This window comes from Ensifer sp. LC11 (genome assembly GCF_001695835.1).
GTDB lineage: Bacteria > Pseudomonadota > Alphaproteobacteria > Rhizobiales > Rhizobiaceae > Ensifer.
Window position 1 is genome coordinate 1 of sequence record NZ_MBSO01000035.1, and the last position, 51,895, is coordinate 51,895.

At 62.4% G+C, this 51,895-nt stretch carries 45 protein-coding genes; 21 read left to right on the forward strand and 24 right to left on the reverse strand.

Annotation, left to right across the window (positions count from 1 at the left end; genetic code table 11):
- Positions 1-167: 167 nt before the first annotated feature.
- Both BBX50_RS22525 and BBX50_RS22530 read right to left on the reverse strand, forming a co-directional pair.
- Positions 168-1,352: a CaiB/BaiF CoA-transferase family protein gene (locus BBX50_RS22525; protein WP_065777550.1), complete on the reverse strand. Its 1,185-nt coding sequence runs from the start codon at positions 1,350-1,352 to the stop codon at positions 168-170.
- Positions 1,353-1,363: 11 nt separating this feature from the next.
- On the reverse strand, positions 1,364-2,551 hold the full coding sequence (locus tag BBX50_RS22530; protein WP_065777551.1) for an acyl-CoA dehydrogenase: 1,188 nt from the start codon (positions 2,549-2,551) through the stop codon (positions 1,364-1,366).
- A 238-nt stretch (positions 2,552-2,789) separates the two neighbouring features.
- On the opposite strand from BBX50_RS22530, the gene BBX50_RS22535 reads away from it, so the two are divergent.
- The 3 genes from BBX50_RS22535 to BBX50_RS22545 all read left to right on the forward strand — a co-directional run bounded on the left by BBX50_RS22535 (position 2,790) and on the right by BBX50_RS22545 (position 5,473).
- Positions 2,790-3,740 carry a LysR family transcriptional regulator gene (locus tag BBX50_RS22535; RefSeq protein ID WP_065777552.1) on the forward strand — a complete coding sequence of 317 codons (951 nt, stop codon included), beginning with the start codon at positions 2,790-2,792 and terminating at the stop codon, positions 3,738-3,740.
- Positions 3,741-3,838: 98 nt separating this feature from the next.
- Entirely contained in the window at positions 3,839-4,966 is a 1,128-nt protein-coding gene (locus BBX50_RS22540) for an FAD-binding oxidoreductase (protein ID WP_065777553.1), read from the forward strand.
- 123 nt (positions 4,967-5,089) lie between these two features.
- Complete coding sequence (locus tag BBX50_RS22545; protein ID WP_065777554.1) at positions 5,090-5,473, forward strand: YciI family protein; 384 nt, start codon at positions 5,090-5,092, stop codon at positions 5,471-5,473.
- Between the two features lie 114 nt (positions 5,474-5,587).
- On the opposite strand, the gene BBX50_RS22550 is transcribed toward BBX50_RS22545, so the two are convergent.
- Positions 5,588-6,076 carry a RidA family protein gene (locus BBX50_RS22550; protein ID WP_065777555.1) on the reverse strand — a complete coding sequence of 163 codons (489 nt, stop codon included), beginning with the start codon at positions 6,074-6,076 and terminating at the stop codon, positions 5,588-5,590.
- A gap of 182 nt (positions 6,077-6,258) precedes the next feature.
- Between BBX50_RS22550 and BBX50_RS22555 the strand changes: the two genes are divergently transcribed.
- The 13 genes from BBX50_RS22555 (at position 6,259) to BBX50_RS22615 (ending at position 20,703) form a co-directional block, all read left to right on the forward strand.
- Entirely contained in the window at positions 6,259-6,954 is a 696-nt protein-coding gene (locus tag BBX50_RS22555; RefSeq protein WP_065777590.1) for a TetR/AcrR family transcriptional regulator C-terminal domain-containing protein, read from the forward strand.
- Positions 6,955-7,226: 272 nt separating this feature from the next.
- Complete coding sequence (gene phnC, locus BBX50_RS22560; RefSeq protein ID WP_065777556.1) at positions 7,227-8,069, forward strand: phosphonate ABC transporter ATP-binding protein; 843 nt, start codon at positions 7,227-7,229, stop codon at positions 8,067-8,069.
- A gap of 86 nt (positions 8,070-8,155) precedes the next feature.
- Positions 8,156-9,061: a phosphonate ABC transporter substrate-binding protein gene (phnD, locus tag BBX50_RS22565; protein WP_065777557.1), complete on the forward strand. Its 906-nt coding sequence runs from the start codon at positions 8,156-8,158 to the stop codon at positions 9,059-9,061.
- Between the two features lie 106 nt (positions 9,062-9,167).
- Positions 9,168-10,130 carry a phosphonate ABC transporter, permease protein PhnE gene (gene phnE / locus BBX50_RS22570; RefSeq protein WP_065777558.1) on the forward strand — a complete coding sequence of 321 codons (963 nt, stop codon included), beginning with the start codon at positions 9,168-9,170 and terminating at the stop codon, positions 10,128-10,130.
- A gap of 9 nt (positions 10,131-10,139) precedes the next feature.
- Positions 10,140-11,657 (forward strand): phosphonate ABC transporter, permease protein PhnE, encoded by a 1,518-nt coding sequence (gene phnE / locus BBX50_RS22575; RefSeq protein WP_065777591.1) that lies wholly within the window; start codon positions 10,140-10,142, stop codon positions 11,655-11,657.
- Positions 11,658-11,785: 128 nt separating this feature from the next.
- On the forward strand, positions 11,786-12,493 hold the full coding sequence (locus BBX50_RS22580; RefSeq protein ID WP_065777592.1) for a DUF1045 domain-containing protein: 708 nt from the start codon (positions 11,786-11,788) through the stop codon (positions 12,491-12,493).
- Between the two features lies 1 nt (position 12,494).
- Positions 12,495-13,634: an alpha-D-ribose 1-methylphosphonate 5-triphosphate diphosphatase gene (locus BBX50_RS22585; RefSeq protein ID WP_065777559.1), complete on the forward strand. Its 1,140-nt coding sequence runs from the start codon at positions 12,495-12,497 to the stop codon at positions 13,632-13,634.
- On the forward strand, positions 13,631-14,215 hold the full coding sequence (phnN, locus tag BBX50_RS22590; protein WP_065777560.1) for a phosphonate metabolism protein/1,5-bisphosphokinase (PRPP-forming) PhnN: 585 nt from the start codon (positions 13,631-13,633) through the stop codon (positions 14,213-14,215). The genes BBX50_RS22585 and phnN overlap by 4 nt, the downstream gene beginning before the upstream one ends.
- 298 nt (positions 14,216-14,513) lie before the next feature.
- Entirely contained in the window at positions 14,514-15,758 is a 1,245-nt protein-coding gene (hutI, locus tag BBX50_RS22595) for an imidazolonepropionase (protein WP_065777561.1), read from the forward strand.
- The gene (gene hutH / locus BBX50_RS22600) at positions 15,755-17,290 is read left to right on the forward strand and encodes a histidine ammonia-lyase (protein ID WP_065777562.1); all 1,536 of its coding nucleotides are present in this window, start codon (positions 15,755-15,757) and stop codon (positions 17,288-17,290) included. The genes hutI and hutH overlap by 4 nt, the downstream gene beginning before the upstream one ends.
- 1 nt (position 17,291) lies before the next feature.
- The gene (gene hutG, locus BBX50_RS22605) at positions 17,292-18,110 is read left to right on the forward strand and encodes an N-formylglutamate deformylase (protein ID WP_065777563.1); all 819 of its coding nucleotides are present in this window, start codon (positions 17,292-17,294) and stop codon (positions 18,108-18,110) included.
- Between the two features lie 2 nt (positions 18,111-18,112).
- The gene (gene hutU, locus BBX50_RS22610) at positions 18,113-19,786 is read left to right on the forward strand and encodes a urocanate hydratase (RefSeq protein WP_065777593.1); all 1,674 of its coding nucleotides are present in this window, start codon (positions 18,113-18,115) and stop codon (positions 19,784-19,786) included.
- A gap of 236 nt (positions 19,787-20,022) precedes the next feature.
- Entirely contained in the window at positions 20,023-20,703 is a 681-nt protein-coding gene (locus tag BBX50_RS22615) for a hypothetical protein (RefSeq protein WP_065777564.1), read from the forward strand.
- A gap of 5 nt (positions 20,704-20,708) precedes the next feature.
- On the opposite strand, the gene BBX50_RS22620 is transcribed toward BBX50_RS22615, so the two are convergent.
- From BBX50_RS22620 to BBX50_RS22645, 6 genes are all read right to left on the reverse strand, one after another.
- Complete coding sequence (locus BBX50_RS22620) at positions 20,709-21,926, reverse strand: MFS transporter (protein WP_065777565.1); 1,218 nt, start codon at positions 21,924-21,926, stop codon at positions 20,709-20,711.
- Between the two features lie 85 nt (positions 21,927-22,011).
- Complete coding sequence (locus BBX50_RS22625) at positions 22,012-23,454, reverse strand: M81 family metallopeptidase (RefSeq protein WP_065777566.1); 1,443 nt, start codon at positions 23,452-23,454, stop codon at positions 22,012-22,014.
- An 11-nt stretch (positions 23,455-23,465) separates the two neighbouring features.
- A complete protein-coding gene (locus tag BBX50_RS22630; RefSeq protein ID WP_065777567.1) occupies positions 23,466-25,385 on the reverse strand; it encodes a beta-N-acetylhexosaminidase in 1,920 nt (639 codons plus the stop codon).
- 22 nt (positions 25,386-25,407) lie between these two features.
- The gene (locus tag BBX50_RS22635; RefSeq protein ID WP_065777568.1) at positions 25,408-26,184 is read right to left on the reverse strand and encodes an SDR family oxidoreductase; all 777 of its coding nucleotides are present in this window, start codon (positions 26,182-26,184) and stop codon (positions 25,408-25,410) included.
- A gap of 21 nt (positions 26,185-26,205) precedes the next feature.
- Positions 26,206-27,069 (reverse strand): MurR/RpiR family transcriptional regulator, encoded by an 864-nt coding sequence (locus BBX50_RS22640; protein ID WP_065777569.1) that lies wholly within the window; start codon positions 27,067-27,069, stop codon positions 26,206-26,208.
- Positions 27,070-27,093: 24 nt separating this feature from the next.
- Entirely contained in the window at positions 27,094-27,483 is a 390-nt protein-coding gene (locus tag BBX50_RS22645; protein WP_065777570.1) for a RidA family protein, read from the reverse strand.
- 113 nt (positions 27,484-27,596) lie between these two features.
- On the opposite strand from BBX50_RS22645, the gene BBX50_RS22650 reads away from it, so the two are divergent.
- A complete protein-coding gene (locus tag BBX50_RS22650) occupies positions 27,597-28,088 on the forward strand; it encodes a hypothetical protein (RefSeq protein ID WP_065777571.1) in 492 nt (163 codons plus the stop codon).
- 29 nt (positions 28,089-28,117) lie between these two features.
- Positions 28,118-29,578: a M81 family metallopeptidase gene (locus BBX50_RS22655; RefSeq protein ID WP_065777572.1), complete on the forward strand. Its 1,461-nt coding sequence runs from the start codon at positions 28,118-28,120 to the stop codon at positions 29,576-29,578.
- Between the two features lie 154 nt (positions 29,579-29,732).
- Here BBX50_RS22655 and ugpC read toward each other — a convergent pair whose 3' ends face one another.
- The 10 genes from ugpC to BBX50_RS22705 all read right to left on the reverse strand — a co-directional run bounded on the left by ugpC (position 29,733) and on the right by BBX50_RS22705 (position 40,299).
- The gene (gene ugpC, locus BBX50_RS22660; protein ID WP_065777573.1) at positions 29,733-30,866 is read right to left on the reverse strand and encodes a sn-glycerol-3-phosphate ABC transporter ATP-binding protein UgpC; all 1,134 of its coding nucleotides are present in this window, start codon (positions 30,864-30,866) and stop codon (positions 29,733-29,735) included.
- A 189-nt stretch (positions 30,867-31,055) separates the two neighbouring features.
- Entirely contained in the window at positions 31,056-32,273 is a 1,218-nt protein-coding gene (locus BBX50_RS22665) for an extracellular solute-binding protein (RefSeq protein WP_065777574.1), read from the reverse strand.
- Positions 32,274-32,309: 36 nt separating this feature from the next.
- Positions 32,310-33,167 (reverse strand): carbohydrate ABC transporter permease, encoded by an 858-nt coding sequence (locus BBX50_RS22670; RefSeq protein ID WP_065777575.1) that lies wholly within the window; start codon positions 33,165-33,167, stop codon positions 32,310-32,312.
- The gene (locus BBX50_RS22675) at positions 33,164-34,048 is read right to left on the reverse strand and encodes a sugar ABC transporter permease (protein ID WP_065777576.1); all 885 of its coding nucleotides are present in this window, start codon (positions 34,046-34,048) and stop codon (positions 33,164-33,166) included. The genes BBX50_RS22670 and BBX50_RS22675 overlap by 4 nt, the downstream gene beginning before the upstream one ends.
- Before the next feature lie 12 nt (positions 34,049-34,060).
- Positions 34,061-35,218 (reverse strand): Gfo/Idh/MocA family oxidoreductase, encoded by a 1,158-nt coding sequence (locus tag BBX50_RS22680; RefSeq protein ID WP_065777577.1) that lies wholly within the window; start codon positions 35,216-35,218, stop codon positions 34,061-34,063.
- 242 nt (positions 35,219-35,460) lie between these two features.
- Positions 35,461-36,273: a pirin family protein gene (locus BBX50_RS22685; protein WP_065777578.1), complete on the reverse strand. Its 813-nt coding sequence runs from the start codon at positions 36,271-36,273 to the stop codon at positions 35,461-35,463.
- Between the two features lie 178 nt (positions 36,274-36,451).
- Positions 36,452-37,192, reverse strand: a complete 741-nt coding sequence (locus tag BBX50_RS22690; protein ID WP_065777579.1) for an ABC transporter permease — start codon at positions 37,190-37,192, stop codon at positions 36,452-36,454.
- The gene (locus BBX50_RS22695; protein WP_065777580.1) at positions 37,189-38,127 is read right to left on the reverse strand and encodes an ABC transporter ATP-binding protein; all 939 of its coding nucleotides are present in this window, start codon (positions 38,125-38,127) and stop codon (positions 37,189-37,191) included. The genes BBX50_RS22690 and BBX50_RS22695 overlap by 4 nt, the downstream gene beginning before the upstream one ends.
- Complete coding sequence (locus BBX50_RS22700) at positions 38,124-39,359, reverse strand: ABC transporter permease (protein WP_083213774.1); 1,236 nt, start codon at positions 39,357-39,359, stop codon at positions 38,124-38,126. Before BBX50_RS22700 ends, BBX50_RS22695 begins: the two co-directional genes overlap by 4 nt.
- Before the next feature lie 28 nt (positions 39,360-39,387).
- The gene (locus tag BBX50_RS22705; protein ID WP_065777582.1) at positions 39,388-40,299 is read right to left on the reverse strand and encodes an ABC transporter substrate-binding protein; all 912 of its coding nucleotides are present in this window, start codon (positions 40,297-40,299) and stop codon (positions 39,388-39,390) included.
- A gap of 335 nt (positions 40,300-40,634) precedes the next feature.
- Here BBX50_RS22705 and BBX50_RS22710 point away from each other — a divergent pair, with 335 nt between their 5' ends.
- Both BBX50_RS22710 and BBX50_RS22715 read left to right on the forward strand, forming a co-directional pair.
- On the forward strand, positions 40,635-41,102 hold the full coding sequence (locus tag BBX50_RS22710; RefSeq protein WP_065777583.1) for a DUF4126 domain-containing protein: 468 nt from the start codon (positions 40,635-40,637) through the stop codon (positions 41,100-41,102).
- Positions 41,099-42,475 (forward strand): FAD-containing oxidoreductase, encoded by a 1,377-nt coding sequence (locus BBX50_RS22715; RefSeq protein WP_065777584.1) that lies wholly within the window; start codon positions 41,099-41,101, stop codon positions 42,473-42,475. Before BBX50_RS22710 ends, BBX50_RS22715 begins: the two co-directional genes overlap by 4 nt.
- 29 nt (positions 42,476-42,504) lie before the next feature.
- Here BBX50_RS22715 and BBX50_RS22720 read toward each other — a convergent pair whose 3' ends face one another.
- Together BBX50_RS22720 and BBX50_RS22725 are read right to left on the reverse strand one after the other, a co-directional pair.
- Positions 42,505-44,955, reverse strand: coding sequence for an FAD-dependent oxidoreductase (locus tag BBX50_RS22720; RefSeq protein WP_065777585.1), 2,451 nt, complete (start codon positions 44,953-44,955; stop codon positions 42,505-42,507).
- Between the two features lie 85 nt (positions 44,956-45,040).
- On the reverse strand, positions 45,041-45,826 hold the full coding sequence (locus BBX50_RS22725; RefSeq protein WP_065777586.1) for a DeoR/GlpR family DNA-binding transcription regulator: 786 nt from the start codon (positions 45,824-45,826) through the stop codon (positions 45,041-45,043).
- Positions 45,827-46,036: 210 nt separating this feature from the next.
- Here BBX50_RS22725 and BBX50_RS22730 point away from each other — a divergent pair, with 210 nt between their 5' ends.
- Positions 46,037-47,071, forward strand: a complete 1,035-nt coding sequence (locus BBX50_RS22730; RefSeq protein WP_065777587.1) for a GlxA family transcriptional regulator — start codon at positions 46,037-46,039, stop codon at positions 47,069-47,071.
- A 73-nt stretch (positions 47,072-47,144) separates the two neighbouring features.
- On the opposite strand, the gene BBX50_RS22735 is transcribed toward BBX50_RS22730, so the two are convergent.
- The 3 genes from BBX50_RS22735 to BBX50_RS22745 form a co-directional block, all read right to left on the reverse strand.
- On the reverse strand, positions 47,145-49,154 hold the full coding sequence (locus tag BBX50_RS22735; protein WP_065777594.1) for a putative 2-aminoethylphosphonate ABC transporter permease subunit: 2,010 nt from the start codon (positions 49,152-49,154) through the stop codon (positions 47,145-47,147).
- An 8-nt stretch (positions 49,155-49,162) separates the two neighbouring features.
- Positions 49,163-50,338, reverse strand: a complete 1,176-nt coding sequence (locus tag BBX50_RS22740) for a putative 2-aminoethylphosphonate ABC transporter ATP-binding protein (protein ID WP_065777588.1) — start codon at positions 50,336-50,338, stop codon at positions 49,163-49,165.
- 82 nt (positions 50,339-50,420) lie between these two features.
- A complete protein-coding gene (locus BBX50_RS22745) occupies positions 50,421-51,431 on the reverse strand; it encodes a putative 2-aminoethylphosphonate ABC transporter substrate-binding protein (protein ID WP_244513215.1) in 1,011 nt (336 codons plus the stop codon).
- Positions 51,432-51,895 lie beyond the last annotated feature (464 nt).

Here is a 51,895-nt window from a genome sequence, read left to right on the forward strand (position 1 = left end):
GACAAAGCTTCCGACTTTGCCGACCTCTTTAACCGTAGCTACTAACCTATAGCAAAACCGCTTCTAGCGGTTCAAGCGCAGCGTTTCAAACCTCCACCTCTGGTGGAGGTCATGACTTTGTTTCTTCAGCGATGCCTTAACAAACGGCTCCGGAACTTCCCGTTGCGTTAGCCTGTCTTCGGGACGTGCATCCCGATCTCGGCCAGAACCTCGGCCGTGTGTTCTCCGAGCCGCGGCACGCCGCGTTCGAGTGCGAGCTCGGCGTCAGAAAAGCGGATCGGTGTCCGAACCCCGGGGGATGTGCCGGTGGCAGCGCCCAAATGCGGCGTATCCACACGCATCTGCCGATGCGCGATCTGCGGATCGGCAAAGACGTCGGCGACAGTGTTGATCGGACCGCCGGGCACGCCGGCATCTTCCAGCAACGTCAACAGCACGTCGCGTTTAATTTTCGCGGTTTCGGCAGTAAGCTCTGGCGTCAGTGTGTCCCGGTTCTGCACCCGCAACGCGTTGGTCAGATAACGCTCGTCGGCTGCGAGATCGGCTCTCCCGAGCAATGTGCAGAACTTCACGAACTGCCGATCATTGCCGACAGCAACGATCAGATGCCCGTCGGCGGTCGGGAAAACCTGGTAGGGCGCAATGTTTGGATGGGCGTTGCCGAGGCGGCGCGGAGCCTTGCCGGAGACGAGAAAGTTCAGCGCCTGGTTGGCGAGAACCCCGGTCATGCAGTCGAGCAAAGCCATGTCGATCTGCTGCCCCTCGCCGGTGCGCTCGCGCTGGGCAAGTGCTGCCTGGACGGCAATCACGCCGTAAAGACCGGTGAAGATGTCGGCGAACGCGACGCCGATCTTCTGCGGCTCGCGATCGGGCTCGCCGGTCAGGTCCATGATGCCGCTCATGCCCTGGACGATGTAATCGTAGCCGGCGCGATGGGCATAGGGTCCATCCTGGCCGAAACCGGTGACGGAGCAATAGATTAGCCGCGGATTGATCTTCTTCAGGCTCTCATAGTCGAGCCCGTATTTGGTGAGCCCGCCGACCTTGAAGTTTTCGAGCAGCACGTCCGATTGCGCCGCAAGCCGGCGCACGGCCTCCTGCCCCTCCTTAGTGGTGAAGTCGAGCACGACCGAGCGCTTGCCGCGGTTGCAGGCGTGGAAATAGGCAGCGTCGAGCTTCTCCCCATCCTCGCCCGCGACGAAGGGCGGGCCCCAGGTCCGGGTGTCGTCACCGGCCAGGCTTTCGACCTTGATGACATCGGCACCGAGATCGGCCAGCGTCTGGCCGATCCAGGGGCCCGCGAGGATGCGGGCGAGTTCGAGCACGCGAATGCCCTTCAGCGGCGCTTCCATGATCACACCGCTCAGAAGAAGGCCTGCAGGCCGGTCTGGGCGCGACCGAGGATCAGCGCGTGAACGTCGTGCGTGCCTTCATAGGTGTTGACGGTTTCGAGGTTCACCATGTGGCGCATGACCTGGTATTCCTCGGAAATGCCGTTGCCGCCGTGCATGTCGCGGGCCATACGGGCAATGTCGAGCGCCTTGCCGCAATTGTTGCGCTTGACGAGCGAGATCATCTCAGGCGCCATGCGACCTTCGTCCATCAGGCGGCCGACACGAAGCGAGCCCTGCAGGCCGAGCGTTATTTCCGTCTGCATGTCGGCAAGCTTCTTCTGGAACAGCTGCGTCTGGGCGAGCGGCCGGTTGAACTGCTTGCGGTCGAGGCCGTATTGGCGCGCCGCGTGCCAGCAGAATTCGGCAGCGCCAAGCGCGCCCCAGGAAATGCCGTAGCGAGCGCGGTTGAGGCAGCCGAACGGGCCCTTCAGGCCCTCGACATTCGGCAACAGCGCCTCTTCGCTGACTTCGACATTGTTCATGACGATTTCGCCGGTGATCGAGGCGCGCAGAGACAGTTTGCCTGCAATCTTCGGGGCGGTGAGCCCCTTCATGCCCTTTTCGAGCACGAAGCCGCGAATGGCGCCGCCATGGGCTTCCGACTTTGCCCAGACGACAAAGACATCAGCGAGCGGCGCGTTGGAGATCCACATCTTCGAGCCGATTAGGCGGTAGCCGTTTTCGGTCTTGACAGCGCGGGTCGTCATGCCGGCCGGGTCGGAGCCGGCGTCTGGCTCGGTCAGGCCGAAGCAGCCGATCCATTCGCCGCTGATCAGCTTCGGCAGATACTTCTGCTTCTGCTCTTCCGAGCCATAGGCATAGATCGGATAGATCACCAGCGACGACTGCACGCTCATCATCGAGCGGTAGCCGGAATCGACACGCTCGACTTCGCGGGCAACGAGGCCGTAGGCCACGTAGGAGGCGCCGACGCCGCCATAGGTTTCGGATACGGTCACGCCGAGCAAGCCGAGCTCGCCCATTTCGCGGAAGATCTCCGGATCGGTCGATTCTTCGCGATAGGCGGCGATGACGCGCGGCTGCAGCCGCTCTTGCGCATAGGCCCGCGCGGTGTCGCGGATCATGCGCTCGTCCTCGGTCAGCTGATCGTCGAGGAGGAACGGATCATCCCATTGAAATTGCGTCTTGCCGGCCATGTTTCTCTCCCATCGATATGTCGGCTCACGTTATTGCAAGGGGTGCATGCGGTTTCAAACGAAATTGAGGCACCGCCTCATGCGCCCAGGGAATGGACCTCCGGTTTCGTCTCGGCGCGCATGTTGCAAATTTGCTGAAATATGACGACAAGTTCAGAGGGTTCTGCGGCCGCCTGCCAGCCAGTCTTGAGCGAAAGGCCGAGTCCAACGCCAGAAGTAGACCAGCAAGCCCGCTCCCATGGCCAATGACCGCCTCGAACGCTTCGCCCATAATCTCGATTGGAACCTGTTGCGCACCTTCGTCGTGCTCGTCGAGGAGGGCAGCATCACGGCCGCTGCCAACCGGCTTCTCCTGCAGCAGCCGGCCGTCAGCATGGCCTTGAAGCGACTGGAACAGACCGTTGGCCAAAAGCTCATCGACCGACGCCCCGGACGCTTCAACCTGACCGACGCCGGCACGCGCCTTCATGCCCAGTGCCGCGATATCTTCGCGGCCGTCATCCGGTTGCCGAACGTGCTTGAAACCGCCGGCGAGGAGATCACCGGCCATCTCAACATCCACTCGGTCAGCCATGCGCATAATTCTGCCTGGGACCGGAAGCTCGAAAGCTTCTTCCGTCTGCACCCGAAGGTGACGCTGTCGGTGACTGTAGCCACCACCGTCGACGTGCTGAGCGCGGTCGAGCGCAACATCGCCACGATCGGCCTTTGCGACGGCAACATACCCGATTGGCTCACCAAGCATTTTCACGTGCGCGAACGGTATGCCCTCTACTGCGGCCGAAGCCATCCGCTCTTCGGTGTCGAGGGCGTCGATTTCAACGACCTCAGGGGCAATCCCTATATCGCCTTCATCGCCGATGTGCTCGGCGGCCAGCACATGAACTCGGTGACCGCGGTTCGTGCGCTCGGCTCCTTCGGCCAGCAGGTCCGTGCCGTCTCCTGCAATGTCGAAGAGGTGATGCGATTGATCGCATCCAACGTCGGCATCGGCATGCTGCCCGATCATCTGGCGGCCCCGGCGGTTGCGGTCGGCCAGCTCTGGCAACTGCCGCCCTATTTCGACCTGCCGACCACCGATGTTTTCCGGATTTCCAACCCGAACGCGATCCTCAATCCGGCCGAGGCCGCTTTCCTGGCCCATGTCGCCGACACCGAACCGCTGGACCATTGCCTCGACGGGCAATAATAGGTCATCATCAGAATTGATAGTCGCCTTTCCCGTTATAAATTTGAGCATGGATACCGGCTTGCCTATGGTCCTGCCAACAGCAAGCGGGGTGGGACATGCGCGACTACGATGTGGCAATCATTGGCGGTGGAATAGCAGGCCTGTCGCTCGCCTATTTCCTGGCGCCGCACCGCTCCGTCATCGTGGTCGAACGGGAGGAAGGGCTCGGCTACCATAGCACCGGCCGTTCGGCGGCGGAATTCGTGCTGCGCTACAACGCGCCGGAAGTCTGCGCGCTGGCGGCGATCTCCAAGAGCTTCTTCGACAACCCGCCGGAGGGTTTCTCCGAAGTCGCGCTGCTCAAGCAGCGCGGCGGCGTCATGATCGCCAATGCTGAGAAGGTGACGCGCTTCGAAGAAGTCTTCGCCGAGGAAGCTCGCGCCAATCCCGAACTGCATCGATTGACCATCGACGAAGCGATCGCCCGCGTGCCGATCCTGAGGCGCGACTATGTTGCGGCCGCCTACTATGACCCGCACTTCTGGGACATCGAAGTCGAGAACCTGCTGCAAGGTTACGTGCGCGGCGCCCGCCGCCACGGCGCCGTCATCGTCGAGCGCAGCAACGTGCTGGCGCCGCGCCGCGAAGACGACCGTTGGGTGCTCACGACGGCTGCCGGTGACATCCGCGCCAGAACCATCGTCAATGCCGCGGGCGGCTGGGCCGATCCGGTTGCCGAACTTTTCGGCGTTGCCCCCGTCGGCATCGTGCCGCACCGTCGCACGGCGATCACCGTCGATCTCCCCGATGGCATCGACGCCATGACCTTGCCGGAAATCAACGAGATCGACGAGGACTTCTATATGAAGCCCGAGGGCGGGCGGCTGCTTTCATCGCCTGCCGACGCAACACCGTGCGATCCGGCCGATGTGCAACCCGAAGAAATCGACGTCGCCTGGGCAGCCCATTACATTGAGGAGGCAACGACCGTTTCGGTGCGCCGCATCTTCAAGAGCTGGGCAGGCATGCGAAGCTTCGCGCCGGACAGGCTGCCGGTCATCGGCTTTGCCCGCGAGCGACCAGACTTTTTCTGGCTCGCCGGCCAGGGCGGCTACGGCATCCTGACCTCACCCGCGCTCGGCGCGCTGGCTGCCAGCCTTCTGGTCGGCGCAGCGGCACCGGATAGCTTCGAAGCGGCCGGCCTCGATCCCTCGAAGTTCAGCCCTGTGCGTCTGGAAGCCTAGTCAGCTCGTAGCCCGCGCAGCGGCCAGGCGGCCGGAATCGGTTGCTCCGGCGGTTAAGGAAGCACGCGACCCGATTGAAGCGATCGGCGAAACCTGACAGGAATACGTCCGGGAGGACGGTTCATGTATTACGCGATCTTGGCTTATCATACCGCAGGCGTGGTCGAATCCTGGAGCGAGGAGGAGGACGCGGCGCTGATGTCCGAGCTTCTCCAGGTTCATGATCGTTTCGTCCGACAGAAGGTCTTTGGCCCGGCCGCGCGCCTTGGGCCCACCGAAGGCGCGGTCACCCTCAGGGGCAAGGGCGAGGGTATCGTCACTGACGGGCCGTTCGCTGAGACCAAGGAGCAACTGCTCGGCCTTTACGTCGTGGACTTTCCGACGATCGACGCGGCAATCGAAGCGGCGCGCGCGCTGCGCCGCACCAATCCGACGGCAATTTACGAGATCCGGCCGATTGCGCTTTATGTTCCGGGAGCGTCCTTGGGACCCGGAACAGAGAGCTAGACAACCCGCGGCGGCAAAGCGCCGCGGGCTCGCTGGATTTCCGCGACAGATCGGCGGGGCCGCCTGCAAAGGCCGTGGCGTGCCCATCGCGTGATCGCGCCGCGACACTGCCTCTTAGTCGATGACAGCGACGGCTTCGACCTCGAACAACATGCCGTCGACCGCCAGCTTAGGCACGGGGATCAGTGTCTGCGCCGGCAGCGCGTCACCGAACATTTCCTTGACGGTCGTGGTCAGGACTCCAAGCTTCGCCATGTCGTGATCGACCACGAAGACCGTGAGCTTGGCCACCTGGTCCCGCCTTGCGCCGAGCCCGTCCAGGGCCGCGGCCAGATTGGCATAGGCCTGCTTGACTTGGACGGCGAAGTCAGGTGACAGGCCCCCGGTGCTGTCCTGTCCGCCCTGCCCGGAGATATAGGCCAGTCGGGCTTCGCGCGGCACGATCACGGCCGTGCTGTAGCCATTCGGCGTCGGATCGTAGAGGTTTCGCGGATTGACGATGGTCAGCTTGAGATCATTCTCATTCGCCGTCGTCTTTGTGGGAACGCCCATGGTCATGATGATTAGCCCTCCGATAAGCAGATGCTTGATTGCGTGTGACATAGTTTCCTCTTGGCATTGAGGACGACGAGCCATGAGCCCGTGGCCGGCCGGTGAACAACGTCGTGGGTGACTCGTACACTGTACGATCTATTCGCATCGTACAGTGTACGAGTCAATTGCTCAAGATCGAGATTTATCGCATTGTCAGCCAGATTCGGCGCTTTGATCAGCAAGGACTACGGATGGCAGTCAAACCTAGCAGCGAGCGGAGCAAGCAGCCTCGGCGGAAAAAAGCGCCGCTGCAGTCCAAGCATGAGCTGCGCAGTGACGCGCCTCTCTCGTTGGATCGTATCGTGGCGACGGCGGTAGAACTCCTCGACGCCGAAGGGATCGAGGGATTGACCATGCGCCGGCTCGCGGCCCGGCTAGAGGCTGGCGCCATGAGCCTGTACTGGCACGTCGGCAACAAGGAGGAGGTCTTCGATCTGGCACTCGACCAGGTACTGGAATATCGCCGCCCCTTACAAAACAGCGCGCCTGAAGACTGGCGCAAGGAACTTGTCCACATGCTCGAAGACTGGCGCGCCAGCATGCTGCGTCATCCCTGGTCGGCATCCTTGTTGCCGCGCAGGGCGCTCGGCCCGAACATCCTCGGCCGGCTGGAACTGCTCAGCGAGACGTTGTCCCGGGCCGGTGTAGCGGACGAAGACCTCAACGTCGCGATATGGTCGCTCTGGAACTTCGTGATCGGCGCGACTATCACCCGGGCGAACTTTGATCGATCGGATGAGGACAGGGCGGCCGCGCAGCAACGCCTTACACATCTGGCCGAAAGCTACCCGACGATCGGACGCTCCCGTCTGCTTCTGGATAGCGATTGGGACGGAACCTTCCGGAAAGGCCTCGACGTTCTGCTCGACGGCCTCTCGACGCGATGAGAACGGTGGTTTAGCCCGCAACTCTCGCGACACTCCCGGCCAGGCGACGATCGCAAACCGGAGACATTCGGCGTCGGAAGATAGAGCGCCTCCCCAGAAGGCGGCCAATCGTCCATCCGTTCGCGCGACAGCATTCACTTTTGGTTAACCCAGTCCACCCGGCTGTGAACTGTAACAGAACTTACAACAAACTGACATTTCGCTTTCATGAAGCGCCGATATGGCAGGTGTCATACCGATGACCGGTCTCCCCTGGAGAGGACCTGCTAGACATGTTTCAGTTGAAGAACGTAACCCGCCAGTTCGGCAAGAAGACAGCCGTGAGTTCGGTTACCTTCGACATTCCACAGGGGCAGATGGTCGGCGTGATCGGCCGCTCCGGCGCCGGCAAGTCGACGCTTTTGCGCATGATCAACCGCCTCGTCGATCTGTCGTCGGGCTCGATCGCCTATGACGGTGCTGAAGTTTCGTCGCTGCGCGGCGCGGCACTGCGCACCTGGCAGCGCGACTGCGCCATGATCTTCCAGCAGTTCAACCTGGTGCCGCGCCTCGACGTGCTGACCAACGTGCTGCTCGGCCGCCTCAACCACCGTTCGACGGTGCTCAGCATCCTCAACATGTTCACCCGCGAAGAGCGCATCATGGCGATCGGCGCTCTCGAGCGTCTCGGCATCGAACAGTCAGCGCTTCAGCCGGCGGGCACGCTTTCGGGCGGCCAGCAGCAGCGCGTCGCGATCGCCCGCGCCCTGATGCAGCAGCCGAAGGTGTTGCTCGCCGACGAGCCGATTGCCTCGCTCGACCCGCTGAACGCCAAGATCGTCATGGATGCGCTACGCGACATCAACGAACGCGACGGCATCACCGTCATCACCAACCTCCACACGCTCGATACCGCGCGCAACTATTGCGAACGCATCATCGGCATGGCGCACGGACGCGTCGTCTTCGATGGCCAGCCCAGGGATCTGACGGCGGCAGCGGTTGCCGAGATCTACGGCGCCGATACAGGCATCGAGGAATCGATGACCTCCACCAGCATCAACATTCCGGCGGCCGTACCGCAGGAAGAAACGGCATCGGCCGGCCTCAAGCCGCTGGCACTGGCCGGCATCTGACGCCCGCCAGGATCGAAAGCCCGCGTCAAGGGCACCTCTTTGAAACCGAATAGGATCCGGCCAAGCCGGACACACGGGAGAACCTTATGCTGAAGAAAGCTCTTCTGAGCGCCGTCGCGCTCCTCGCCCTCGTCGGCCACGCCCAGGCTGAAGACCTGAAGGAATTCCGCATCGGCATCCTCGGCGGCGAAAACGAAGCCGACCGCCTGCGCAACTTCCAGTGCCTCGTCGACAAGCTGCCGGCAGCTATCGGCGTCGAAAAGGTCTCGCTGTTCCCGGCCGCCGACTATGACGGCGTTATCCAGGGCCTGCTCGGCGGCACGCTCGACTACGCCGAACTCGGCGCTTCCGGCTATGCCAAGATTTACCTCGCCAAGGCCGACGCCGTCGAGCCGATCCTGACGACCGTCCAGACCGACGGCTCGACCGGCTACCACTCGATCATGGTCGCCCGCAAGGATTCCGGCATCACCAAGCTCGAAGACCTGAAGGGCAAGAAGCTCGGCTTCGCCGATCCGGACTCGACCTCGGGCTACCTCGTTCCGCTCGTCACCCTGCCGGAAGCGATCGGCGCCCCGGTCAAGGAATTCTTCGCTGAAACCGGCTTCGGCGGCGGTCACGAAAACCTCGTTCTCGAAGTCGTCAAGGGCACCTTCGATGCCGGCACGACGTTCGGCTCGGGCGTTGGCGAATTCAAGGACGGCTACACCTCGGGCAACCTGAAGAAGATGGTCGACAAGGGCATCCTCGACATGAACGACCTCGTCGAGCTCTGGAAGTCGCCGCTGATCCCGAACGGCCCGATCGTCGTCCGCACCTCGATGAACGACGACATGAAGGCGAAGTTCAAGCAGTTCATGGTCGACCTGCCGAAGACCGACGCTGCCTGCTTCTCCGCTATTCAGGGCGGTGATTTCACCGGCTACACGGAAGTCAACTCCGACTTCTACAAGCCGATCATCGACGCCCGCAAGGCAACGATCGGCGGCTGATTGACCGCTTCACCCGGGAACGCTGGCCGCCCAAACGGCCAGCGTTTCATCGTTTGAACGGGTGCCTTTCGCTCTTTCCCAGAGGCCGGCTCAAGCCGGAACATTCATGGCAACTTCCATGCTCCCACGGCACCTGAGCGACAACGGCGCGCTCGTCGAGCGCCATTGGCAGGAACTCAATTCCCGCCGCCGGCTCTATTCCTGGCTCGGCTTTGGCGTCCTGTTCCTGGCGCTTTCCGGTTCGCTCTGGTTCGCCAACGGTTCCAACGCCGGCAAGTTCTTCGATCGCCTGCCGCATTTCTTCGACTTCGTCGGCGATCTCGCACCGCGCGACGGCATGGAAATCTTCCGCGCCATGTTCGACCTGCCCTCGCCCTATGACGACGGCAGCTTCAAGTACAACTACCCCGAAGGCCGGCTCTACCTGACCGAGAACTTCTACATCCCCGAATACGTGCACAAGATGCTGGAGACCGTGAACATCGCGATCTTCTCAACCGTCATCGGCACGGCACTCGGCTTCGTGCTCTGCTTCCTCGCTGCGCGCAACCTGATGCCCAATCCGTGGATCCGCGGTGCCGTCCGCCGCATCATGGAAATTCTTCGTGCGTTCCCTGAGGTGGTGATCGCCGGTTTCTTCCTGGCCATCCTGTCGCTCGGCCCCATTCCCGCGATCGCCGCGGTCTCGATCCACACGATCGGCGCGCTCGGCAAGCTGTTCTACGAAGTGGTCGAGAACGCCGACATGAAACCGGACGAAGGCCTGCGTGCCGCCGGCGGCAACTGGATCGAGCGGGTCTGGTTCGGCATGGTGCCGCAGGTTCTGCCCAACTTCACCAGCTATTTCCTGCTGCGTCTCGAAATCAACGTGCGCGCCTCAACCATCATCGGCGCTGTCGGCGGCGGCGGCATCGGCGAATTGCTGCGCCTGTCGATCGGCCAGGGCCATCAGGCAAAGACCCTTGCGATCGTCATCCTGCTTTTCGCGACCATTTTCGCCGTCGACCAGTTTTCCGCCTGGCTTCGCCGCCGCCTTGTGGGCGAGCAGGCCTTCCAGCTTGCCCAATAGGTGCGCACCATGACCACGACCACACGATTGAGCCCGATGGAAATGGACGCGATCGCCTCCCGCCATCCGGAACTACTGCAATCCTCCGCTTCCAAGCGCCTGCGCGCGGCAGCGATCACCGGTGGCGTCGTTGCCTACCTCGTTTTCAGCTGGTGGTTCTTCTCGATCGGCCAGGTTCTCGGTAACGCCAACTGGGGCATTGCCGGGACCTATCTCGCCGATTGGGTGTCCTATGAGGTTCGCCCGGAAATCCACGTCGCACCTGACCGGACGATGAGCCTCACCTACCAGCGCAATTCGCCGCTCGGCCGCAACCCCAACCCGGATTGGGTGGAGCTCGACAGGGAAACGGTGACGCGCCAGGTCGATATTCCGGCGTCGACCACCCAGACCGCCAAACCGAAGGCGAGTTCGTCCTTTAGCTTCATGACGCCAGGCTCCGCACTTGGCGGCGGCGCGATGGCCGAGGCGGAAAGCCGCGTAGAAACGCGAACGGAAGAGGTCCTGACGCGGGTGGCCGTCACCTATGACCGCTCGACCAGGATCGAGATCGCCGATGGCCTGGTGAAGGCGACGCACGGCGGCGATACCCTGGTCATGGCCGTTGACGGCGCAGACACCGTGACACCACAGGGCGTGCTGCCCGCATGGGCGACGCAGAAGCGGCCCGGCGAAAAGATCGTGCTTGCTTTCGGCGCGACCGGCTGGGCGGAAGTCGAGGGCGACGAAGTCTCCGTTCGCAACCGCTTCTTCGGCTGGGCGAATTTCCTCTTCGACACCAACTCGCCCTTCTTCGGCAAGAGCTATGGCGAGGTCGCCTCGCTTATCGTCTCCGGCGAGCGCATCGATCCCACCCGCTCGAACCTCTCGCTTGCCTGGAACAACATCCTCTACAATGCCGAGTGGCAGCATCTCGACGTCTGGACGAAGCTGCTGCAGACCGTCGTCATGGCCTTCGTCGGCACGCTGTTTGCGTCGTTGATCGCCTTCCCGCTCTGCTTCCTTGCCGCCCGCAACATTACGCCGAGCTTCCTGACCAATCAGCTGGTCAAGCGCTTCTTCGATTTCCTGAGGTCGGTCGACATGTTCATCTGGGCGCTGTTCTTCACCCGCGCCTTCGGTCCGGGACCGCTGGCCGGCATCTCGGCGATCTTCTTCACCGACACCGGCACGCTCGGAAAGCTCTACTCCGAAGCGCTGGAAAACATCGACGACAAGCAGCGCGAGGGGGTGAAGTCAGTGGGTGCCGCACCGCTTGCCGTGCAGCGCTTCGGCGTCTTGCCCCAGGTTCTGCCGGTCTTTGCCAGCCAGGCGCTTTATTTCTGGGAATCGAATACCCGCTCGGCGACGATCATCGGCGCAGTCGGCGCGGGCGGCATCGGCCTCAAACTGTGGGAAGCGATGCGCACCAATTCCGATTGGGAAAATGTTGCCTACATGGTGTTTCTGATCTTGCTGGTTGTCTTTATTTTCGACAGCATCTCGAACGCGTGCCGGTCGCGCCTGATGGGGCGCAGGGCACATTGACGACAGGCGTGCACATTGCGCGTCCGCCATCATGATGTTGTCATGGAAATCGGCTAGCTGCGCATCGCATCCCGCAAACAATCGACCCGCCGCCCCGGCGGGCCGGTCGCTACAAGAAAGTGAAGACCGTGCGTTATGCAATTTATTTCGCGCCGCCGGCGGACGACCGGCTGTCGCAGGTCGCCTCCCGTTGGCTGGGCCGTGACGCCTTTTCCGGCCAGAACCTCGAGCCTGCGCCGATCGCAGGTATCGACAAGGGGCTGCAGCACGCACTGACCGCCGATCCGCGACGCTACGGCTTCCATGGCACCCTGAAAGCTCCGTTCGAGCTGGCCGAAGGCCGGAGCGAGGACGAGCTTCTCAGCATCTTCGAGTGCTTCGCCGCAGACCTCGATCCGTTCGAAATCCCCGAGATCGTTCTGCACCAGCTCGGCCCGTTCTTTGCCCTGGTGCCGTCCGATCCGTCGGCTGACCTGCAGGATCTGGCAGAAGACGCCGTTCACCGCTTCGACCCGTTCCGTGCACCGCTGTCCGACGCCGATCTTGCCCGCCGCAAGCCCGAAACCCTGCCGGATCGCCAGCGGCGATACCTGAGGGAATGGGGCTATCCCTATGTGTTCGAAGAATTTCAGTTCCATCTGACCCTGACAGGCCCGGTGCCCGCCGAGACGAGCGGCATCATGCGCTCGGCACTCGAAACCACTTTCGCCGAGCACATCGGCAAACCGCTTCACGTCACGTCAGTCGCGCTCTTCGTCGAACCGGAGCGCGGCGCGCCCTTTACTGTCCGCTCCCTGCTGCCGCTTGGCAGCGACACCCAACGAAAGATTGCATGAGATGAGCAAAGAACAGGTTTTGACCAACGCCCGCATCGTTCTCGAGGATAGCATCCTCGACGGCTCGGTGCTGATCCGCGACGGCAAGATTGCCGATATTTCCGAGGGCACGGTTGCGGGCGGCGAGGATTTCGAAGGCGACTATCTGATCCCCGGCCTCATCGAACTGCACACCGACCACCTGGAAGCCCACTATTCGCCGCGCCCGGGCGTGCGCTGGCTGAAGATCGCGGCGATCCAGGCGCATGATGCGCAGGTTGTGACGTCGGGCATCACCACGGTCTTCGACTGCCTGCGGCTCGGCTCCGACGAGGATGGCGGCTTCCAGAAGGGCGAGATGCGCAGCATGGCCGATGCCCTGGCGCAGGCCAAGGAGGAAGGCCGGCTGCGCGCCGACCACCTGATCCACCTGCGCTGCGAGGTATCCACCTCCGACGTTCTCGATCACTATGAGGACTTCCAGAACGATCCGCAGGTCAAGCTCGTCTCGCTGATGGACCATGCTCCAGGTCAGCGTCAGTTCCAGACGATGGACCAGTACACGCTCTACTACAAATCCAAGCGCGGGCTCTCCGACGCAGAGTTCGCCCGCTTCGTCGAGCGCCAACAGGCACTCTCTGCAAAATATGCCGGCCCGCACCGCACCGCGCTGGCTGAGTCCTGCGCCGCCCGCGGCATCACCATTGCCAGCCACGACGATGCGACGGTAGACCATGTCGAAGAATCGATCGGCTTCGGCATCAAGCTTGCCGAGTTCCCGACGAGCTTCGAGGCTGCGGAAGCCTCGCATCGCGCGGGCCTGAGCGTGCTCATGGGCGCGCCGAACATCGTGCGCGGCAAGTCGCACTCCGGCAACATCGCTGCCCGTGATCTGGCGGAGCGGGGCGTCCTCGACGTGCTGTCATCGGACTACGTGCCCTTCAGCCTGATCCACGCGCCCTTCGTCCTTTCCGATGAACTCGAATCGATCGATCTGCCGAAGGCAATTTCGATGGTAACGGCAACCCCAGCCCGCACCGTCGGCCTCGATGATCGCGGCCGCATCGCAATCGGTCTGCGCGCCGACATCGCCCGTGTTTACCGCAAGCAAGGCATTCCGGTCGTGCGCTCCGTCTGGCGCGAAGGACGGCGTGTCGCATGAGCGCGAGCGAACAGGGAGGTGCGCTCGTCGTCGTCGTGGGCCCAAGCGGCGCCGGCAAGGATAGCGTCATGGGCTTTGCCGCCCGGCATTTTGCCGATTGTCACGACGTGCATTTTGTCAGGCGCGTCATCACGCGCCCGTCGGATGCCGGCAGCGAGGTGCATGAAAGCGTCTCGGAAGATGAATTCGTCGATATGCAGAAGAGCGGTGCCTTCGCCGTCTTCTGGGACGCGCATGGCCTGAAATACGGCATCCCCTCCACGGTGCTCCAGAATGTCAGGAACGGCATGACGGCGATCGTCAATGGCAGCCGCGGTGCTCTCCCGGCCTTCCGTGAGGCCTTCGGCGAAATTGCCGTCGTCGTCGTCACGGCCGAGACGCCGGTGCTCGCAAAGCGGCTCGCCGAGCGCGGACGCGAGAGCGAGGAAGAAGTCTTGCGGCGGCTCAGTCGCCAGGCTCCCGACGTTACCTCTGGTCCCGGTGTCAGCGTCATCGACAATAGCGGCAGGCTCGACGTCGCCGGCAGCCGCTTCGTTGATCTGGTCGAGGGCCTGCGCGTCAAGGCGGATCACGCCGCCTGACGACCGCCGGAAGCAGATCGCATTCGGCTTGCTCTGCCGCTCGGCGAACACATAGTTGACTTCGCGCTGACAATTGAAAGCCCCGAAACCGTGCGTCCGGGGCTTTTTTGATTGCGCGGTCCCCGACCTAAATATTCGCGAAAATCAGCTGACTAGCGTGATCTCCTTAGAAATGAGCAGAGCACCGTATGCGTTCATAAAGGGGCAGCCGCTCTTTCCTTTTCCGCAGGGTTCACAATTTTCCACTTGTGACTCGAATTAATATGTATATACATTATCAGCAGTGGAGGCGATCGCAATGAACCAGTTCTCGACCCGACAGCAAGCATCCGGCATCTGGCGCAACATTCGCCTCGCAACGCTCAGCGAAGGCGCTGACGGGCTGGGGATTGTCGAAGACGCAGCCGTTGCAGTTGTCGACGGTCGCATCGCCTATGCCGGCCCCGCCCACGATCTTGCAGACGAGCTTTCCCGCAGTCTCGAGGCGACCGATTGCCGGGGACGCGTCATGACGCCCGCGCTTATCGACTGCCACACCCACCTCGTGCACGGCGGCAACCGCGCCCGCGAATTCCAGATGCGGCTCGAAGGCGCCACCTACGAAGAGATCGCGCGCGCCGGCGGCGGCATCGTCTCTTCGGTAAAGGCGACCAATGCCCTCACCGTCGATCAGCTTGTCGAAAGCGCCCTGCCGCGGCTCGACACGCTCCTTTCCGAAGGTGTGGGGACCATCGAAATCAAATCCGGCTATGGTCTGAACGTGACGGCAGAACTCAACATGCTGCGCGCCGCCCGCAAGCTCGAAGCATTGCGTCCGGTGCGCGTCGTCACCAGCTATCTCGCCGCCCATGCGACGCCTGCGGAATACAAGGGCCGAAACGGCGACTACATCTCCGAAGTCGTATTGCCGGGTCTCGATACCGCGCATGCCGAGGGGCTGGTCGATGCGGTCGACGGTTTCTGCGAGGGCATTGCATTCTCGACCGCCGAGATCGCCCGTGTCTTCGACCGCGCCCAGGCGCTCGGCCTGCCGGTCAAACTGCATGCCGAGCAGCTTTCGAACCTCGGCGGCGCCAAGCTCGCAGCCTCCTACGGCGCGCTCTCGGCCGACCATCTCGAATATCTCGATGCGGAAGGGGCCGCCGCACTCGCCAAATCCGGCACCGTCGCCGTGCTCTTGCCGGGCGCCTTCTATGCGTTGCGCGAAGAGCGGCTGCCGCCGGTTCAGGCGCTTCGTGATGCCGGTGCACGGATCGCAATCGCGACCGATTGCAACCCGGGCACTTCGCCGCTGACTTCGCTGCTCTTGACCATGAACATGTCGGCGACATTCTTCCGGCTGACGGTTGCCGAGTGCCTTGCCGGCGCGACGCGCGAAGCCGCGCGCGCCCTCGGCCTGCTTGGCGAAACCGGCACGATTGAGGTCGGAAAGTCGGCGGATCTTGCAATCTGGAACATCGAGGATCCGGCTGAACTTGTCTACCGGATCGGCTTCAACCCGCTACATGAACGCATCTTCAGAGGGCAAAGGATCGGTCAATGACCATTATTCTACATCCGGGCTCCGTGCCCCTTCGCGACCTCGAAACCATCTACTGGACCGGAGAGCCGGTCCGCCTTGACCCGTCCTTTGACGCTGGCATCAAAAAGGCGGCAGCGCGCATCGCCGAAATCGTCGCCGGCAACGCGCCGGTCTACGGCATCAACACCGGCTTCGGTAAACTCGCCTCGATCAAGATCGACAGCGCCGACGTCGCGACGCTGCAGCGCAATCTGATCCTGTCGCACTGCTGCGGCGTCGGCGAGCCGCTGGCCGAAAACATCGTGCGCCTCATTCTGTCGCTGAAGCTGGTCTCGCTCGGCCGCGGCGCTTCCGGCGTCCGCCTCGAACTTGTGCGGCTGATCGAAGCCATGCTCGAAAAGGGCGTCATCCCGGTCATCCCCGAAAAGGGCTCAGTCGGCGCCTCCGGCGACCTTGCGCCGCTCGCCCATATGGCAGCTGTGATGATGGGCCATGGCGAAGCCTTCTTCGAAGGACAGCGCCTGTCCGGCGCCGAGGCGCTTTCGGCTGCCGGCCTCAAGCCGGTCGTGCTTGCGGCCAAGGAAGGCCTGGCGCTGATCAACGGCACCCAGACCTCGACGGCTCTGGCGCTGGCAGGTCTCTTCCGCGCCCATCGCGCAGCCCAGGCTGCGCTGATCACTGGCGCCATGTCGACCGATGCCGCCATGGGCTCGTCTGCGCCCTTCCATCCCGATATCCATACGCTGCGCGGCCATCGCGGCCAGATCGATACGGCCGCGGCTCTGCGCGCGCTGCTTGCAGGCTCGGCCATCCGCGAAAGCCATATCGAAGGCGACGAGCGCGTTCAGGATCCCTATTGCATCCGCTGCCAGCCGCAGGTCGATGGCGCCTGCCTCGACATCCTCCGTTCGGTTGCGCGTACGCTGGAGATCGAAGCCAACGCCGTCACCGACAATCCGCTGGTGCTTTCGGACAACTCCGTCGTCTCCGGCGGCAATTTCCACGCCGAACCGGTTGCCTTTGCCGCCGACCAGATCGCGCTCGCCGTCTGCGAGATCGGCGCGATTTCGCAGCGTCGCATCGCGCTGCTCGTCGACCCGGCCCTCTCCTACGGCCTTCCAGCCTTCCTCGCCAAGAAGCCGGGCCTGAATTCCGGTCTGATGATTGCCGAAGTTACCTCCGCCGCCCTGATGTCGGAGAACAAGCAGCTCTCGCACCCGGCCTCGGTCGACTCGACACCCACCTCCGCCAACCAGGAGGACCATGTCTCCATGGCCTGCCATGGTGCGCGCCGCCTGCTGCTGATGACCGAAAACCTGTTCTCGATCGTCGGCATCGAAGCGCTGACAGCGGTCCAGGGCGTCGAGTTCCGGGCGCCGCTCGCGACGAGCCCCGAGTTGCAGAAGGCGGTAGCAGCCCTTCGCGCCGTCTCGCCGACGATCGAAGAGGACCGCTACATGGCCAATGACCTCAAGGCCGCCGGCGACCTCATTGCGTCTGGACGCCTGAATGCTGCTGTCACCGCCAACATTCTTCCGGGCCTGGAGGCCTGAGATGGCGGTCTTTGAAGTCAAAAGAGGCAACTCGCCGGTCATTCTCGGCTTTCCGCACACCGGCACGGAAGTGCCGCGCGCGGTCTGGGATCGGTTGAACGACAATGGCCGGATTCTGGCCGATACGGACTGGCACATCCACGAACTCTATGACGGGCTTCTGAAGGACGTAACCGTCGTTCGCGCCACCTTCCATCGCTACGTGATCGACGCCAACCGCGATCCCGAAGGAGTCAGCCTCTATCCCGGCCAGAACACAACGGGCCTCGTTCCCGAAACGGACTTCGACGGCAAGCCGATCTGGAAGGACGGACAGAAACCGACCGACGCCGAAGTCGCCGAACGTCTTCAAGCGTTCCACGCACCCTACCATGCGGCGCTTGCGGCCGAGATCGAACGCGTCAAGTCGATCCACGGCGTAGCCGTCCTCTATGACTGCCACTCGATCCGCTCGCATATCCCCTTCCTGTTCGAAGGCAAGCTGCCGGACTTCAATATCGGCACCGACATGGGCAAGACCTGCGCGCCTGAGATTGAGCGAGGGGTCGTCGATATCACTACTACCGCCAAGGGTTACAGCAGCATCCTCAACGGTCGCTTCAAGGGTGGTTGGACGACCCGCCACTACGGGCGTCCCGAAACCGGGGTGCACGCGATCCAGATGGAGCTCGCGCAATCGACCCACCTGGCGGCGGAAGAGCCGCCCTTCGCGCTCGACGCCGGCCGCTCCGCACTGCTGCGCGAGCCACTGAAAGCCATTCTGAAACGCATCGAAGACATCGCATTTGACCTCAAGAGACAGATAGGGAGCGAGGCATGACCATGAACAATCCGCGCCACAACATTCGCGACGTGCGCGCCCCCCAGGGCACGACGCTCAACGCCAAGAGCTGGCTGACAGAAGCGCCGCTGCGCATGCTGATGAACAACCTCGACCCGAACGTGGCGGAAAACCCGCACGAACTGGTCGTCTATGGCGGTATCGGCCGCGCGGCGCGCACCTGGGCCGATTTCGACAAGATCGTCGAGACGCTCAAGAACCTGAACGACGACGAGACCTTGATGGTGCAGTCCGGCAAGCCGGTCGGCGTCTTCCGCACCCACAAGGACGCACCGCGCGTGCTAATCGCCAACTCGAACCTCGTGCCGCATTGGGCGACGTGGGATCACTTCAACGAGCTGGATAAGAAGGGTCTCGCCATGTACGGCCAGATGACCGCCGGCTCCTGGATCTACATCGGCACTCAGGGCATCGTCCAGGGCACCTACGAGACCTTCGTCGAGGCCGGTCGCCAGCACTATGGCGGCAATCTGAAGGGCAAGTGGGTGCTGACCGGCGGCCTCGGCGGCATGGGCGGCGCCCAGCCGCTCGCAGCCGTCATGGCCGGCGCTTCGTGCCTTGCCGTCGAATGCAACCGGGACTCGATCGATTTCCGCCTGCGCACCCGCTACCTCGACGAGAAGGCCGAAACACTGGACGAAGCGATGGAAATCATCGCCCGCTGGACGAAGAACGGCGAGGCCAAGTCGGTCGGCCTGCTCGGCAACACCGCTGAGATCCTGCCGGAAATGGTCCGCCGCGGCATCCGCCCCGACATGGTCACCGACCAGACCTCGGCACACGATCCGGTCAACGGCTACCTGCCGAAGGGCTGGACCATGGCCGAATGGAAGGCCAAGCGCGAGAGCGACCCGAAGGCTGTCGAAAAGGCCGCACGCGCCTCGATGCGCGAGCATGTCGAAGCGATGATCGCCTTTCAGGACATGGGCATCCCCACCTTCGACTATGGCAACAACATCCGCCAGGTCGCCAAGGAAGAAGGTCTCGAAAACGCCTTCGCCTTCCCGGGCTTCGTCCCGGCCTATATCCGCCCGCTCTTCTGCCGCGGCATCGGTCCCTTCCGCTGGGCGGCTCTGTCCGGCGATCCGGAAGACATCTACAAGACCGATGCCAAGGTCAAGGAACTGCTGCCCGACAACAAGCATCTGCACAACTGGCTGGACATGGCGCGTGAGCGCATCTCCTTCCAGGGCCTGCCGGCACGCATTTGCTGGGTCGGTCTCGGCGACCGCCACCGCCTCGGCCTCGCCTTCAACGAAATGGTCAGGAACGGCGAGCTGAAGGCACCCGTCGTCATCGGCCGCGACCATCTCGACTCCGGCTCCGTCGCCTCACCGAACCGCGAGACCGAAGCGATGAAGGACGGCTCGGATGCGGTCTCCGACTGGCCGCTGCTGAACGCCCTGCTCAACACCGCATCGGGTGCCACCTGGGTGTCGCTGCACCATGGCGGCGGCGTCGGCATGGGCTTCTCGCAACACTCGGGCGTCGTCATCTGTGCCGACGGTACGGACGATGCGGCCAAGCGCCTGGAACGGGTGCTCTGGAACGACCCGGCAACCGGCGTGATGCGCCATGCCGATGCGGGCTACGACATCGCGCTTGACTGCGCCAAGGAGAAGGGCCTGCGCCTGCCGGGCATTCTCGGCAACTGATACGCTGCCGACTGACATACTCAACGGACAGACTGATTGGGGCGCCGAAAGGCGCCCCAATCACTTTTTGATGAGACATGACCAGGATGCGATCAAAACCGCGTCTTCCTGGTTTCGGCGCCTTGCAGCCGTTGATAGCAATGCTAGAAAAATAGAGATGCCATCGCATTGCTGGAGACACGTTGCAGAAGGCGGCGTTTCGCTCAAGTGACCGCTGTTTTTTATGAGAAGGCTTCATGTCTGAAGGCAGAAACAAGAGAAGAACCACCAGACATCTTAAGTTCGCTGCCGGACTCTTTGCGAGCGTCCTTATTGCATCGCCTTCGGCCGCCCAGCCCGTGAGCTTCTTCGGCCCCATTCGCAACGGCGAGCGGCATTTCACGGCCTTCCCGGAATATATCGGCATTGGAATGAGCCAAGGGGAGACAAAGAAGCGGGACGTGGTCTACTCGACAATTCAAATGCTCGCCATCACTGCAGGAATAGAGGTGCGAGCCCAACCGGGCCTCGGAAGAAACACCATCGGCGTGATATTCAGGAAAGACGTCGTCCAGGATGGCCGGGTCGATGTCAGCAAAATTCAAGATTTCGGCTTCGACCCTTACTACGAGAAGCTACTCAACGATACCGCGGCAACTGGTGCAGGAAACTGCGCTTCTGCCGTAAACTATTCCGCCGAGGGACGTTTCGAGAGAGCTGTGGTTGTTGCAAACAGCGACGTCCCCGATCAGGAGTTAGCGACCTGCGTGGCTCAGGCCCAGGCACATGCATTGGGGATAGGCACCTTCAACTCGAGCAAAGCCGACTTCTCGCGCTTCATCGCCCGGATCATGATCCTCGTCGATCAGAAGAAGAGATGCCTCCAAGACAACCAAACAAAATTGACCTGCAAATTTGTCGACGAGCCCTGGGACTAGACCAGCTAACGGCGAACCGTCCTCTTTCCTGTCCGATCGCCGTCGAGCACGAGCAGCAGCACCAGCCCGGCAAATCCCCCGACACCGCCAAGCAGAGCCGTACCGGAATAGTCGCTGATGCGCGTGCCGAGGGCGAATAGCCCGGCGCAAAGACCACCGCTCAGGAACAGGTTGACGGCGATCAGCGAGCTTCCGAGCCCCGGCCGGTCGGCGATCAGATCCTGAAGGTAGCTGATCGGAATGGTGATCAGCGCCGCCGCGCCGAAGGCGCTGATGAGCGTCAGCGCGTAGATCTGCCAGGCCGCATTGGAAAAGCCGAGCAGCACCATATAGCCGATATAGATCGCGGTTCCGAGCGCCAGCGCCTTGAACGGCACAAGGCTCAACTGGATGCGCGCCCAGGCGAAGATGAAGACGACTTCGAGGAAGGCAACGATACCGACGATGATGCCGATATCGGTAACGCTGCCGCCGACCTCGTCGGTCATAATCAAGGGCAGCACCGCTGCGTTGACGTGCAGCGTCGAGGTAATGGTGGCAACGGCAATCACCCGCAGAAGGATGCGCGGCGTCAGGATCTCGCGGAACGACGTCCAGTAGGAAAGCCGTTTGCCGAGCGAAGCGTCGGCCCCGCTTTCATTGGGCAGTCTGAAATAGACGATCAGCAGATTGGCAAGACAGCCGAGGCAAGCGAGCAGGTAAGCGGGCAGCATGCTCTCGCCACCCGCGAGCGCGAAGCCGACCAGTCCGGGCACCAGTACCCACGACACCGATATCGCCGCACGGGCACCGGTTGTCAGCGCGGCTGCGTCGTGGCCGCTCATGCGGCGGGCAATGCTGCGCACATTGGCAAAGAGTAGCGTGTAAAGCGCACCGTAGATCGGCAACAGTAAAAGCACGCTGACGACGAAACTCGCCTGATACGGCAGGACATAGACGATGCCATAGCCGACGACACCAAACAGGATCGCTGTCGACATCAGCAGCCGGTAGTTGCCGACGCGATCGGCCAGAATACCGATCGAAACGCTGACGATAACGTTGACGGTCGAAGCTAGAAGGATCAGCAGCGAATAGACGGCATCGCTCAGGCCCAATTCGTTGATGCCGACTACGGATTGGTAGGGCGAGGTCGCGGCGCCAGCGAAGCCGAACAGGAAGATGGCCAGCATGCTGACCCGCATGGCCGGGTTGCGCATGGCGCTCAGGATAGTGGAAGTCATGACAAGGGGTGTCCACGAAGTGGATGAGGTTGGAAACGCAAAACCGACCCGTGAACCGGGCCGGCAATTTTAAGATCGCCAGATTTCAGTCGCCGCTCGACCAGCGCGCCGAGAGGGGCGCTGTCGGTTCGAAGGCAAAGTCCTGATCGAAGGGGAAAGTCGGCCGCGGACGTCGCTGGCTGACAAGGCCGGCGATGTCCTGGTTGACGACGCCTTCGGTCAGCGCCATCAGGTTGGGATTGGCGATCGGCGCCAACTCCGGCGAGAGATAACCCGATTTGACGACGAGCAGCCGCACCGCCTGCGGGTCGAGACCCAGCCGCCGGAAGTCGTCGATGTTGTGGTACGGTCTGCGCCGCGCGGCGATGACGATGTCGATGGCACCGACGCGCACCACCGCCTGCCGCTCCTTGGCAGCGCCCGGATCGTCAAGCCTCACCACCTCGACCAGCATTTCCGCGCAAGGGCTCGCGGGATCGAGGCTGCCGCCAATCTTGAGCATCAGCGTTTCGCCGGCGCCGGCGGCAAAGCAGGCTTCCACCGCCGGTCGATCGGTGATCCCTGCGATCAGGGCGCCACGCCAGCCGCGGGCCAGGAGCGCCTTCAAAACATCGGCACGATCACCCACGCCGCCACCCGTCGGGTTATCGCCGGAATCGGCAAGAATGATCGGTGTCGTGGTCGCACGCTCGGCGATATCAAGCATCGCGTCGAGCGGCCCGGTGACCGGACCGAAGCGGAAGTTTCGGCGTTCCGACCAATAGCCCGCGGCAATGTCTTCCGCAGCCCGCCTGGCCGCCGCCTTGTCGGTGGCGGTCACCACGGCGCAGGCGGTCGCCCGCGGCTCATCGGCCCAGACGTAGCCGACCATGAGATTGGCGTCGAGAATGCCGGGCCGCTGGTCGATCTCGGGCAGTTGCGCATAGAGCGACCGTGCCGGCTCGTCCTCGGTCGAGGTGCATTCGCCGGGCAGAAGCACGGGCACCGGTACCCAGGCGACGCCCGGACGTGTGCCGCTGCGAAGCGCAGCGACCAGCATCGACCAGGCGCGGGTCATGGTCTCCGGCGTATCGATGTGCGGCGCGGTGCGGTAAGCGGCAAAGATGTCGAGCTGATCGATGATCCTCTGGCTGACATTGCCGTGCAGATCGTAGCTCGCGGCAATCGGGCAATCGGGGCCAACGACGGCGCGGGCAGCCGAGATCCAGTCGCCCTCGGCGTCGTCCATGCCATCGACCTTGATAGCGCCGTGCATGGCAAGATAGAGTCCGTCGATCGGCAGGGCTTCATGGAGGCGGGAGAGGAACTCCGCCTTGAAGGCGTCGTAGGTCGCACGCGACACGGGGCCGCCGGGTACGGCGCGTGCATGCAGCAGTGGCAGGTGCTCGACGCCCTCGGCCTTCATGAAGCTGAAGTAGTCGGCGTCCAGCAACGCCTGGCCACGCAGCACGCCAAAGTCCTCTTCGGCCATCAGGACCGGCGAATAGGTGCTGCACTCGGTATGGATGCCGCCGACGGCGATACGCATGGGCTTTCCTCTCAGAGATTGGGGCTAAGCGGAGCGATCGCCGCGAACCGCAGCCAGTCCTTCGCCGACTTCGGTGTCCAGGCTGCCTCGGCAATCGCCGGAAGCCGCGGGAACACAAGGCGATTGAAATAGCCGCGCGAGAGGAAGTGCTCGCTCCAGATGCAGGCCTGTACGCCCTTGAGACGGGGCTTCAACTCCTCGGGAAACTCTCCCGCGGCCTCGTAACCATAGGTGTGGGCGGGTGTCGCCGTGCCAGCCCAGCTCGCGCCGGGTTCCTGCCAGGCATCGGCCTGCGCCATATCGAGATAATAAGCCTGTCCAGGGGTCATCACCACGTCATAGCCTTCGCGCGCCAGTTCGATCCCGACTTCCGGTCGCTCCCAGGCCATCAGCAACGTGTCCTCCGCCGAAACGCCGCCACCATGCGCCACCTCGTTCCAACCGGCGAGCTTGCGGCCACGCGCCGTCAGCATCGCCTTCACGCGCCTGAGGAAATAGGATTGCAGCGCAAAGGTCCCGGACATGCCTTCCCGCTCCATGAGCTTCTTGGCGAGCGGCGAGGCAAGCCACGAGCCGTTCGCCACCTCGTCGCCGCCGATATGGAGGTATTCGCTCGGAAAAAGCTCGACTATCTCGTCGAACACCTTTTCGAGGAATTCGTAGGTGAAGGGGACGGCAGGGTTCAGCGCATTGTTCGGGTAGCCCTGGACCGAGTGGTAGCTCTCCGGCGCTTCCTGGCCGTCGGTCAGATCAGGCAATGCCACGAGCGTCGCCGTGCTGTGCCCGGGAATGTCGATCTCCGGCACGACATCGACATGAAGCGCGGTCGCCTGAGCGACGCTCGCCTTCACGTCCGCCTGGCTGTAGAAGCCGCCCACAGGTTCAGCGCCATTGCCGAGTTGCGGCAAGAGCGGCTCATCCGGGCCACGCAGCACGCCGAGTGTCGTCAGCTCCGGGTATGCCTTGATTTCAAGGCGCCAGGCCTCATCGTCCGTCAGGTGCCAGTGGAAGACGTTCAGCTTGAACCAGGCGAGAATGTCGATCAGCCGCGCCACATCGGCCGTCGGATAAAACTGTCGCGAGACGTCGAGATGGCAGCCGCGCCAATGATAGCGTGGCGCGTCCGAGATCGTGCCGCTCACGGGGAAGCGGAATTTGCCGGGATGATTGCGCGCGCCATCCAGCAGTTGCGCGAGGCTCGTCAGGCCGTATTGCCGTCCGGCGCTGCCGCCGAAGGCCAAGCGAATCTCAGTCTCGGAGAAATCAAGGCGATAGCCTTCAGATTGCAGAGCCTCGTCTTCTGCAAATACGATCGGCCGCCCCTGACCGGAGGCGGCGAGGCTGAAGGGCGCATGCGCCGCAGGGAACAATCGCTGGAACAGCGACAGCACCGTGCCGACCGCTGCGACATCGCCCTCGCGGCTGCCGGCAGCCGGATAGAGGGCGACGGGGAAACCTGCTGCGGCGCGAAGATCGAGCTTCGCCGGCCAGGGCTGCAGCGCATAGGGCTGATCGAGCCTGCCCTCCGGCAGCCGGACCGGCGGCGGCTCGCTGACGGCATTTTCGAGAAGCAGATCGGAAACGGCGACCGGCACATGCCTGCCGTCTGCAAGGGTCAGATAGGCGGATTTCGCCCCATCGGTAGAGTGACGCGCATTGCGGTGCAGGCCGCTGACGGTGAAGGTCCAGCTGCCGCCGTTTTCGATTGTCAGGCCCGCAGGCGGCGCGAATTCATGAAAATTGGCATTGCGGCGCAGGAAGACGGCATTGTCACAGGCCTTCGGATCGATGACGCGCGTCAGCGAGGTATAGACGATCCTGAAACCGGCAAGCGGCCCCCCGGAGAAATTAAACAGCGTGAAGGTGAACCGGCCGAACGGCCCGCCGTCCGGCTGCCAGGACGCCTCGAGACGATAGGAAACCGGATGCATGCTCTTCCTCCGAATGCTTCTGTCAGTAATGGCTTGATTGCGAGAATGTGCGCGCCAGTTCCGCCTGGCCGGCGGTGAGGCCACAATCGACGGGCAGGCAGACGCCGGATATCGCTGCCGCCAGCGGCCCCGCCAGGAAATGCACGGCATTGGCCACATCGTCTGGATTGACGATCCGCTGGAGCGGATACCAGCGACGCGCCTCCTCGAAGACATCCGGGTTCGCGGCCGCCCGCGCCTCCCAGGCCTGGGTGCGCACGGTACCGGGTGCAACGGCGTTCGCGCGAATGCCAAACTTGCCATACTCGACTGCAATCAGCCGGGTCAGATGCAGGAGCCCGGCCTTCGCTGCGCTATAGGCTGGATGACCGAAGACATTCATGCCGTTGACCGAGGCGATGTTGATCACCGATCCGCGGCTCTGTTTCAGCATGTCCTCGACGGCACGAAAGCACAGGAACGCCGCTTCGAGGTTCAGTGCGTTGTCTTTGCGCCAGATCTCAGGTGTCGTATCGTGCAGGCTAACGGCGCGGGCAGCACCGGCATTGTTGACGAGCGTGCGCACCACGCCCATCTCCGCGGCCTTGGCAGCCATCGCAGCAACGCTCTCGGCATCGGTAACGTCGCATGGCGCGGCGACGAAACGCTTGCCGTCGCCAAGTTCGCGCGCCGCTCGTTCCGCCGCATCGAGATCGATATCCACAAGCAGGACGACGTCATGGTCGTCGGAAAGCCGCCGGGCGATGGCACGGCCGATGTCACCGGCCGCACCGGTGACAATCGCAAGTGATTGCGTCATGCGCTGACCTTTCGCGGCACGTCAATCTCCCAGAAGCTGGCGGTCGTCACCATCGCGGTGCGTCACCAGCTGCTGCTTGATGCGCCGAAGTGTGGTCGTCGCCTGTGGCTGAACGCGATAGGCGACGAGGCTGGAGAGGATGTCGAGCAGCGCCAGATAGGCGATGCGGGTGGAGGTGGGGCGATAGATGTTGTTGCCTTCAGGCAGGTCGACCGGGACGGTGATGCTGGCGGCCGCTGCCACAGGGCTGCCGCTCTGCGTCAACGCAATGGTCGGCACCTTCAGTTCACGAGCGAGCGTAAAGGCGCGTACGAGCTCGGCGTTGCGACCGGAGAAGGACGAGCCGATGAGCACGTCGGTCGGCCGCGCCGCCGCCGCCATCATCAGCTGCATGCTATGGTCGGAACTGGAGGTAATGCGCAGACCGTAGCGAAAGAGCCGGTTCTGCAGCTCGCCGGCGATCATCGAGGAATTACCACCGGAACCAAAGGCGTAGATCATTTCCGCTGCGGCGATCCGCTCGACCGCCTGCTCGATCGCTGCAAGGTCGAGCGAACGATGCAGAAGAAAAAGCGCGTTCTGCGACTTGGTGATGATGTCCTGCGCGACGTCGCCGGTCTCGCGGCTCTTCGGCTCCGGCTTCAGATAGCGCATGCCGATATAGGCCGTACGGGCGAGCTGCACCTTGAAATCGGAGAAACTGTCGCAGCCGAGCCGACGACAGAAGCGGGTAACGGTCGGCGGCGAAACGTCGGCCTTGCTCGCCAGCTCGATGATGGAGGCGTTCACTGCGAACTCGAAATCGTTCAGCAGGATATCCGCAATGCGGTTTTCCGACTGGGAAAGCCGCCCTTTTTCTTCCTGCAGTGTCGCGAAGATGTCCATCGCCAGCTTATGCCTTGCTTATGATCAGTCTTCCTTCGGCTTGTACGCGACGCAGTCGATCTCGACCTTGCAATCGACCATCATCGACGACTGGACGCAGGCCCGCGCCGGCGGATGCGCACCGAAATACTCCTGGTAGATCTTGTTGAATGTCCAGAAATCACGCGGATCGTCGAGCCAGACGCCGCAACGAACCACGTGTTCGGGACCGTAGCCGGCTTCCTTCAGGATGGCCAGCACGTTGGCGATCGTCTTGTGCGTCTGCGGGATGATCCCGCCTTCGATGATCTCGCCGTCTTCCATGGCGACCTGGCCGGATACATAGAGCCAGCCGTCCGCCTCGACCGCGCGTGCGAACGGCAAAGGCTTGCCGCCAGCACCGACCTGCTCCGCACCGTATCTCTTGATGGTCATGTGAGCCTTCGTGCAAATTATTTTCTTAGATCGTTGACAAGTGACCATAGAAAGCAGAATTTGGCTAGCGAAAAACACCATTCATGAAAAGAATTTCAATCCAGGGCGCGAATATGCGGGATCCTTTTCTCAATCCATTCCCCTCCTCCGACACTGCACGCCATTCGATCTGGGAGATGCTCGTCTCTCGTGACATTACTGCCTTTCTGGCCGCAGACTGGTCGATGGTCGCGGGCGATTTCGTCGAAGAAGGCTTCATCGGCATCGACGGCCGCCGTGAGACCAATCCGGACAATTGGCGACTGACCTTCCCGTCGCTTGTGGCCTATCGCGACGAATGGCTGCGTCAGGCGCAGGACTTTGCGACGCAGAGTTTCGCCGAAGACCCGCGCACCGCGATTTTCACGACGACAACACTCGAGGACATCGAGATCAACGGCGACCAGGCGCTGGCGCGCAAAAAGTTCGACGGCAGCCTCAAGAAGACCGACGGCAGCATCGACATCCTGAAATGGCAGACGGTCTATTACTGCCGCCTGCATCAGGGACGCTGGAAGATTGCCGGCTTTACCGGTTACCTACCGAACCCGATGGGCCCGGCTTAAGCCAGACGCGACATAAAAAGGCAACGGCATTGCGGATCTTCACAGCGGCGCTCGCGACCGAAACCAACACCTTCTCCCCGATCTGCATCGACCGCCGGGCCTTCGAGGCTTCGCTCTATGCACCGCCCGGCGAGCATCCGGAAACGCCGACGCTTTGTACCGCGCCGATCACGGTCGGCCGTCGCGTATGCACCGAAAAGGGCTGGCAGCTGATCGAGGGAACGGCGACCTGGGCCGATCCGGCCGGCCTCGTCAACCGCGAGACCTATGAGAGCCTGCGCGACGAAATCCTCGGCCAGCTGCGCGCTGCCATGCCCGTCGACGCCGTGGTCCTCGGCTTGCACGGCGCCATGGTCGCCGACGGCTACGAGGATCCCGAAGGCGACCTGCTGACGCGCGTCCGCGAGATCGTCGGCCCCGACATCCTCGTCTGCGCCGAGCTCGATCCCCATAGCCACCTGACTGCCAAGCGCGCCGCGGCGTCGAACTTCTTCGTCTACTTCAAGGAGTTTCCGCACACCGACTTCGTCGATCGCGCCGAGGATCTCTGGCGGATCGCGGTCGATACGCTCGAAGGACGCGTCACGCCCGTCATGTCGATCTTCGACTGTCGGATGATCGACGTCTACCCCACCTCGCGCGATCCGATGCGCTCCTTCGTCGACAAGCTGATGCGGATCGAAAAGGAAGACGCGGACGTGCTTTCGCTTTCCACCATCCATGGTTTCATGGCCGGCGACGTCCCGGAAATGGGCACCAAGCTGCTCGCCGTCACCAACGGCAAGCCGGAAAAGGGCGCGAGCCTTGCGCGTGAATTGGGTCTAGAACTCTTCTCCCACCGCGGCACCTTCATCATGCCGCAGATCGACGAGAAGCAGGCGGTCGACGAGGCGCTCGCCGCGACGAAGGGGCCTGTCGTCATTGCCGACGTGTGGGACAATCCGGGTGGCGGCACTGCAGGTGACGCCACGGTGCTGCTCGAAGAGTTGCTGGCGCGCCGCGCAACCGATGTCGCGGTCGGCACGATCTGGGACCCGATGGCCGTGCAGATCTGCATGGCGGCCGGCGAAGGTGCCGAAATCCCCTTGCGCTTCGGCGCCAAGTCGGCACCCGGAACCGGCAACCCGGTCGACGGCACGGTCAAGGTGGTCAAGCTGGTGCGCGACGCCGAAATGCGCTTCGGCGAAAGTTTCGCCCCGTTCGGCGATGCAGCTCACATCCGCTTCAGCGGCATCGACATCATCCTCAACTCGACCCGCGCGCAGAGCTTCGACCCGAGCCTCTTCTCAGTGATGGGCATCGATCCGACGGCAAAGAAGATCCTGGTCATCAAGTCGACCAACCATTTCTATGCGTCGTTCTCGAAGATCGCGTCCGAGATCCTCTATTGCTCGGCCGGCACGCCCTACCCGAACAATCCGGCAAAGACCAATTACAAGCGGGCACCGAAGAACATCTGGCCGAAGGTCGCCGATCCGCACGCAGCGTAGCAAGTACGGCCTGAACCGCCCCCTGAAAAGCCTGACGCAGCCGCCTGCGTCCGGTCTACGCGCGCGGCAGCGACGCAAGGAGTTCAGTAATACGATGAGCAAGACCGCTGGCCTGCGAAGGACAGCGGTCTTGCTTATTGGTGTTGAACAGCGCTTAGGCCGCAGCCGGATCGAGCACGCCCAAGTCGATGTCGGTCAGTTCGACGCGGCGTTCGAGCGCGATGCCCTTTTCATCGAACAGATGGCAATCGGCGGTCCGGATACCGGTCTCAACCACTTCCTCCGGCCGGATCGCCGCTGTTCCGGGCAGCATGGCGCAGAAGTTTTCTCCTTCTCCCCCAATCGCTGCGTAGGCGACCGTATGGGCGCCTAAGCGTTCGATGACCGATGGCCTCACTGTCAAACTCAGGTCTCCCGTCCCGAGCAAGATATGCTCCGGGCGGACGCCCAGCGTCAGCGCTCGACCGACGAGGTCGCTATGCGGGGTGACGGGAATGATCGCCGTCTGTCCCTTGTAGTCGACTTCGACGCCCGCATCGCTGACGCCTTTGCAGGTCACAGGGAGGAAGTTCATTTTCGGATTGCCGATGAAGCCGGCAACGAAGGTGTTGGCCGGCTTGTGGTAGAGCTCGAGCGGCGCACCGGTCTGGGCGATCTCACCGGCATTGAGGACGACGATCCGGTCCGCCATCGTCATCGCCTCGACCTGGTCGTGGGTGACGTAGATCATCGTTGCCTGCAATTGCCGGTGCAGTTTCGCCAGTTCGATGCGCATGTCGGCCCTCAGCGCTGCGTCGAGGTTCGACAGCGGCTCGTCGAAGAGAAAGATCTTCGGCTCGCGCACGATCGCTCGCCCGATCGCGACACGCTGGCGCTGACCACCCGACAGCATGCCGGGCTTCTGCTGAAGGCGCTGGTCGAGGTGCAGAATGCGCGCGGCGTTCTCCACCTTGGCCTTCAGCTTCTCCTCGGCCATCCGTTCCACGCGAAGCGGAAACGCAATGTTCTCGAAGACGGTCATGTGCGGATAGAGCGCGTAGGACTGGAAGACCATCGCGATCCCGCGCTTGACCGGCGGCAGGTCGTTGACGCGTTTGCCCTCGATCAGGATGTCCCCCGAGCTGGTCTCATCGAGACCGGCTATCATCCTGAGCAAGGTCGACTTGCCGCAACCGGAGGGTCCGACAAAAACGACGAATTCACCATTCCTGACTTCGAGATCGATGCCCTTCAGCACCTCGAACGTCCCGTAGAATTTCTGAACCCGATTGAGATTGAGCTGTCCCAAGAAATTGTCTCCGGCCACCGGCGAGAAGCGGCTCTTTCGTAGATCCCGATGATCTGGGCCTCTTCGACCCAAATCATAAACGCGATCGGTTCTAATCGTTAGGGCGGAATGCGGGCGGAGAACCGCACGCATCCCATTTGAGCAGAACAAGGTCAGGGCCGCGAACCCCGGAGCGCGCGGCCCAGTGGCCTACTTGTACTGTTCGAGGTCGGCCGCCGCCTTCTTCAGGGCGTCAGCGGGTTCGGCCTTGCCGGTCACGACCGCTTGGACCATTTCGATCATGGTGTTCTGCAGGCCCTTGTAGTCGGTGAAGAGCGGCTCCGGGCCACCGTTGGAAATACCGTCGATAAACGGCTTCCAATAGGGGTTGGCGGCGACCATGTCGTCGACGGCCTTACCCGGGCGCAGCGGCGTCAGGCCTTCCTGCGCTTCATAGACCGGCTGGTTCTCGGGGTTCGTCAGGTACTTGGCAAACTCGATCGCCTTTTCCTCGACGCCGGTGCCGCTGAAGACGGCAAGGCTGTCGGTGATCAGGAGCGTGCCTGGCCCCTTGGCGCTCGGACCGAGCGGCAGCGGAGCGACGCCCCAGTCGATCTTGGTTTCCTTCAGGCGGTTGACCGCGCCGACCGAGGCCTGGATCATGCCAAGCTTGCCGTCGAGGAAGATCGCACGCACTTCGTTCTGCTCGTAGGAGGTCGGGCCTTCTTCGGCGTAGGGAACGATGTCCTTCAGCGCCGTCAGCGCCTCCAGGTTCTGCTTGCTGTCGAGCGTGATCTTGCCGTCGGCATCGATGACAGAACCGTCATTGGTGTAAACCCAATGCAGGAACTGGTGCATGGTGTTGTCGAAGGTCTTGGCGACCACGCCGAAGCCGGCAATACCGGTCTTTTCCTTGATCGTCTTGGCGTATTCGAGTTCTTCCGCCCAGGTTGTCGGCGGCTTTTCCGGGTCGAGACCGGCCTGCTTGAACAGCGCCTTGTTCCAATAGAGGGCCTTGGTCGAGAAGGCGACCGGGATACCCCACTGCTTGCCGCTGGTCGTGACCGTATCCATGATATAGGGGTAGTAAGCCTTCTTTTCTTCGTCCGAGAAGGTGATCGGCACGATCAGTTCGTTATCGGCGAACTCCTTCAGCGTGCGCGAGCCGACATAGGCGAGCGCGACCGGCGTACCGGAAGCGGCAAGCGTCGTCACCTTGTCCTGGCACTGACCCCAGCCGACCACTTCCGAGGCGATCTTGTAGCCGGGATTGGCCTCTTCCCACTTCTTGATGAACTCGGCATGGGCGGGCTGCATCTTGTCGCCGCAGGCGATGAAGCTGATTTCCGTGTCGGCCGCCAGCGACGGCAGCGCCGTCGTGGCGAGCAGCGCCAAGGTTCCTGCAATCAATGAGGCATGCTTTTTCATGGTGGTTCCCCTTGCTTATGAAGCTCGTTGTTGCGGTTATTGTTTCACGGCGCCGGCGGTCAGGCCCGCGACGAGATAGCGTTGCATCAGGAAGATGAGGATGACGGCTGGCGCGATGCCGACGAAGCTTGCAGCCATCAGCTCATTCCAGATCACTTCCTGCCGGCCGAAATAGGCAAAGAGGCCGACCGGCAGAGGCATGTATTCGGTCTTCGAGTTGAAGGTCAGCGCGAAGATGAATTGCTGGGCATAGGACCCGATGAAGGTGGTGATCGCGACAACCGTAATGCCGGGCATGGCGATCGGCAGGATGACGCGACGAAGCGTATAGAAGTGACTGGCGCCATCGACGAAGGCGGCCTCGTCAAGTTCACGCGGAATGCGCATCATGTAGGTGCGCAACAGCCAGATCGCTGAAGGGATCAGGAAGGCGACGCCCGGAACGATCATGGCAAAATAGGTGTTGAGCACGCCGAGGCTGCGCATCAGCCGGAAGAGCGGGATGAGAAGCACCGCGCCCGAGAACATGTTGACCGCCAGGAACGCCGCCAGAAGTGCCCCACTGCCGCGGAACTTGAAGCGCGCGAAGGCGTAAGCCGCCGGCACCACCAGCACCAGGACGATCGCCGTCACGATCGACGAGATGAAGAACGAATTGAAGATGTAGCGGGCAAAACCCGGCACGCTCACCCACATGGACTTGTAGGCGGCGAAGGACCCGTTCTGCGGCCAGAATTTATAAGGCGAGGAAAACAGGAGGCCGAGCGGCTTCAGCGACACCAGGAACCCTTCAACGAAAGGCGCCAGGATAAACGCCAGGAAGACGAAGATCCCGCAATAGATCGCGACCAGCTCGTACCAGCGGTAGCGGTTGATCATGGCAGGCTGGCTCATCGGCTCTCTCCCGAGGCAAGGCGGCTGGTGACGCGGAAGTAGGCGAGGCAGAAGATCGACAGGAAGATGCAGATAAGCACAGCGCGCGCGGCCCCTTCCCCGTATTTCTTCGAGCCAATCGCGGTACGGTAAGTGTCGATGATCATCGTCGTCGTTTCACCGTTCGGCCCGCCCTGCGTCAGGATCCAGATGATGTCGAACGAGTTGAACGTGGCGATCAGCGACAGCATCGACATTGTGATCAGCGACGGCACCAGCAGTGGCAGGGTGATGCGACGGAAGCGATAGAAGCGCCCTGCTCCATCGGTCCACGCGGCCTCATAGAGATCCTGCGGGATCGCCTGCATCGCCGCCAGCATGTAGAGCGTCACGAGTGGCACGCCGATCCAGACGTCGGTGATGATCGTTGCCCAGAAAGCGGTCTCGCCGCGCGCAAGGAAGGCGACCGGTCCATCGACGATGCCCCAGTTCTGCAGCATCCCGGAAATCATACCGAACTGGCCATTGTACATCCAGCCCCACATGAAAATGCCGATTGCCATCGGCACGATCCATGGCGGCATGGTCAGCACGCGGAAGAGCGCACGCCCCGGCACCGCGGCGTTCAGCATCGTCGCGCCGAAGACGCCGATGATCATCTTGATCGACACCGAGAAGAAGGTCCAGACGAAGGTCCGGAAGATGACCTCGGCAAAGGTCTCGTTGAAGATCTTGTCGTAGTTGGCCCAGCCGACCCAGTTGGTCGTCTTCTTCAGCGATGCGTCGGTGAACGACAGGATGAAGGTATCGACCAGCGGATAGGCGACGATCACCGTGACGTAGAGCAGAGCCGGTAGAAGCAGGATCCAGGCGAAGATGACCGTGCTGCGTTGAACACTCATCCCGCTTCCCCCTCAAGCCGCGCGGGAATGCAGGGCTTCGTCGAAACGGTCCCAGATGGGCCGCAGATCAATCACGCTGCGCTTGCGGCGCGCCTCATCCATCGACAGCGCGAGGATGCCTGCCTCCAACGCATCAATGGTCGAAACCGGCAGCGGCCTGCCATCGCGCACGTGACCAATGATATCCGTCGCCATCTGCTCGTCGGCGCCGTAATGCTGCGACAGTTCGGTGGCCGCGTACTTGTTCTCGATGACCTTCTTGCCGGTCAGCATCTCGTGCACGTCGAAATAGCCGCGGATGAAGTCGCCCTCGGCCATGCCGCGCGATCCCATGATGCAGAAGCGGCGGAACTGGTCCGGCACGTTGAGATTGGTGTGGAAGTTCATGCCGACGCCGTTGGCGTATTCGACAATTGCCACCTGATAGTCGATGATGTCGCCGTCGCTGTCGAAGACCTTGTCCGACCCCATCCAGCCGCTGGGCTTGCGGTGGAAGAGATCGAGATCGTTGATGCCCTCGCGCGCCGGATCATTGGCCGGAATGAAGCTCTTGCGGCCACCGAAGCTCGCGACCCGTTCCGGCCGGGCGCCGACGACGCCATTATAGAGGTCGAGGTCGTGGCAGCACTTTTCCAGCATGAAGCTGCCGGAATAACGCTCGTAGCGACGCCAGTCGCGCATGAAAAAGGCGCCATGATAGGGCTCGATATGCTCGGCCGCCTCGATGGAGACCACTTGGCCCAGCTTGCCTTCGGCAAGGGCCGCGCGCAGGTCGCGATACATCGGCGCATAGCGCAACACGAGGCCGACCATCAGCCGCTCATGACCGAACTTCGCCATCAGGCCGGCGAGTTCCAGGCTCTCCTGGACCGTGGTGACGATCGGCTTTTCGCTGAAAACCTTAAGGCCAGCCTCGAGACCGATACGGATATGGTCGAGGTGCATGTGGTTCGGAGAGCCGATCATCAAGAGATCGAGCTTCTCGTTGGCGATCAGCTCTTCGGGCGTCGCGTAGACCTTGCCGGCCGAGATGCCTTTTTCGATGAGCGTCGGCAGTCCAGCCGGGTTCGGATCGACATAACCTGCGATCTCGAAGCTCTCGTCCATAGCCTTGAAGACGTAGCCGAGATACCCCAAACGGAATCCGAGTCCGATGATACCGACTTTCATGCTCGTGCTGTTCCCTTGCCATTTGGCGTAATTTATTTTCGCAGACTGGGACAGTTTTTTCAGGCCGTCAACTCAAATCCGCATATTTTGTAAAATTGTGAAATTCATTTTCATAATGGAAGGCAGATGCCGACAAAGCAGGCAATTCACGGACAACCAAGGAGAGTGCGGTAGTCGCAACTCTACGGCAGGAGGAAAGCGGTCCAGACCACTGCACGTTGCGTGAAGGGTTGCTGATCCAATCAGCCTCTTCCACGCAGACGATTGCTCCAGTGCAGCAACCGCAGCAATGGCCGCGCGAAGTAGGGAGACGGGATCTTCGGATGGTCCCCGACCGTCCCTTGCCGCGCCACCCGCGCGTGCGGGTCAATAAGAAACGCAACGATCAGCGCATTGCCGGCGGCACGAAGTGCCAAGGGTTCGTCCGACGAATATAGCCCCTGATCTCCCTCGGCGAACCGGACGCCGCCGGCCTCCACCGTGCCCGAAAAGACATAGAAGTAGAGATGCCTCGCCTCCGCCCGGGGAAACGTCGTGTCGACGTTGGCTTCAAGCCTGAGGTCGAAGACGTCGATGGTATTGCGCACGAAGAATGGCGCCGTTTCATCCTCCGGCCCGACCAGATGCCGCCAACGATTGACGGGCACCGCTGCGATCGGGCCGTGCTGGATGTTGGGCGGCAGGTCGGGGCTGTGCGGGCGCACGAGGATCTGGAGCATGCGTAGCGGTGGGTCGCTGGGCAAGGTCTCCTCCGAATGCCAAAAACTCTTTCCGGCATTCATCACCATCAAGTGGGCGCTGTCCGTGATCAGGGAGCCGGTCGCACGGTCATCGTGGCGCATGACCCCATCCGGCACCCAGGACAGGATTTCATCATTCCGGTGTTCGTGCATGGCAATCAGCCTGCCTGGGTCCAGCATCGACTCGACCACCATTGCCAGCGGCCCGTAACCATGGTCGCGTGGCCACGGCAACAGCCAGCCCGGCATATTGAGCCTGGCCTTGAACCCGCCCATATCCCTGACAATCGGACTCTTGGCGCCTCGGTAGAGCATCCGCCATAATAGCATGCGCCATCGCGGCACGATGAATGAATGACCCCGTCGTCGACGTGCCGTGTCTTTAAGCTGGCGGCTGAAGCAATTCCAAGGAAGGGCAAGACGGTTTTCCAACCGGAATTGCGCGATTTCAACGCGTTGGATCATTTCATCGTTTTGATGAAACAATGAGGATCTAGCGGCCCATCCGGGCGACGAGCTTTCTCTCGGCTGCCTGCAATCCATCGTGCAGCAGGACGGCGAGCGCCGCCACGATCAGGCCGCCCTGAACGACAAAGGCGAGATTGTTCGATTGCAGACCGGCGATAATGACTTCGCCAAGGGTCTTTGCCGCAACGGTCGATCCGATTGTCGCCGTTGCAAGGCTGATGACGATCGATAGCCTGATACCGGCAAGGATCACTGGCATGGCGAGCGGCAGTTCCACCTTGACGAGGCGCTGACCACCGGTCATGCCCGCGCCGCGCGCTGCCTCCATCACCGAGGGCGGCAATGTCGTCAGCCCGGTCAGGGCATTCTCGAAGATCGGCAACAAGCCATAGAGGAAGAGCGCGATCAGCGTCGGCTTTTCGCCGAAGCCGAAGATGGGGACGGCGAGAGCCAGCACCGCAACCGGTGGAAAGGTCTGGCCGATATTCACCAGGCTGCGCGAAAGCGGCAGAAACTCCGCACCCGAAGCGCGCGTCACGAGAATGGCAAGCGCGATCGCCACCACCGTCGCTGCGACCGTTGCCATTGCAACGGTGCGCAGATGCAGAAGCGTCAGCTGCAGCAGGCTGCCCTGATTGTAGATGACCGGCGCATTGTCCTGAACCAGCGGCCTCAGCAGCGGCTCGAACCATTGGGGTTGGAGCAGGAAGGCGATCAGCAACGCGAAAGCGGCAAGGCGCAGGAAGACAGGCAGCTTCGGCATCATGTTGGCCCGGCCGCCCGTCGCGCCAGCCCCTCAAGGCTGATCTTGCCGATGATTGCGCCATCGGGGCCTGCGACCGGCAAAGCGTTGCGACCGGACCAGAGAAGTTCGGCAAGCGCCTCTCTTTGCGTAAGGGCACTCGATATCGGCGCCCCCTCGGCCGCACCTGGCTCGACGGCACTTGCAACCGGGGCGATCGCCAGCAGACGGTAGGGCCGCTCGCCCACCCCGATCAGGCTTTCAACGAAGGAGGTCGCGGGCTTGAGCAGCATTTCCGAGGGCGTCGCATATTGCACCACTTTGCCCTTATCCATGACGGCAATGTGGTCGGCGAGCTGGAAGGCCTCCTCCATGTCGTGGGTGACGAGAATGATCGTCGTCTCGAAGTGTTTCTGGATTGCGAGCAGATCGTCCTGGGCTTTGGCGCGGATGATGGGATCAAGAGCGCCGAAAGGTTCGTCCATCAAGAGGACTTTCGGCTCGGCGGCGAGCGCGCGAGCGACGCCGACGCGCTGTTGCTGACCACCGGAAAGCTCGTGCGGAAAGCGTGGCCCGAAGGCCGCCGGGTCGAGCTGGAACAGGGTCAGCAGCTCCTCCACCTTGGCATCGATGCGTGAGCGCTCCCAACCGAGCAGCGTCGGCACGGTTGCAATGTTCTGCGCAACGGTTCGGTGCGGGAACAGACCGTGTCCTTGGATCGCGTAACCGATCCGCCGGCGCAGTTCGTAGCCCGGCAGCGAACGATTGTCTTCGCCGTCGAGGCGGATCGCTCCCGACGTCGGCTCCACCAGCCGGTTGACCATGCGCAAAAGCGTTGTCTTGCCCGAGCCAGAGGTGCCGACGATGACAGTGACGGTGCGCGGTGCGATTGTCAGACTGACATCGTCGACAACAGCGGTTTCGCCGTAGCGCTTGGTGATGTTCTCGATTTCGATCATCGGGCCTCTGCCTGCCTGTTGTTGGGTTTGGCCATTTCGATCACGGCATCGAGCACGATCGCCGCCGCGAAGGCGAGCACCACGGTCGGGACGGCGCCGAGCAAAACCAGATCCATGGCGGTCTGGCCAACGCCTTGAAAGACGAAGACGCCGAAGCCGCCGCCGCCGATGAGCGCCGCGATGGTGGCAAGGCCGATGTTCTGGACGAGCACAATGCGGATGCCGGTGAGGATCACCGGAAAGGCGAGCGGAAATTCGATGCCGACCAGCCGCTGCCAATCGGTCATGCCGATACCACGCGCAGCGTCATTCGCATCTCGCGGCACGCCAGCAAGGCCGACGACGGTGTTGGCGACCACAGGCAGCAGCGAATAGAGGAAGAGCGCGACGAAGGCCGGCGCCACGCCAATGCCACGGATGCCGATCGTCGCGGCGCCCGGGATATTGGCCGCGATCCATCCGAGCGGTGCAATGAGAATGCCGAAGAGTGCGATCGACGGGATCGTCTGGATGGCGTTCAAGACGCCCAGCAAGCCATCGCGCAATTGGGTGACGCGGTGGCAGAGAATGCCGAGCGGGATTCCGACGATCGTTGCCGCAACCAGCGAGCCGAGAGCCAGCGTCACATGCTTGCGGGCTTCCGCCCAGAAAGTGTCCACCCGGCTCGCATATTCCTTGAGGAGGGAGAGGCCGTCCCAGCTCCCGGAAAGCAACAAGATCCCGACAAAGGCGAGTACGGCGACAAGCACCGCGATCCGCACGAAAGGCGCCGGCCGCAATCGCGTCAGCGCATCGGCGGCCAGCAGCCCGAAGGCAAAAAGCATGACCCAGAAACCAGAGGCGGGCGAGATGCGGGCATAGCTGTTGCCTGCGGGCGTGAGGAAACCGGCCGCAACACCGATCGCGAACGCCAGCCCGGCCAGTGCGGCGAATGCAACGAGACGCAAAGGCACCGGGGATCGAAACGCGGCAACCGCCGCTGCGGCCAGAACGACAAGCAGCAGTCCGGTGCTCCAATTGAGCGGCAAGGCCTCGATGATCGTCTTTGCCTCACCGGCGACGATGCGATTGGCACGAAAAGTGGCGAAAGGCGCGATGAACGCGCCGCCCAGAGCCAAAGCCGCGATGATCGCTCCGAGCTTGTCAAAGCGGAGTGCTTTCAAACCAGATTCCCTCCCCGCCGTGTCGGCGCGCCGCCGGCACCTGCAGGCAGACCCCGGAACGCCGATCATCCGACCAGCGTCCCGGTTGTCCGTCAACTTATTTCAGAAAGCCGTTCTTCTTCAGGAAGTCCTCGGCAACGGCCTTGGCTGGCTCGCCGCCAACCTGCACACGACCGTTCAGATCCTGCAGCGTCACCAAATCGAGCTTTTCGAATACCGGCTTCAACAGTTCCTCGACCTGCGGATTTTCCTTCAGAACGGCCTCGCGGATGATCGGCGTCGGCTGGTAGACCGGCTGCACCGCCTTGTCATCTTCAAGTACCACAAGACCGGAAGGCGCGATGCCGCCATCAGTGCCGTAGACCATCGCCGCATTGGCGCCGTTCGTCTGGTTGGCAGCAGCGGCAATGGTCGCGGCCGTATCACCGCCGGATAACGTGATGAGCTGATCCTGCTTGAGCGTGAAACCGTAAGTGGTCTGGAAAGCAGGCAGCGCTGCGGCCGAGTTCACGAACTCGGAAGAGGCGGCGAGCACCACCTTGCCGCCGCCGGCAACATATTTGCCGAAGTCACTGAGCGTCTTCAGCTTGTTCTCATCGGCCACTTCCTTGCGCAGACCGATCGCCCAGGTATTGTTTGCCGGTGAAGGCGTCAGCCAGACGATCTTGTTGGCGTCGTAATCGAGCTTCTTGGCCGTCTCGTAGCCTTTGGCGGCGTCCTTCCACACCGGGTCGTCGGCCTTTTCGAAGAAGAAGGCGGCGTTGCCGGTATATTCAGGGTAGATGTCGATCTCGCCCGCGGCGATCGCCTTGCGCACGACCGGCGTCGCACCGAGCTGGACGCGATCTACAGTCTTGATGTTGTTGGCATTCAGTACCGCAAGAATGATGTTGCCAAGCACGCCGCCCTCGGTGTCGATCTTCGAGGAGACAACCACGTCGGCACTCGCCGCGGCTGCAGTCAAGGTAAAGGCAAAGGCGGTTCCGATAAGCAGTCTGGTCAGGCGCATGGGATTCTCCCTCGAATTTCGTTCCGCAAGTTTGATCACGGAAAGCCCGCTGCGTCGGGGCAAGCCATTCCATATATGTCAGCCCCCGGCAAAAAATAGGGTTGCGCGCGTAGAGCGCGACGAGCGAAAAATTCCAACATCTACTAACACCATTGAAAGCCTAGACTACTACGCCTGGCCGCATGCGATTGGACGTTGCAATCGGCGGCGTTGTCGGCCACTCTGATCCCGGCCCGCCAGAAACATCCGCTTTCACTCTTGGTTGCGATGCCGCTCGACCCGAACCGCCTGGGGGCTGGTGGCTTCGGTTCGCCCGGCGAACGTTCGGGGAATTCATGTCGATCTATCTTCTGGCGCTGCTCATCGGCGTGGTCGCCGGCCTTCGCACCATGACTGCACCCGCGGCCGTCAGCATAGCCGCCGCAGCCGGCTGGCTGCCGCTCGGCGGCACTTGGGCCGCGTTCATGGGCTTTCGCTATACACCCTATATTTTCGGCCTGCTGGCAGTTGTGGAGTTTGTCACCGATCAGCTGCCGAGCACGCCGAGCCGCAAGGTGCCTCAGCAGTTCGGCGCCCGCATCGTTAGCGGCGGTTTCTGCGGTGCAGTGCTCGGCACCGCCGGAGGTGCTATGCTGGCTGGACTGATCGCCGGCGTGATCGGTGCCGTCATCGGCACGCTCGGCGGCTATGAAGCCCGCAAGCGCCTCGTTGCAGCCATCGGCGGCAAAGATCTGCCGATCGCGCTTCTCGAGGATGCCGTTGCCGTTCTCCTCGCACTCTGGGTGGTGTCCTCGGTGTCATGACGAAACATTTCGATGCGATCATCATCGGGGCCGGCCAGGCCGGCCCTTCGCTTGCCGGCCGGCTCACGGCTGCCGGCAGGACCGTCGCCTTCGTCGAGCGCAAGCACTTCGGCGGCACCTGCGTCAATACCGGCTGCATGCCGACCAAGGCGATGGTCGCGAGCGCCTACGCCGCACATCTGGCGCGCCGCGGCGCGGACTTCGGCGTTACCACCGGCCCCGTCACCATCGACTTTGTCCGCGTCATGGCGCGCAAGGACACGGTGCGCTTCAACTCGCGAAAGGGCGTGGAAGGCTGGCTGAAGGGCATGCCGAACATCACGGTGTTCGAAGGCCATGCACGCTTTGAAAGCCCGCACGAGGTCCGCGTTGGCGACGAGTTGCTGTCAGCCGACCAGATTTTCCTGAATGTCGGCGGGCGCGCCGCGACGCCTGATTTTCCCGGCGTCGCGGACGTGCCCTATCTCACCAATGTCTCGATCATGGATCTCGACACCCTGCCTCGCCATCTGATCGTTGTGGGTGGCAGCTATATCGGACTTGAATTCGCGCAGATGTTTCGGCGCTTCGGCTCTGAGGTGACGGTGATTGAGAAGGGCCCGCGCCTCATCGGCCGCGAGGATGCGGACGTGTCCGATGCCATTCTCGCGATCCTGGAAAAAGAAGGCATAAAGTTCCGGCTCAATGCCGAATGCATCCGCTTTGCCAAGCGTGGCGACGATGTCGTCGCCGGTGTCGACTGCACGGCGGGCGCGCCCGAAATCGTCGGCTCGCACCTGCTGCTGGCGACCGGCCGGCGACCGAACACCGACGACCTCGATCTGGAACGGTCCGGCGTCAGGACCGATGCCCGCGGCTATGTCGAGGTCGACGAGACGCTTAGAACCAACGTATCGCACATTTTCGCGATGGGCGATTGCAACGGCCGCGGCGCCTTCACCCATACCGCTTACAACGACTTCGAGATCGTCGCGGCCAACCTCATCGATGGCGAGGCCCGGAAGGTCAGCGACCGCATTCCGACCTATGCTCTCTTCATCGATCCGCCGCTTGGCCGCGCCGGCATGACGGAAACCGAAGCACGCAAATCAGGGCGCAAGCTGCTGGTCGGCACCCGGCCGATGACCCGCGTCGGCCGCGCCGTCGAAAAGGGCGAAACCGAGGGTTTTATGAAGGTGATCGTCGATGCCGACAGCAAGGAAATTCTCGGCGCCTCGATCCTCGGAACCGGAGGCGACGAGGCCGTGCAGAGCATCCTCGATGTCATGTATGCCGGGAAACCCTACACGACGATCACCCACGCGGTGCATATCCATCCGACCATATCGGAGCTGATCCCGACCGTCTTCGGCGATCTGCACCCGGCCACCTGAGCGGCCGGGTGCTTCGGCGCCGCCTCGCTCTATGCCTTGACGCGAACAGCCTTGGGGTCGTAGGCGGCCGTAAAGTGAGCGGAGACAGCAAAACGGACGCCGGCGAGTTCGACCTCGAAGCTGCCGGACTCCACGAAGGCCTTGTCCACACCAGCCGGATGTTCGATGAGTGCGAGCGCAACCGAGCGGCCAAGTGTGTGACCGTAGGCGGCCGAGCGTACCTCGCCAACGGGTTTCCCATCACGAAGGATCAACTCGCCACCCCAGAGCATGGGCAAGGGATCGTCCACGGTGAACTGAAGGATGCGGCGAGCGGGTGCGCCCTTCGCCTTTGCGGCAAGATAGGCTTCGCGGCCGATGAAGCCACCGACCTTGTCGGCAGCCACTGCAAAGCCGAGACCCGCTTCGTAAGGATTGATGTCTGGCGTCAATTCGCGGCTCCAGGCGCGATAGCCTTTTTCCAGCCTGAGCGCCTCCAACGCGTAATAACCGCAATCTCGCAACCCGAAATCGCGCCCTGCCTCGTGCAACGCCTCATAGACGCCGACAGCGAACTCCGCCGGCACGATCAGTTCCCAGCCGAGTTCGCCGACATAGGTCATGCGGTTTGCGTAGACCGTGGCATAGCCGACATCGATTTCGCGGATCGTCGCGAAGGGAAAGCCCTCATTCGAGATATCCGACGAAGTCAGACGAGAGAGAACATCGCGCGACCTCGGCCCCATCAGAGCCAGAACCGAGTAAGCGGAGGTGACGTCGGTGAGTGTCACGTGGGCGTCTGAGGCAATGTTCTTGCGAATCCAGTCCGCGTCATGCACCGCCTGCGCCGATCCGGTGATCAGCAGGAAGCGGTCAGCCGCAAGACGCATCACGGTCAGGTCGCTCTCATAACCGCCGCGTTCGTTCAGAAGGCCGGTGTAGACGGAGCGGCCGATCTCCACGTCGATCTCGGCGGCGCAGATGCGATTAAGCGCTGCCGCGGCGTCCCGCCCCTGGACGAGCAGCTTGGCGAAGGAGGTCTGGTCGAAGATGCCGGCTGCCTCGCGCGTCGCCTTCATTTCGCGCCTTACCGCTTCGTGCCAGTTCTGCCGGCCGAAGGCATATTCCGTCACGGGTTCTTCGCCCTCGGTGGCAAACCAGTTGGCACGCTCCCACCCCATCTTCGAGCCGAAGCAGGCGCGCTTGGCGGCGAGGCGGTCGTAGAGCGGCGAACGGCGGAATGGCCGCGCCGTGTCCAGCTCCCGGTTCGGCCAGGGCATGGCATAATGCAGGCCCAGTGTTTCCTTGACGCGATCATGCAGCCAGCGCGGATTGTTGTTGAATCCGGCGAAGCGACGGATATCGACCGGCCAGAGATCCATCGTCGGCGCGCGGTTGACGATCCATTCGGCCAGTGCCCGCCCTGCCCCGCCGGCACTGGCGATCCCCATGGAGTTGAAGCCCGCGCCGACAAAGAAGTTCTTCAACTCCGGCGCCTCACCAAGAATGAAATTGTTGTCCGGGGTAAAACTCTCCGGTCCGTTATAAAACTTCTTCACCTCTGATGTCGCGAGCTGCGGCACACGTTGCAGCGCGTTGTGCATCAGGATCTCAAACTGGTCCCAATCATCCGGCAACAGGGCGAACTCGAAATCGTCAGGGATACCCGCCATGCCCCAGGGCTTGGCCTCCGGCTCGAAGCCGCCCATGACGAGGCCGCCGACCTCCTCCTTGAAATAGATGTAACCGTCGGGATCGCGCATCACGGGCAGGTCGGGATGCACGCCCTCGATCCGGCCCGTAACGATATACATGTGCTCGGCCGAGTGCAGCGGCACCGTGACGCCGCACATCTGGCCGACCTTGCGCGCCCATTGTCCGGCACAGTTGACGACGATCTCGGCGGCAATGGCCCCGCGATCGGTTTCAACTCCGGTGACGGCACCGTTCTTGGTCGAAATGCCCGTGACCCGCACGCGCTCGATGACACGGGCGCCGCGGCTGCGCGCGCCCTTGGCAAGCGATTGCGTAAGGTCGGTCGGATTGGCCTTGCCATCACCCGGCAGCCAGACGGCGCCGACGAGATCGTCGATGGCCATTACCGGCCAGAGATCCTGCGCTTGCCTCGGCGAGATGACTTCGATCTCGACCCCTTGCGCGCGGGCGGAAGCCGCGGTGCGTTTCAGCACGGTCATCCGGTCTTCCGTGCGTGCAACCGAAAGCGAGCCGCAATTCTTCCAGCCCGTGGCAAGGCCTGTCTCGGACTCCAGCTCGCTATAGAGCTTGGTCGAGTACTTGATGAGACCAGTCATATTGGCGTGGCTGCGCAACTGGCCGACCAGACCGGCCGCGTGCCAGGTGGTGCCGCCGCTCAGTTGCCCCTGCTCCAGCAGGACGACGTCGTTCCAGCCGAGCCTCGTCAGATGATAGGCGACCGAGCAACCGATGATGCCGCCACCGACGATGACGACCTGTGCCTGTGTTGGAAATTCCTGCGCCATGAAACGACCTCCCGAAACCATGGAAGGTCGTACGGTAACAAAACACAGACAAAGAACAAGACAAAAAGTTACAAAATATTACATTTCATTGTTCGGCGACGATCAAGGTCGGACCTTTGCGCTCGAGCGCCTCGCAGATCGCCTCCGGCGGACGCCGATCGACGATCACGCCGGCTGCGACTTCGAACCGCGGTATACGCAGCGGCGTCAACCGACCGAACTTGGAGCTGTCGAGCACGAAATAGGCCTTGGCTGCCGTCGCCACCATGCGGGAGCGCTGCTCGGCGCCGCTGCGGGTAAAGTCGGTCACCTCACCGTCCGGCGAGAGCCCGCCGCCGCCAAGAAACGCGACATCGACGCGGAAGTGACCAATCGCCTCAAGCGCATCGATGCCGACGGCGGCCTCCTCATCGGGATCGATCTCGCCGCCGAGCATGTGCACCCGCACCGCCGGCTGCCGACACATCAACAGAGCGATCGATAGCGAAGTCGTACAAATCGTTAGGTTTTTTCTTTCGATCAATGCATGGGCCACGGCCAGCGTCGTCGTGCCGGAATCAAGGAAAATCACCATGCCGTCGCGCACCAGGCCGGCCGCGGTCCGGCCGATCGTCGCCTTCGCCCCGGCATTTTCCTCGCGGCGCTCGACAAACGCCGCTTCGGTCGGCTCGAACAGAGTGGCGCCGCCATGCACAAGATCAAGCTGGCCGCGATCGGCAAGCAGCTTCAGATCGCGCCTTATTGTCTGGCGCGAAACATCGAAGAAGTCCGAGAGCTCAGTGATACTCACGGTACCATCCGCAGCAAGACGTCTGAGGATTTCGCCGTGGCGGCGGGGGGCAAGAGCGCGGGCGCTTTGAGAGTCTGACATGTGACTATCTGTGTCCATTTTTGTCTCGTTGACAAGCCGAGCGTCAAATTCACCGATCGGGAAGCAGGATACGTACCGCTCGATTACGGAATCGCTCGCACTTCGCGCATCTTTTTCTGAAATGCGCTTGGCAATGTCCCGTTATGTTGCATAATGTAACTAATTCTTCCATCCACATATGGACGTTTCTTTCGCGACCAGGGGGACACGATGCAGGCATGCGCACGCAGCCACCATTTCACCTTCTATCTGCTCGACGGCTTCGCCTTGCATGGCTTTTCCGCGGCGCTCGAAGCGCTGCGCCTCGCCAATGACGTGGCCGGTCGCCCGGTTTACGGTTGGCACTTTGTAACGGCGGATGGCTTACCCGCCGTCTCATCCTGCGGCACCCGTATCGCCGCGGCCGGCCGCCTCTCAGATGAACGTGGCCGGTTCCATCGAAGCGGAGAGCCGGGGTTCGCCGTCGTCTGTGGCAGCCGCACGAAGCCGCCCGCCGACAGGGCTCTGGAGGCCTGGCTTCGGTCAATCGCTCGCAGCAACGCGCGCCTCGCCGGACTTGCCGGCGGCGTCTACTGCCTGGCGCGCGCGGGGCTGCTCGACGAGCGTCGCTGCGCCATTCACTGGGAACATTTTCCGGACTTCTCCGAACGCTTCTTCATTGCCGGCGCGCGCCAGACCGCCTTCGAGGTCGACGGCGGCATCTACACCTGCGCCGGCGGCAATGCACCTTTCGACATGTTCCTGCGCATCATCGAAGCGGACCTCGGTCGGGACGTGACCAACCGCATCTGCGAGGCGGCGCTCTGTGAGCGGCTTCGCGAGACGGGCGAGCGCCAGCGCCTTCCGCTGCAGGCACGCCTTGGCATCGACAACCCGTTGCTGATCCGGATCATCGAGCGGATGGAGGCAAACCTTGCCGAGCCGGTGAAGCTTGCCGACATGTCGCCGGCGACCGGCCTTTCGCGGCGCCAGATGGAGCGCCTGTTTCGGAAGGAAATGGGCCGCACACCGGCGCGCTACTATCTCGACCTGCGGCTGGAGCGCGCCCATCTTCTGCTGCTCACCTCATCCCTTCCCGTCATCGAGATTGCGGTGGCCTGCGGCTTCTCCACCGCCTCGCACTTTTCCCGCACCTACCGCGAGCGCTATGGACTTACGCCGCAGCGCACGCGTCTGGCCGAGATGGAACGCCTTCGCGCCGGAAGCGACCGTAAAGCGGCGATGGCAGAGCTTCGCGTGGCTTAGATTGACGCCGTAAAGGCGGCGCCTCCCTTCGGCAGCGAAGGGAGGCGCAACGAAGTGCCTGGTCGGAAACGGGCTAGCGCCACGCCTGGGTGCGAGCGAGCAGCCCACGCGCGATCAGCGCATGAACAAGCTTGGCCGCGACATTGGTGTAGAAGATCATCATGCCCATGGCCGCGGCCGGCGCGATGTCGCCCGCATCATCCATGTTGAGCACCGCGACCGAGGCGAGCTTGGTGTCCGTCGCATAGAGGAACACCACGGCCGAGACCGTCGTCATCGCGTTGACGAAGAGATAGATCGCGATGTTGAGGATCGCCGGCAGACAGACCGGTACCGTGACCCGAAAGAACAGCCGGTGGAAGGGCTGCTTGAGCGAGGCAGCGACGGATTCGAACTCTGGGTCCATCTGCTTCAGCGCCGTCAGTGCCGTCAGGTGCGCGACGGTGTAGAAATGCGTCACCGTCGAGACGACGAGGATCGTCATCGTCCCGTAGATCGGGTGCAGCGGGTTGGCCGGGTTGTTGAAGAAGAAGATATAGGCAAGGCCGAGCACCATGCCTGGCACCGCCATCGGCATCATCGCGAGAAAATGAAAGACGCCGCGACCGAAGCGGAACCCGTCGGCCTTTTCGACCATGTAGGCGCCGGCGAAGACGACGACCGATCCGAAGAGTGCCGTCAGCAGCGCGAGCCGGATCGAGTTGCCATAGGCCGCCCAGCCACCGCCGTCCATCAGGTCGAAGGCGAAGTTCTTGGTCGTCAACGTCAGGTCATAGGGCCAGAACTTAACGATCGCCGCGATCTGGCACATGGCAATCATGCCGAGGATGAAGAGACTGACGAGACAGGCGAAGGCGAAGCACAGCCCGTCCATGCGCGCGTTGGGCTTCGGCGCATAGGGCACGGCGCGCGCGGAGAGCAGCGCCACCTGCCGCTTCTGCATGCGCCGGTCGACGGCAAAGGCAAGCACGGCCGGCACCAGCAGGATCACGGAGACGACCGCGCCCATCTCGAAGTTCTGCTGGCCGATCACCTGCTTGTAGATATCGACCGCCAGCATGCCGTACTGTCCGCCGATCACCTTGGGCAAGCCGAAATCGGTGATAACAAGCGTGAAGACGACGAAGGCCGCCGAGACGATGCCAAAGCGCGCGCCCGGGACCGTGACGGTCGTGAAGGTGCGCCACTTGCTGGCCTTAAGAGAAGCGGCCGCCTCGTAATGCCTGGCATCTGCAATGGAGAGCGCCGTCAGGATGATCAGAAAGGCGTGCGGCAGGGTGAAAAAGACCGAGCCGATGACGATGCCGATCGGACCGTAAATCGAGTAGCCCAGCAGCCAATCCCTGAATACCCCTTGATTGCCGAAGAGATAGACGAGCGCAATGCCGGGCAGTAGCGACGGCACAAGGATCGGGATCGTCAGGATACCGCGGAACAGACCCTTGAGTGGCATGCAGCTTCGCGTCAGCCCGTAGGCGAGTGCGAAGGCGATCGAGATCGTGAACACGGTGCTGACAATCGCCATCAGCACCGAATTGTAGATCGACTGCGCAAGCGCCGGCGTCGAGAAATACGTGGTGAAATTCTCAAAGCCGAGGCTGCGTGCCGGGCGCAGCACCACGCGCCGAAACGTACCGGAATCGTATTCGCGCCACTCCGTCCCCTTTTCCAGGGTAGAGCCGACGAGGAAGGCGACATCATCCGTGGTGCCGCGAACGCGGTAGTGAACGGGGCTGCGGAACTTGAAGTCCGGAAAGAACTTCGTCGCCGCAAGCCGTCCGTCGGAACTGCTGGAAAGCTCGTTGTCTGTCACCGCCCCGAGCTCCCGGTTCAGGTCCGCGGCACTGACGACCGATCCCCAATTCGCGCCCGTCTCGTCGCTCACCTGAAACTCGAAGGCAGCGAGGTCGAACCGGTAAGTCGAAAGCGACTTCGACAGCATGACTGAGAGCGGCGCGCCGAGCGCGACGATCAGGTAAAGCCCGATGACCGCCATGAAGCCCAGCTTGATGCGGTCGTCCCGCGAGGCCTCCTGGCGCAAGCGCTTGCGGATCATGGGAAGATGGGGTGCTTCGAGGACCATGTTCATCGTTACGCACCCCTTGGATAGAGCAGCAGGCGCTCCCGCGGTATTTCCACCTGGATGGCGCCGCCCGTTTCGATCCTGAGACGCCGGACTGCATTGACCGAGAAATCGGCAACGAGCGTGCGCTCGCCAAGGCGTGGCGCCGTCAGGCGCGTCCGCCAGAACATGCCAAGGAACTCCATTTCCCGCACTTCGGCGTCGATCAGGTTCTGCGGCGTTGCCGGCCGGTCGATGGCGTTGGCGGCATGGGCATCGGCACCGTGCGGGATGATATCAACCGGACGGACGACGGCCGTTGCTGCATGGCCGGCCGAAAACTCCTCCGTCGAGCAACAGAAAGCCGAATGGCCGATCTCGACCTCGCCATCCCCAAGAACGTGTGCCGGAAACTGGTTGGTCTCGCCGATGAAGTCGGCGACGAACAACGTTTCGGGATGGCGGTAGATTTCTGTCGGCGAGCCGACCTGCTCGATGACGCCGTGGTTCATGACGACGATCCGGTCGGCCATGGCAAGCGCCTCCTCCTGGTCGTGCGTGACCATGATGGTGGTGACGCCGAGCTTGCGTTGCAGCGCCTTGATCTCATGGCGAAGATGCACGCGGACCTTGGCGTCGAGCGCCGAAAGCGGCTCGTCGAGCAGCAGCAGCCCCGGAGAGATGGCGATGGCGCGGGCAAGCGCGATGCGCTGCTGCTGGCCGCCGGAGAGCTGGGCCGGATACTTCTTGCCGTGCGCCGACAGGCCGACCGTTTCCAGCAGCTCGGCGACACGGGAGGCCACCCCCGCCTTCGAGCGGCCGGTGTTTTCCAGGCCGAAAGCAATGTTCTGCTCGATTGTGAGATTGGGAAAGAGCGCATAGGACTGGAAGACGATGCCGTAGTCGCGACTGGAGGCCGGCAGTGTCGAGATGTTGCGACCGTCCTGCAGGATGGTCCCCTGCGTCTGCAGGTCGAGACCGGCGATTGCCCTCAGTAACGTTGTCTTGCCGCAGCCGGATGGGCCGAGGAAACAGACAAACTCGCCTCTGGCAATGCTGAGCGAGATGTCGCGCAGCGCGACGAAATCGCCATAGGTCTTCCACAAATGCGAGATCTGCAGATAGGGAGCCGGTTCCGCCGCCGCGTCATCGGCGAAGTGCTGACGGCTGGTAGGCGTCGGTTCGATCGACAGGGCATGCCTCATCTGCAAGCTCCGCTGGCTTGAGGGATTTTGGGAGAAATGCGAACGGGCGCAGCGCGATGGCGCTACGCCCGGCCGATCAGGCTCAGCTCTTCGGTTCAGACTTGGCGTCGTAGCGCTTCTGCCATTCCTTCAGGATCTCCGCGCGATTGTTGGCGGCCCATTCGAAGTCGTTGACGATCATCCGGGAAGCGATGTCGTCGGGCAGGTGCTCGACCTGCTTGGCGACGCCTGGATAGGCAACCACGGCATAGCCGGCATTGTACATCTCGTTGGCTTCCTTGGTGACCGACCAGTCGACCAGCGTCTTTGCGGCGTCGAGATTTGCCGTGCCGGCGATGATCGCGGTTGCCTCCGCCTCCCAGCCCGAACCCTCCGCGGGGAAGATGATGTCGATCGGTGCGCCGGCGCTCTTGGCCTTTGCGCCCGGGAACTCGAACGACACGCCGATCACCGCCTCGCCGGCGCCTGCCATCTTGCACGGCTTGGAGCCGGAATGGGTGTAGGCAGAGATGTTCTGGTGGAGCTTGTCCATGAAGTCCCAGGCTTTCTCCTCGCCCCACATCTGCATCCAGCCCGAGACGTCGAGGAAACCGGTACCCGAGGATGCCGGGTTCGGCATCACCACATGGCCCTTGTATTCGGGCTTGGTCAGGTCTTTCCAACTCGTCGGCGGCTTGAGGCCGAGCTTCTCACCCTCGACCGTGTTGTAACAAAGCGCTGCGACGTAAGCGTCCATACCGACCCAGCTCGGCGGTGTGTCCTTGTCGACGAATTTCGGGTCGAGCGCCTCGACACCCTTTGGCTGGTAAGGCTCCAGCATGCCTTCGGTCTTGAGCAGAAGCAGCGAGGTTGCAGCGAGCCCCCAGACGACGTCGGCCTGCGGATTGTCCTTCTCGGCAAGCAGCTTGGCGGTCATGACGCCGGTGGAATCGCGCACCCAGTTGATCTTGATGTCCGGATGGGCCTTCTCGAAGGTCGCCTTGTAGCGGTCGAGGTCGACCGCTTCGACGGCCGTGTAGACCGTCAGTTGGGTTTCAGCCGAAGCGATGGCAGGAAGCACAGCGGAAACGGTGCCGGCAAGCATAAAGAGCATGCGTCTGTTCATGATTGAAGTTCTCCTCTGAGGTCCTGGTAAAACCGGGGAAGCGCGGCGGGCAATCTTGTCGTTGCCCTGATGTGATCGGCTTCGGGAAACATTCTGCGCAGCGGTTTCCTGTAAGTAAAATTTATTATTCTTATCGTTCAGAAGATAAAAACTATGGGTCAATTGGCGCAGAACGAGGCACGACAACCGGAAAGCGATCAAGTCTTCGGCAGTTTTCGATACAACTTCGAACAATCTGCCAAATGATTTGGCAGATCTACGATTGTGCGGGCATACCGGTTGCTCCGGCACCCGGCGGTCTAACAAAGTCATGACCTCCACCAGAGGTGGAGGTTCAGACCGCTGACAAACCCGTCGATTTTTCGGCGGGTTTTGTTTTGTGGATTTGGTGCTGACGTTGGGGCGGGTTTCCGGGTGGCAAAAGTGGCGGCCTGCGCTCACGCCGGTCTCGG

What these genes read in the sequence shown, in the direction of transcription:
- BBX50_RS22710 (WP_065777583.1), top strand. Translation starts at nt 40,635, where the DNA reads ATGTCGATCTATCTTCTGGCGCTGCTCATCGGCGTGGTCGCCGGCCTT.
- BBX50_RS22540 (WP_065777553.1), top strand. Translation starts at nt 3,839, where the DNA reads ATGCGCGACTACGATGTGGCAATCATTGGCGGTGGAATAGCAGGCCTG.
- hutH (WP_065777562.1), top strand. Translation starts at nt 15,755, where the DNA reads ATGACCATTATTCTACATCCGGGCTCCGTGCCCCTTCGCGACCTCGAA.
- BBX50_RS22690 (WP_065777579.1), bottom strand. Translation starts at nt 37,192, where the DNA reads ATGATGCCGAAGCTGCCTGTCTTCCTGCGCCTTGCCGCTTTCGCGTTG.
- phnD (WP_065777557.1), top strand. Translation starts at nt 8,156, where the DNA reads ATGCTGAAGAAAGCTCTTCTGAGCGCCGTCGCGCTCCTCGCCCTCGTC.
- BBX50_RS22630 (WP_065777567.1), bottom strand. Translation starts at nt 25,385, where the DNA reads ATGCATCCGGTTTCCTATCGTCTCGAGGCGTCCTGGCAGCCGGACGGC.
- BBX50_RS22525 (WP_065777550.1), bottom strand. Translation starts at nt 1,352, where the DNA reads ATGGAAGCGCCGCTGAAGGGCATTCGCGTGCTCGAACTCGCCCGCATC.
- hutI (WP_065777561.1), top strand. Translation starts at nt 14,514, where the DNA reads ATGAACCAGTTCTCGACCCGACAGCAAGCATCCGGCATCTGGCGCAAC.
- BBX50_RS22685 (WP_065777578.1), bottom strand. Translation starts at nt 36,273, where the DNA reads ATGCTCTACCGAGGCGCCAAGAGTCCGATTGTCAGGGATATGGGCGGG.
- BBX50_RS22730 (WP_065777587.1), top strand. Translation starts at nt 46,037, where the DNA reads ATGCAGGCATGCGCACGCAGCCACCATTTCACCTTCTATCTGCTCGAC.
- BBX50_RS22740 (WP_065777588.1), bottom strand. Translation starts at nt 50,338, where the DNA reads ATGAGGCATGCCCTGTCGATCGAACCGACGCCTACCAGCCGTCAGCAC.
- BBX50_RS22585 (WP_065777559.1), top strand. Translation starts at nt 12,495, where the DNA reads ATGAGCAAAGAACAGGTTTTGACCAACGCCCGCATCGTTCTCGAGGAT.
- BBX50_RS22635 (WP_065777568.1), bottom strand. Translation starts at nt 26,184, where the DNA reads ATGACGCAATCACTTGCGATTGTCACCGGTGCGGCCGGTGACATCGGC.
- phnC (WP_065777556.1), top strand. Translation starts at nt 7,227, where the DNA reads ATGTTTCAGTTGAAGAACGTAACCCGCCAGTTCGGCAAGAAGACAGCC.
- BBX50_RS22745 (WP_244513215.1), bottom strand. Translation starts at nt 51,431, where the DNA reads ATGCTCTTTATGCTTGCCGGCACCGTTTCCGCTGTGCTTCCTGCCATC.
- BBX50_RS22535 (WP_065777552.1), top strand. Translation starts at nt 2,790, where the DNA reads ATGGCCAATGACCGCCTCGAACGCTTCGCCCATAATCTCGATTGGAAC.
- BBX50_RS22555 (WP_065777590.1), top strand. Translation starts at nt 6,259, where the DNA reads ATGGCAGTCAAACCTAGCAGCGAGCGGAGCAAGCAGCCTCGGCGGAAA.
- BBX50_RS22645 (WP_065777570.1), bottom strand. Translation starts at nt 27,483, where the DNA reads ATGACCATCAAGAGATACGGTGCGGAGCAGGTCGGTGCTGGCGGCAAG.
- BBX50_RS22700 (WP_083213774.1), bottom strand. Translation starts at nt 39,359, where the DNA reads ATGATCGGCGTTCCGGGGTCTGCCTGCAGGTGCCGGCGGCGCGCCGAC.
- BBX50_RS22680 (WP_065777577.1), bottom strand. Translation starts at nt 35,218, where the DNA reads ATGAAAGTCGGTATCATCGGACTCGGATTCCGTTTGGGGTATCTCGGC.
- BBX50_RS22620 (WP_065777565.1), bottom strand. Translation starts at nt 21,926, where the DNA reads ATGACTTCCACTATCCTGAGCGCCATGCGCAACCCGGCCATGCGGGTC.
- BBX50_RS22640 (WP_065777569.1), bottom strand. Translation starts at nt 27,069, where the DNA reads ATGGACATCTTCGCGACACTGCAGGAAGAAAAAGGGCGGCTTTCCCAG.
- BBX50_RS22715 (WP_065777584.1), top strand. Translation starts at nt 41,099, where the DNA reads ATGACGAAACATTTCGATGCGATCATCATCGGGGCCGGCCAGGCCGGC.
- BBX50_RS22720 (WP_065777585.1), bottom strand. Translation starts at nt 44,955, where the DNA reads ATGGCGCAGGAATTTCCAACACAGGCACAGGTCGTCATCGTCGGTGGC.
- BBX50_RS22725 (WP_065777586.1), bottom strand. Translation starts at nt 45,826, where the DNA reads ATGTCAGACTCTCAAAGCGCCCGCGCTCTTGCCCCCCGCCGCCACGGC.
- phnE (WP_065777591.1), top strand. Translation starts at nt 10,140, where the DNA reads ATGACCACGACCACACGATTGAGCCCGATGGAAATGGACGCGATCGCC.
- BBX50_RS22615 (WP_065777564.1), top strand. Translation starts at nt 20,023, where the DNA reads ATGTCTGAAGGCAGAAACAAGAGAAGAACCACCAGACATCTTAAGTTC.
- BBX50_RS22625 (WP_065777566.1), bottom strand. Translation starts at nt 23,454, where the DNA reads ATGCGTATCGCCGTCGGCGGCATCCATACCGAGTGCAGCACCTATTCG.
- phnN (WP_065777560.1), top strand. Translation starts at nt 13,631, where the DNA reads ATGAGCGCGAGCGAACAGGGAGGTGCGCTCGTCGTCGTCGTGGGCCCA.
- BBX50_RS22530 (WP_065777551.1), bottom strand. Translation starts at nt 2,551, where the DNA reads ATGGCCGGCAAGACGCAATTTCAATGGGATGATCCGTTCCTCCTCGAC.
- hutG (WP_065777563.1), top strand. Translation starts at nt 17,292, where the DNA reads ATGGCGGTCTTTGAAGTCAAAAGAGGCAACTCGCCGGTCATTCTCGGC.
- BBX50_RS22675 (WP_065777576.1), bottom strand. Translation starts at nt 34,048, where the DNA reads ATGAGTGTTCAACGCAGCACGGTCATCTTCGCCTGGATCCTGCTTCTA.
- BBX50_RS22735 (WP_065777594.1), bottom strand. Translation starts at nt 49,154, where the DNA reads ATGGTCCTCGAAGCACCCCATCTTCCCATGATCCGCAAGCGCTTGCGC.
- BBX50_RS22545 (WP_065777554.1), top strand. Translation starts at nt 5,090, where the DNA reads ATGTATTACGCGATCTTGGCTTATCATACCGCAGGCGTGGTCGAATCC.
- BBX50_RS22665 (WP_065777574.1), bottom strand. Translation starts at nt 32,273, where the DNA reads ATGAAAAAGCATGCCTCATTGATTGCAGGAACCTTGGCGCTGCTCGCC.
- BBX50_RS22650 (WP_065777571.1), top strand. Translation starts at nt 27,597, where the DNA reads ATGCGGGATCCTTTTCTCAATCCATTCCCCTCCTCCGACACTGCACGC.
- BBX50_RS22550 (WP_065777555.1), bottom strand. Translation starts at nt 6,076, where the DNA reads ATGTCACACGCAATCAAGCATCTGCTTATCGGAGGGCTAATCATCATG.
- BBX50_RS22670 (WP_065777575.1), bottom strand. Translation starts at nt 33,167, where the DNA reads ATGAGCCAGCCTGCCATGATCAACCGCTACCGCTGGTACGAGCTGGTC.
- phnE (WP_065777558.1), top strand. Translation starts at nt 9,168, where the DNA reads ATGGCAACTTCCATGCTCCCACGGCACCTGAGCGACAACGGCGCGCTC.
- BBX50_RS22695 (WP_065777580.1), bottom strand. Translation starts at nt 38,127, where the DNA reads ATGATCGAAATCGAGAACATCACCAAGCGCTACGGCGAAACCGCTGTT.
- hutU (WP_065777593.1), top strand. Translation starts at nt 18,113, where the DNA reads ATGAACAATCCGCGCCACAACATTCGCGACGTGCGCGCCCCCCAGGGC.
- BBX50_RS22705 (WP_065777582.1), bottom strand. Translation starts at nt 40,299, where the DNA reads ATGCGCCTGACCAGACTGCTTATCGGAACCGCCTTTGCCTTTACCTTG.